Annotated in this window: 58 protein-coding genes (1 of these 58 running past the window's edge); 45 read left to right on the forward strand and 13 right to left on the reverse strand. The window is 34.9% G+C overall.

All coding sequences use genetic code 11. The features are described 5' to 3' along the window. Positions 1–342 carry the 3' portion of a DUF4230 domain-containing protein gene (locus BZARG_RS02080; RefSeq protein WP_040287914.1) on the forward strand. The gene continues 273 nt to the left of window position 1, outside the view, so 342 of the gene's 615 nt are visible here — the last part of the coding sequence; the start codon falls outside the window, past its left edge; it ends in the stop codon at positions 340–342. Here BZARG_RS02080 and BZARG_RS02085 read toward each other — a convergent pair. Continuing rightward, positions 337–642, reverse strand: coding sequence for a rhodanese-like domain-containing protein (locus tag BZARG_RS02085; protein WP_008634937.1), 306 nt, complete (start codon positions 640–642; stop codon positions 337–339). The genes BZARG_RS02080 and BZARG_RS02085 overlap by 6 nt on opposite strands. A 74-nt stretch (positions 643–716) precedes the next feature. Between BZARG_RS02085 and BZARG_RS02090 the strand changes: the two genes are divergently transcribed. From BZARG_RS02090 to BZARG_RS02195, 22 genes are all read left to right on the forward strand, one after another. Continuing rightward, a complete protein-coding gene (locus BZARG_RS02090; RefSeq protein WP_008634945.1) occupies positions 717–1,286 on the forward strand; it encodes a TetR/AcrR family transcriptional regulator in 570 nt (189 codons plus the stop codon). Between the two features lie 67 nt (positions 1,287–1,353). Next, positions 1,354–2,427 (forward strand): 1,2-phenylacetyl-CoA epoxidase subunit PaaE, encoded by a 1,074-nt coding sequence (gene paaE, locus BZARG_RS02095; RefSeq protein WP_008634822.1) that lies wholly within the window; start codon positions 1,354–1,356, stop codon positions 2,425–2,427. Between the two features lie 198 nt (positions 2,428–2,625). Then, a complete protein-coding gene (paaA, locus tag BZARG_RS02100; RefSeq protein WP_008634946.1) occupies positions 2,626–3,603 on the forward strand; it encodes a 1,2-phenylacetyl-CoA epoxidase subunit PaaA in 978 nt (325 codons plus the stop codon). Positions 3,604–3,635: 32 nt separating this feature from the next. After that, entirely contained in the window at positions 3,636–3,926 is a 291-nt protein-coding gene (locus tag BZARG_RS02105; RefSeq protein WP_008634847.1) for a GIY-YIG nuclease family protein, read from the forward strand. Positions 3,927–3,974: 48 nt separating this feature from the next. After that, positions 3,975–4,265, forward strand: a complete 291-nt coding sequence (gene paaB / locus BZARG_RS02110; protein WP_008635001.1) for a 1,2-phenylacetyl-CoA epoxidase subunit PaaB — start codon at positions 3,975–3,977, stop codon at positions 4,263–4,265. Positions 4,266–4,404: 139 nt separating this feature from the next. Beyond that, positions 4,405–5,157: a 1,2-phenylacetyl-CoA epoxidase subunit PaaC gene (paaC, locus tag BZARG_RS02115; RefSeq protein ID WP_040287915.1), complete on the forward strand. Its 753-nt coding sequence runs from the start codon at positions 4,405–4,407 to the stop codon at positions 5,155–5,157. Positions 5,158–5,208: 51 nt separating this feature from the next. Further along, a complete protein-coding gene (gene paaD / locus BZARG_RS02120; protein WP_008634906.1) occupies positions 5,209–5,709 on the forward strand; it encodes a 1,2-phenylacetyl-CoA epoxidase subunit PaaD in 501 nt (166 codons plus the stop codon). A gap of 103 nt (positions 5,710–5,812) precedes the next feature. Continuing rightward, complete coding sequence (locus BZARG_RS02125; protein WP_008634947.1) at positions 5,813–6,592, forward strand: enoyl-CoA hydratase-related protein; 780 nt, start codon at positions 5,813–5,815, stop codon at positions 6,590–6,592. 52 nt (positions 6,593–6,644) lie between these two features. Then, positions 6,645–7,004, forward strand: coding sequence for a four helix bundle protein (locus BZARG_RS02130; protein ID WP_008634950.1), 360 nt, complete (start codon positions 6,645–6,647; stop codon positions 7,002–7,004). 9 nt (positions 7,005–7,013) lie between these two features. Continuing rightward, positions 7,014–8,234: a 3-hydroxyacyl-CoA dehydrogenase NAD-binding domain-containing protein gene (locus BZARG_RS02135; protein ID WP_008635004.1), complete on the forward strand. Its 1,221-nt coding sequence runs from the start codon at positions 7,014–7,016 to the stop codon at positions 8,232–8,234. A 91-nt stretch (positions 8,235–8,325) separates the two neighbouring features. Next, entirely contained in the window at positions 8,326–8,706 is a 381-nt protein-coding gene (locus BZARG_RS02140; RefSeq protein ID WP_008634900.1) for a four helix bundle protein, read from the forward strand. Positions 8,707–8,719: 13 nt separating this feature from the next. Continuing rightward, the gene (locus BZARG_RS02145; protein ID WP_192807230.1) at positions 8,720–9,127 is read left to right on the forward strand and encodes a PaaI family thioesterase; all 408 of its coding nucleotides are present in this window, start codon (positions 8,720–8,722) and stop codon (positions 9,125–9,127) included. A gap of 95 nt (positions 9,128–9,222) precedes the next feature. Continuing rightward, complete coding sequence (ypfJ, locus tag BZARG_RS02150) at positions 9,223–10,083, forward strand: KPN_02809 family neutral zinc metallopeptidase (RefSeq protein ID WP_008634996.1); 861 nt, start codon at positions 9,223–9,225, stop codon at positions 10,081–10,083. A gap of 176 nt (positions 10,084–10,259) precedes the next feature. Continuing rightward, positions 10,260–11,474 (forward strand): 3-oxoadipyl-CoA thiolase, encoded by a 1,215-nt coding sequence (gene pcaF, locus BZARG_RS02155; RefSeq protein WP_008634848.1) that lies wholly within the window; start codon positions 10,260–10,262, stop codon positions 11,472–11,474. Positions 11,475–11,776: 302 nt separating this feature from the next. Next, positions 11,777–14,278 carry a phenylacetic acid degradation bifunctional protein PaaZ gene (gene paaZ / locus BZARG_RS02160; protein ID WP_008634915.1) on the forward strand — a complete coding sequence of 834 codons (2,502 nt, stop codon included), beginning with the start codon at positions 11,777–11,779 and terminating at the stop codon, positions 14,276–14,278. Positions 14,279–14,356: 78 nt separating this feature from the next. Further along, positions 14,357–14,647 carry a GIY-YIG nuclease family protein gene (locus tag BZARG_RS02165; protein WP_008634924.1) on the forward strand — a complete coding sequence of 97 codons (291 nt, stop codon included), beginning with the start codon at positions 14,357–14,359 and terminating at the stop codon, positions 14,645–14,647. 112 nt (positions 14,648–14,759) lie between these two features. Then, positions 14,760–15,509, forward strand: a complete 750-nt coding sequence (locus BZARG_RS02170; RefSeq protein ID WP_008634864.1) for an enoyl-CoA hydratase/isomerase family protein — start codon at positions 14,760–14,762, stop codon at positions 15,507–15,509. A 39-nt stretch (positions 15,510–15,548) separates the two neighbouring features. Continuing rightward, on the forward strand, positions 15,549–15,752 hold the full coding sequence (locus tag BZARG_RS16150; RefSeq protein WP_008634963.1) for a GIY-YIG nuclease family protein: 204 nt from the start codon (positions 15,549–15,551) through the stop codon (positions 15,750–15,752). A 154-nt stretch (positions 15,753–15,906) separates the two neighbouring features. Beyond that, on the forward strand, positions 15,907–16,524 hold the full coding sequence (locus tag BZARG_RS02180) for an acyltransferase (protein ID WP_008635005.1): 618 nt from the start codon (positions 15,907–15,909) through the stop codon (positions 16,522–16,524). Positions 16,525–16,580: 56 nt separating this feature from the next. Continuing rightward, entirely contained in the window at positions 16,581–17,903 is a 1,323-nt protein-coding gene (locus BZARG_RS02185) for a dihydrolipoamide acetyltransferase family protein (RefSeq protein WP_008634875.1), read from the forward strand. Between the two features lie 150 nt (positions 17,904–18,053). Continuing rightward, a complete protein-coding gene (locus BZARG_RS02190; protein ID WP_008634978.1) occupies positions 18,054–20,201 on the forward strand; it encodes an alpha-ketoacid dehydrogenase subunit alpha/beta in 2,148 nt (715 codons plus the stop codon). Positions 20,202–20,267: 66 nt separating this feature from the next. Further along, positions 20,268–20,510, forward strand: coding sequence for a hypothetical protein (locus BZARG_RS02195; protein WP_008634842.1), 243 nt, complete (start codon positions 20,268–20,270; stop codon positions 20,508–20,510). Positions 20,511–20,623: 113 nt separating this feature from the next. Here BZARG_RS02195 and BZARG_RS02200 read toward each other — a convergent pair whose 3' ends face one another. Continuing rightward, positions 20,624–20,815 carry a cold-shock protein gene (locus BZARG_RS02200; protein WP_007646460.1) on the reverse strand — a complete coding sequence of 64 codons (192 nt, stop codon included), beginning with the start codon at positions 20,813–20,815 and terminating at the stop codon, positions 20,624–20,626. Positions 20,816–21,551: 736 nt separating this feature from the next. Here BZARG_RS02200 and BZARG_RS02205 point away from each other — a divergent pair. Together BZARG_RS02205 and BZARG_RS02210 are read left to right on the forward strand one after the other, a co-directional pair. After that, positions 21,552–24,560 carry a SusC/RagA family TonB-linked outer membrane protein gene (locus BZARG_RS02205; protein WP_008634975.1) on the forward strand — a complete coding sequence of 1,003 codons (3,009 nt, stop codon included), beginning with the start codon at positions 21,552–21,554 and terminating at the stop codon, positions 24,558–24,560. A gap of 13 nt (positions 24,561–24,573) precedes the next feature. Beyond that, positions 24,574–25,953: a RagB/SusD family nutrient uptake outer membrane protein gene (locus tag BZARG_RS02210; protein WP_008634873.1), complete on the forward strand. Its 1,380-nt coding sequence runs from the start codon at positions 24,574–24,576 to the stop codon at positions 25,951–25,953. Positions 25,954–26,737: 784 nt separating this feature from the next. Here the strand turns inward: BZARG_RS02210 and BZARG_RS02215 are convergent. The 3 genes from BZARG_RS02215 to BZARG_RS15735 all read right to left on the reverse strand — a co-directional run bounded on the left by BZARG_RS02215 (position 26,738) and on the right by BZARG_RS15735 (position 29,576). Then, entirely contained in the window at positions 26,738–27,283 is a 546-nt protein-coding gene (locus tag BZARG_RS02215; RefSeq protein WP_008634890.1) for a DUF4136 domain-containing protein, read from the reverse strand. Between the two features lie 20 nt (positions 27,284–27,303). After that, entirely contained in the window at positions 27,304–29,298 is a 1,995-nt protein-coding gene (locus BZARG_RS02220; RefSeq protein WP_008634903.1) for a urocanate hydratase, read from the reverse strand. A gap of 116 nt (positions 29,299–29,414) precedes the next feature. Then, positions 29,415–29,576: a DUF5522 domain-containing protein gene (locus tag BZARG_RS15735; RefSeq protein ID WP_008634955.1), complete on the reverse strand. Its 162-nt coding sequence runs from the start codon at positions 29,574–29,576 to the stop codon at positions 29,415–29,417. A 48-nt stretch (positions 29,577–29,624) separates the two neighbouring features. On the opposite strand from BZARG_RS15735, the gene BZARG_RS02225 reads away from it, so the two are divergent. The 4 genes from BZARG_RS02225 (at position 29,625) to hemL (ending at position 33,216) form a co-directional block, all read left to right on the forward strand. Beyond that, positions 29,625–29,948: a hypothetical protein gene (locus BZARG_RS02225; RefSeq protein ID WP_008634980.1), complete on the forward strand. Its 324-nt coding sequence runs from the start codon at positions 29,625–29,627 to the stop codon at positions 29,946–29,948. A 251-nt stretch (positions 29,949–30,199) separates the two neighbouring features. Continuing rightward, entirely contained in the window at positions 30,200–31,090 is an 891-nt protein-coding gene (locus BZARG_RS02230; protein ID WP_008634944.1) for a 1-aminocyclopropane-1-carboxylate deaminase/D-cysteine desulfhydrase, read from the forward strand. Positions 31,091–31,092: 2 nt separating this feature from the next. Further along, positions 31,093–31,914 (forward strand): glucosaminidase domain-containing protein, encoded by an 822-nt coding sequence (locus BZARG_RS02235; RefSeq protein WP_040287916.1) that lies wholly within the window; start codon positions 31,093–31,095, stop codon positions 31,912–31,914. 15 nt (positions 31,915–31,929) lie between these two features. After that, entirely contained in the window at positions 31,930–33,216 is a 1,287-nt protein-coding gene (gene hemL, locus BZARG_RS02240) for a glutamate-1-semialdehyde 2,1-aminomutase (protein ID WP_008634940.1), read from the forward strand. 468 nt (positions 33,217–33,684) lie between these two features. On the opposite strand, the gene BZARG_RS02245 is transcribed toward hemL, so the two are convergent. Beyond that, on the reverse strand, positions 33,685–34,053 hold the full coding sequence (locus BZARG_RS02245; protein WP_008634954.1) for a type 1 glutamine amidotransferase family protein: 369 nt from the start codon (positions 34,051–34,053) through the stop codon (positions 33,685–33,687). A 343-nt stretch (positions 34,054–34,396) separates the two neighbouring features. Between BZARG_RS02245 and BZARG_RS02250 the strand changes: the two genes are divergently transcribed. Further along, positions 34,397–34,852, forward strand: a complete 456-nt coding sequence (locus BZARG_RS02250; protein ID WP_040287918.1) for a hypothetical protein — start codon at positions 34,397–34,399, stop codon at positions 34,850–34,852. Between the two features lie 164 nt (positions 34,853–35,016). Here the strand turns inward: BZARG_RS02250 and BZARG_RS02255 are convergent, their stop codons facing one another. Next, on the reverse strand, positions 35,017–35,709 hold the full coding sequence (locus BZARG_RS02255; RefSeq protein WP_008634895.1) for a uracil-DNA glycosylase family protein: 693 nt from the start codon (positions 35,707–35,709) through the stop codon (positions 35,017–35,019). Positions 35,710–35,773: 64 nt separating this feature from the next. Between BZARG_RS02255 and BZARG_RS15405 the strand changes: the two genes are divergently transcribed. Then, positions 35,774–35,905 (forward strand): 30S ribosomal protein THX, encoded by a 132-nt coding sequence (locus BZARG_RS15405; protein WP_008634883.1) that lies wholly within the window; start codon positions 35,774–35,776, stop codon positions 35,903–35,905. Positions 35,906–35,935: 30 nt separating this feature from the next. On the opposite strand, the gene yaaA is transcribed toward BZARG_RS15405, so the two are convergent. From yaaA to BZARG_RS02270, 3 genes are all read right to left on the reverse strand, one after another. Continuing rightward, positions 35,936–36,694, reverse strand: coding sequence for a peroxide stress protein YaaA (yaaA, locus tag BZARG_RS02260; RefSeq protein WP_008634832.1), 759 nt, complete (start codon positions 36,692–36,694; stop codon positions 35,936–35,938). A 131-nt stretch (positions 36,695–36,825) separates the two neighbouring features. After that, positions 36,826–37,866: an RluA family pseudouridine synthase gene (locus BZARG_RS02265; RefSeq protein WP_008635012.1), complete on the reverse strand. Its 1,041-nt coding sequence runs from the start codon at positions 37,864–37,866 to the stop codon at positions 36,826–36,828. A gap of 2 nt (positions 37,867–37,868) precedes the next feature. Next, positions 37,869–38,432, reverse strand: a complete 564-nt coding sequence (locus tag BZARG_RS02270; RefSeq protein WP_040287919.1) for a PASTA domain-containing protein — start codon at positions 38,430–38,432, stop codon at positions 37,869–37,871. A gap of 167 nt (positions 38,433–38,599) precedes the next feature. On the opposite strand from BZARG_RS02270, the gene BZARG_RS02275 reads away from it, so the two are divergent. Continuing rightward, positions 38,600–39,577: a D-alanine--D-alanine ligase gene (locus tag BZARG_RS02275; protein WP_008634862.1), complete on the forward strand. Its 978-nt coding sequence runs from the start codon at positions 38,600–38,602 to the stop codon at positions 39,575–39,577. A 98-nt stretch (positions 39,578–39,675) separates the two neighbouring features. Further along, positions 39,676–40,131, forward strand: a complete 456-nt coding sequence (gene coaD / locus BZARG_RS02280) for a pantetheine-phosphate adenylyltransferase (RefSeq protein ID WP_008634830.1) — start codon at positions 39,676–39,678, stop codon at positions 40,129–40,131. Positions 40,132–40,214: 83 nt separating this feature from the next. Here coaD and BZARG_RS02285 read toward each other — a convergent pair whose 3' ends face one another. Further along, positions 40,215–41,876, reverse strand: coding sequence for a SulP family inorganic anion transporter (locus BZARG_RS02285; protein WP_008634979.1), 1,662 nt, complete (start codon positions 41,874–41,876; stop codon positions 40,215–40,217). 97 nt (positions 41,877–41,973) lie between these two features. On the opposite strand from BZARG_RS02285, the gene BZARG_RS02290 reads away from it, so the two are divergent. The 4 genes from BZARG_RS02290 (at position 41,974) to BZARG_RS02305 (ending at position 47,203) form a co-directional block, all read left to right on the forward strand. Continuing rightward, positions 41,974–43,710: a M14 family metallopeptidase gene (locus BZARG_RS02290; RefSeq protein WP_040287920.1), complete on the forward strand. Its 1,737-nt coding sequence runs from the start codon at positions 41,974–41,976 to the stop codon at positions 43,708–43,710. Positions 43,711–43,854: 144 nt separating this feature from the next. Further along, positions 43,855–45,300, forward strand: a complete 1,446-nt coding sequence (locus BZARG_RS02295) for a RimK family alpha-L-glutamate ligase (protein WP_008634877.1) — start codon at positions 43,855–43,857, stop codon at positions 45,298–45,300. A gap of 2 nt (positions 45,301–45,302) precedes the next feature. Then, positions 45,303–46,529 (forward strand): glutamate-cysteine ligase family protein, encoded by a 1,227-nt coding sequence (locus tag BZARG_RS02300; protein WP_008634920.1) that lies wholly within the window; start codon positions 45,303–45,305, stop codon positions 46,527–46,529. Beyond that, positions 46,526–47,203, forward strand: a complete 678-nt coding sequence (locus BZARG_RS02305; protein WP_008634889.1) for an N-formylglutamate amidohydrolase — start codon at positions 46,526–46,528, stop codon at positions 47,201–47,203. Before BZARG_RS02300 ends, BZARG_RS02305 begins: the two co-directional genes overlap by 4 nt. Here the strand turns inward: BZARG_RS02305 and BZARG_RS02310 are convergent. Continuing rightward, positions 47,200–47,781: an NUDIX hydrolase gene (locus BZARG_RS02310; protein WP_008634893.1), complete on the reverse strand. Its 582-nt coding sequence runs from the start codon at positions 47,779–47,781 to the stop codon at positions 47,200–47,202. The genes BZARG_RS02305 and BZARG_RS02310 overlap by 4 nt on opposite strands. Before the next feature lie 128 nt (positions 47,782–47,909). On the opposite strand from BZARG_RS02310, the gene pyrE reads away from it, so the two are divergent. Both pyrE and BZARG_RS02320 read left to right on the forward strand, forming a co-directional pair. Then, positions 47,910–48,554, forward strand: coding sequence for an orotate phosphoribosyltransferase (gene pyrE / locus BZARG_RS02315; protein WP_008634892.1), 645 nt, complete (start codon positions 47,910–47,912; stop codon positions 48,552–48,554). Between the two features lie 33 nt (positions 48,555–48,587). Further along, positions 48,588–48,983: an SRPBCC family protein gene (locus BZARG_RS02320; protein WP_008634835.1), complete on the forward strand. Its 396-nt coding sequence runs from the start codon at positions 48,588–48,590 to the stop codon at positions 48,981–48,983. Here BZARG_RS02320 and BZARG_RS02325 read toward each other — a convergent pair. Further along, on the reverse strand, positions 48,980–49,711 hold the full coding sequence (locus BZARG_RS02325; RefSeq protein ID WP_008635014.1) for a biotin--[acetyl-CoA-carboxylase] ligase: 732 nt from the start codon (positions 49,709–49,711) through the stop codon (positions 48,980–48,982). The genes BZARG_RS02320 and BZARG_RS02325 overlap by 4 nt on opposite strands. A gap of 95 nt (positions 49,712–49,806) precedes the next feature. Here BZARG_RS02325 and rsfS point away from each other — a divergent pair, with 95 nt between their 5' ends. The 6 genes from rsfS to BZARG_RS02355 all read left to right on the forward strand — a co-directional run bounded on the left by rsfS (position 49,807) and on the right by BZARG_RS02355 (position 54,631). After that, entirely contained in the window at positions 49,807–50,178 is a 372-nt protein-coding gene (gene rsfS / locus BZARG_RS02330) for a ribosome silencing factor (protein ID WP_008634971.1), read from the forward strand. Between the two features lie 9 nt (positions 50,179–50,187). Beyond that, positions 50,188–52,164: an ATP-dependent zinc metalloprotease FtsH gene (ftsH, locus tag BZARG_RS02335; RefSeq protein WP_040287921.1), complete on the forward strand. Its 1,977-nt coding sequence runs from the start codon at positions 50,188–50,190 to the stop codon at positions 52,162–52,164. A gap of 114 nt (positions 52,165–52,278) precedes the next feature. Continuing rightward, positions 52,279–52,899, forward strand: coding sequence for an LUD domain-containing protein (locus BZARG_RS02340; RefSeq protein ID WP_008634841.1), 621 nt, complete (start codon positions 52,279–52,281; stop codon positions 52,897–52,899). Between the two features lies 1 nt (position 52,900). Next, positions 52,901–53,710, forward strand: coding sequence for a phosphatidate cytidylyltransferase (locus BZARG_RS02345; protein ID WP_008634902.1), 810 nt, complete (start codon positions 52,901–52,903; stop codon positions 53,708–53,710). Position 53,711: 1 nt separating this feature from the next. Further along, the gene (locus BZARG_RS02350; RefSeq protein WP_040287922.1) at positions 53,712–54,362 is read left to right on the forward strand and encodes a phosphatidylserine decarboxylase family protein; all 651 of its coding nucleotides are present in this window, start codon (positions 53,712–53,714) and stop codon (positions 54,360–54,362) included. Then, positions 54,362–54,631 (forward strand): acyl-CoA-binding protein, encoded by a 270-nt coding sequence (locus tag BZARG_RS02355; RefSeq protein ID WP_008634869.1) that lies wholly within the window; start codon positions 54,362–54,364, stop codon positions 54,629–54,631. Before BZARG_RS02350 ends, BZARG_RS02355 begins: the two co-directional genes overlap by 1 nt. Positions 54,632–54,670: the final 39 nt, after the last annotated feature.

A 54,670-nucleotide genomic window follows, 5' to 3' on the forward strand; every position in this document is an offset into this window, starting at 1 on the left:
TTAAGTTTAATAGAATATAAAATTGATGAAGCTACTAAAACGCTCACTATAATAAGTATTCCAAAAGAAGAGATAAGAATTAGTCCGGATTTAGAATATTATGATATTGAAGCCGATTTTTTGAATCCCTTTAAAGCGACTGATCACAATAATATTAGAGACTTGGTGAAGAAATCCTTAATTAAAAAATTAGATAAATCTGATATGAAAGCTAATGCGCAAAACCGATTAATTAGTGAGTTGGCTAAATTCTTTATTTTAACAAATTCATTAGGTTGGACTTTGGAGTATAATAATATGCCTATTGAAAATCAAGACGGTTTAAATATGTTGAAACTATAACCTATTTTGAAGTCTAACCCAGCCGCCGCCATTCGTGGCATCTATGTTTTCTAAATTTAGATATTTTGCTGCTTTTGCCGAACGCACGCCGCTTTCGCAACAAACAACAATAGGTCGTTTTAGAACCTTAACTTCTTCAACTCTATTTTTTAAATCATTAAGGGGGATATGAACAGCGTTTTCAATATGTCCCGAGTTCCATTCACGCTCTGTTCGTACATCTAAAATAGTAGCTCCATTATCCAAATACATCTGGACTTGACGCTTTTTCGCGCCAAATATAAAGTCTAAAAACCCCATAGTCTATCTTTTTATATACATTAGCAAACTTTAAGATAGTTAAATATTTTTATTAAATCAAATGCCTTGGTACTTTGAAATTAGAAAACAGAAAAGAAGAAATCATAAAAACGGCAGCCAAACTATTTAAGGAAAAGGGCTATAGTGCTGTTACTATGAGAGATATTGCCACAGCTGTGGGAATGAAAGCTGCTAGTTTATATAATCATATTAGTTCTAAACAAGAGCTGCTTAAAATTATAATAATTTCTTTGGCAGAAGCATTTACTCAAGGTATGCAGGAAATTAAAACCTCTAATATTTCAACAAAACAAAAGCTGGAAGCTGTGGTAAAACTTCATGTGGATATCACTGCACAAAACACTTTTGGTATGGCTTCTTTAAATAATGATTGGATGCATCTGGAAGGGGAGCGTGACTATTATTTATCTTTGAGATCCGGTTATGAAGCTGATTTTAGAAGTATTTTACTAGAAGGTATTCAGCGAAAAGAAATTGCTGATTCTAGCGTTGAGGTCATGCTGTTCTCAATTCTTTCTACGTTGCGATCTCTCTATTTGTGGATTCCTAAAAAGGAAGATGTTACACCCGAAGACCTCTCGAAAAGTTTAAGTAACGTGTTAATCAACGGAATTAACAAATAGTTTACATTTTATTTTGTATTTTTGTGCACCAAACTAACAGTTGTTAGTTTAATACATGAACTACAATATGGCAGATTTTTACAACCTAAAAGTTGCAGATATATACAAGGAAACAAAGGATACTGTTGTTATTTCTTTTGATGTTCCCGATGATTTAAAACATACATTCCAGTATAAACAGGGCCAACATCTTACGCTCCGTAAGGAAATTAACGGCGAAGATATTCGTCGTAATTACTCACTTTGCTCTAGTCCGTTGGATAATGAATGGAAAGTAGCCGTAAAAACTATTCGCGGTGGTGTGTTTTCAAATTATGCTTTTAATACTTTGAAAAAAGGTGAAGAGCTTCAAGTTATGGCACCGCATGGCGAGTTTTACGTGGAATGCGAACCAGAAAGTTCAAAGAACTATATTGCATTTGCTGCTGGTAGTGGTATTACACCAACCTTGTCTATTATTAAAACGCATTTACATCGCGAGCCGAATAGTACTTTCAAACTATTTTATTTGAATAGAACGGTCAAATCCATTATCTTTAAAGAAGAAATTGAACAACTTAAAAATGAGTTCTTTGGACGTTTTCAAGTTTTTTACTTTCTAACAAAAGAACAACGTGATATTCCATTTTTAAATGGCCGTTTTGATAAGGAGAAACTTGCGGTTCTAACCAGTCGCTTTATTGATGTTCCTGATACCGATCACGCCTTTCTTTGCGGACCTCAAGATATGATTTTCTTAATCCGTGACGAACTACAGGAAGCAGGAATGCCAAAAGAAAAAATTCATTATGAATTATTTTTCTCTGGAAGTTCTGAAGAAGAAAATAGACAAATTGCCGAAGTGCTTGATGAAAAAGTGGACGGCACACAAGTCACCATTATTGATGGCGGGAAAGAATTCCACTTTATTATGGATGATGATTTCGACAACATACTGGACGGTGCATTAGCTGCTGGAGCCGATTTACCATTTGCCTGTAAAGGTGGTGTTTGTAGTACCTGCAAATGTCAGGTTGTAGAGGGGTCAGTAAAAATGAAAGTCAATTATGCACTTGACGAAAAAGAAGTTTCGCAAAATTATGTGTTGAGTTGTCAAGCTGTACCGACTACGGATAAAGTAGTGGTTAATTTTGATGTTTAATTCCTGCGAGGGCAGGAATCTCATCTTTAGATAAAATAATTGTTTCTACACTAAATTATAGTAACGTAGAGTCAAGCTTTTTGTAAGTGGAGTTCTTTAAAGAATTCTAAAAATTACTGAACGCAGCAAGAGATCTCTCAAGTTTTTAAAAACTGAAAGATCTGAAGAATAAATAATATTTCACTAACAACAAATATCATGAGTGAAGAACAAATAAGAAATTTAGAAACGCAATTTGAAGAGCGTATTGCACGCGACGAGAAAATTGAACCTAAAGATTGGATGCCGGAGAAATACCGCAAAACCCATATCAGACAAATTTCGCAGCATGCGCACTCCGAAGTAGTCGGTATGTTACCAGAAGGAAATTGGATAACGCGAGCACCTTCATTAAGACGAAAAGTAGCCTTGTTGGCAAAAGTTCAGGATGAAGCAGGTCACGGATTGTATTTATATTCAGCCTGTGAAACATTAGGGATTTCTCGTGATGAACTTTACGAGCAGTTACATTCAGGAAAAGCTAAATACTCCTCCATATTCAATTATCCAACTGTTACTTGGGCCGATATGGGTGCCATTGGTTGGTTGGTAGATGGTGCAGCCATTATTAATCAGGTGCCATTGTGCAATACCTCTTTCGGGCCTTATGCACGCGCAATGGTTCGTGTTTGTAAAGAAGAAAGTTTTCATCAGCGTCAAGGTTATGAAATCATGATAAAACTGATGAATGGAACACAGGAGCAGAAAGATATGGCTCAGGATGCGTTAAATCGTTGGTGGTGGCCGTCTTTAATGATGTTAGGACCAACAGATGCAGAATCTGTTCATACGGAACAATCCATGAAGTGGAAATTGAAACGTAAGTCGAATGATGATTTACGTCAACAATTTATAGATCAAACCGTTCCACAAGCAGAATTAATAGGCTTAGTGATTCCAGACCCAGATTTAAAATGGAATGAAGAACGCGGTAGCTACGATTTTGGAGAAATTAATTGGGATGAGTTTTGGCAAGTTGTCAAAGGTCATGGTCCAATGAATAAAGAACGTATGAAAGCAAGAGTTGGTGCTTGGGAAGGCGGCGAATGGGTGCGTGATGCAGCTATGGCATATTCAGAAAAGCAACAAGAGAGAAAAGAAAAACAAAGTGCCTCTTTGAAAAAAGAGGTCTCCTAGTCGGTGAAATGGAATATTAGTACATCTATATCATGAGAAATAAGCTAAATGGCGTTATTTATATAGGAGTAACTGATAGTATTACTGAACGAATCAAAGAACACAAATTAAAGGTGTACCCGAAATCGTTTACAGCAAAATATAATTGCGACAAGTTAGTTTATTTTGAAGAGTTTGAAAGCGGAACAGATGCGGAGAAAAGAGAGAGACAATTCAAAAAATGGAAACGAGATTGGAAAATAAAATTAATTGAAGATATGAACCCCAATTGGTCTGATTTAATTGTCAATTGGAACTTGAATTATATTAAATTAAGAAAATAAAATTATAGTTTAATTAAAAAGATACCTGCTTTCGCAGGCATAAAAAATATGTCAACAACAAAAAACTGGCCTCTTTGGGAAGTCTTCGTAAGAAGTAAAAATGGATTAGAGCATCGACATTTTGGAAGCTTGCACGCAGCAGATGCGGATATGGCACTCGAAAATGCACGTGATGTATACACTAGGCGTAATGAAGGTGTGAGTATTTGGGTTGTGGAATCCAAAAATATCACCGCATCCAATCCAGAGCATAATGGCGAAATGTTTGAGCCAGCTCAAGATAAAGTTTATCGTCATCCAACTTTTTACGAATTACCGGACGAGGTTGAGTATATGTAGAATTCCTGCGAAGGCAGGAAATCGAAGATTCAGCGAAGCTAATCTCAATTAAGTTTTTACGAATTGTTTTCTTAAGCTTTTCATTTATAAAAGTTTCTTAAGAAAAATAAAAAGATACCCACTTTGGTGGGAACTAAGCATGAACCAAAATTTATATCAATACATTCTAGGCATAGCTGATAATTCACTAATTCTTGGACAAAGAATGGGGGCTTTAACTGGTCATGGACCAAGTCTAGAAACCGATATTGCCTGTACTAATATTTCATTAGATTTATTCGGACAAGTACGAAGTTATTATCAATACGCGGCAAAAATTGCAGGCGATAAACGTACGGAAGATGACATTGCCATGTTACGTCCTGAACGTGAATACGTAAATGTGCTTTTGGTAGAGCAACCTGATACGGATTTCGCTTATACCATGGCGCGCCAATTTTTATTCGATATCTATCATTTCTTGTTTTTAACAGAATTACAAAAAAGCAAGGACTTGACATTGTCAGCAATTGCTAATAAATCGATTAAAGAAGTGAGTTATCACCAGCGCTTTTCATCCGATTGGATAAAACGTCTAGGCGATGGCACCGAAGAAAGTCATAAACGTATGCAAACTGCTATAGATGATTTGTGGAGGTATACGGACGAACTATTTCATCAAACCGAAGCCGATAAAGCAATGGTTGCGGAAGGAATTGGCGTAGATGTGACGACGTTAAAAGATACATACTATGAAAAAGTAGCGGAAGTATTGGAAGCGTCAACTTTAGAAGTTCCTGAATCTAAATATTTTCAAAAAGGCGGTAAGCAAGGTGTTCACACAGAACACATGGGCTATATATTGGCCGAATTGCAATATATGCAACGTGCGTATCCAAATATGGAATGGTAACAGCAATATCCCTTTGAAAAGAGGGATCTTAAAATTTCATTTTATTAAAACATGACAACAATAGAACAAAACATCGACGAAAAACTAGTTCCGATTCTTGAAAAAGTTTCCGATCCAGAAATCCCAGTCCTTTCCATTATGGATATGGGCGTGGTGCGTACGGCAATTATTGAAAAAGGTGTTGTAAAAGTTCAAATTACACCAACCTATAGTGGTTGTCCCGCAATGGATGTAATTGGCGATGATATTAAATCAGCCTTAAAGGTCGCGGGTTACGAATCGGAAATTGAATTAATATTGGCACCTGCTTGGACTACCGATTGGATAACCCCAAGAGGTCGGAAAGCGTTGGAAGATTACGGTATCGCCGCGCCTTTAGGCGAAGAAGCAGATAAAGATGTTTTATTACGTGGAAAACGTTTGGTAAAATGTCCGCAATGTGGCTCAACAAATACAAAAATGATTAGTCAATTTGGTTCAACAGCTTGCAAAGCGCAGTTTCAATGTAGCGATTGCCAAGAGCCTTTTGATTATTTTAAATGCCTCAAATAATATGAATCATGAATACTGATTTTTGAATACCGAATCATGAAGTAAGCAAAATATAAAACTTCATAATTTTTTATTCGGAGTTCATTATTCAATATTAGAAAATATGAGTTTTATAAAATTAAAAATAGAAAACAAAGTAGCCACAATCATGCTAAACCGACCAGAAGTATTTAATAGCTTCAATCGCGAAATGGCCTTGCTACTTCAAGACACATTAGATGACTGCGAAAAAAATGATGACGTTCGCGCCATTGTGTTAACCGGAAACGGAAAAGCATTTTGTGCTGGTCAGGATTTAAAAGAAGTTACCTCGCCAGAATTAAATCCCGGTTTTAAAAAAATCCTCGAAGAACATTATAACCCAATAATCCTACGCATTCGAAATATTGAAAAACCGATAATAGGCGCCATCAATGGCGTTGCTGCAGGAGCAGGAGCCAATATTGCTCTGGCCTGTGATGTGGTAGTTGCACACGAAAAAGTGAGTTTTATTCAAGCTTTTAGTTTAATCGGGTTGATTCCTGATAGTGCAGGAACGTTCTTTTTACCAAGACTCATTGGATTCCAGAAAGCATCTGCACTAGCCATGCTAGGTGATAAAGTATCTGCGGAAGAAGCCGAGCGTTTAGGAATGATTTATAAAGTATTGCCGCTAGAAAATTTTGAAGATGAGGTGAATGAGCTTGCTTTAAAAATGGCCAATATGCCAACCAAGGCTTTAGGTTTAATTAAGAAAAGCTTGAATCAATCGCTAACAAATAATTTGGAACAGCAATTAGCATTAGAGTCTAAATATCAAATTGAAGCAGCCAGTACGGATGATTATGCAGAAGGTGTTTCTGCCTTTGTTGAAAAAAGAAAACCCGAGTTTAAAGGGAAATGATTAACGATTGCTGATTTTTGATTGAAGATTTTTGAACTAAAACCAAAATAATATGAAGCCAATTCAACTTGAAGACAGATTGATCCAATTTGTAATTGATGTGATTTTAGTTAGCAGAAAAATTGATGAATCTTTCGCATCAGAACATTTAGCGAAACAATTAATTAGATCATCCACATCGGCAGCTTTAAATTATGGAGAAGCTAGAAGTGGCGAATCCACACGCGATTTTCTTCATAAAATGAAGATTTGCCTTAAAGAATTACGCGAATGTTATATCAATATGAAAATTCAGAAAGGCGCGAATCTAATAACAGATATAGAAGCTTTGGATAAGTTACTTAAAGAAAATGATGAATTGATTTCAATATTTGTCGTTAGTATAAAAACAGCATCCTTAAAACTAAAATAGTTCACAATTATGAGTGAAAATCAAAAATCAAAAATCGTTAATCTTCAATCTTCAATCAAATTTGTTGGAGTAATCGGAGGCGGAACAATGGGAAGCGGCATCGCGCAAGTTGCAGCTACGGCTGGTTGTCAAGTTAAATTATACGATACCAATCAAGCAGCTTTAGATAAAGCAAAAGCAGCTTTAGAAAAAATATTAGCGCGATTAATAGAAAAAGGTCGTATTGATTTGGAAGAGAAAAATCGCATACAAAACAATATTTCATACGTTGATTCTTTAAAGGATTTAGCCGATTCTAATCTCACAATTGAAGCAATTATTGAAAACATAGATATCAAGAAAAAAGTGTTTTCAGAATTGGAAAGTTATGTTGCTGAAGATTGTATTATTGCATCTAACACCTCCAGTTTATCAATTGCATCCATTGCGGCATCTTTAAAAAAACCTAAGCGTTGTGTTGGAATTCATTTTTTCAATCCAGCACCTTTAATGCAATTGGTTGAGGTTATTCCTGCTATTCAAACATCATACGAAACTTTAGAAAAAGCAATAGACACGATTGCCAGTTGGAAAAAAACTGTAGCTGTAGCTAAAGATACACCTGGATTTATCGTGAATCGTGTAGCGCGCCCATTTTATGGTGAAGCTTTACGAATTTATGAAGAAGGTATTGCTAATTTCGAAACTATAGATTCTGCTATGAAAGATCTGGGAGGTTTCAGAATGGGACCTTTTGAACTGATGGACTTTATAGGTAATGACGTTAATTATACCGTTACCGAGACCGTTTTTACTGCTTTTTATTTCGATCCCAGATATAAGCCTTCATTTACCCAAAAACGATTTTCAGAAGCCGGTTATTTAGGTAGAAAGTCAGGTATTGGATATTATGAATATGATGCAAACGGCAAAATAGTTGTTTCAAGTACCACCGAGGTTTCTGGAGAAGAGTCTTTAAAAGAGAAAATATTCAATCGCATCTTAATCATGTTAATCAACGAAGCAGCCGACGCCTTGTTTTTTAACATTGCATCAGCAGAAGATATTGATAATGCTATGACCAAAGGTGTAAATTATCCGAAAGGCTTATTAGCTTGGGCAAACGAAAAAGGCATCGGTTGGTGCGTTGCGAAAATGGACGAGTTGTATTTTGAGTATCATGAAGATAGATACCGTTGTAGTCCTTTGTTGAGAACCATGAACAAAAAAGGTTTGAGATTTGAGGTATGATTGAGAGGTTAGACTTTGAGAGGTGAGAGGTTAGACTTTGAGAAAGGAAAATATTATTAAAAAAAAGAGGGATTAGGCAATAGGAATTAGTATGAATAGTGACTATAATTTTAAATTTGAAGATTTATTAGTTTATCAAAAAGCAATGGATTTTGGTGAAGTAGTAGATGTTTTGGTTAAAAGTTTTCCTAATCACGAATTATATGCGCTATCATCGCAGTTTAGAAGAGCCGCTGATTCTATTGCATTAAATATTGCGGAAGGTTATCCTGGGTCGGATGCGCAGTTTGTGAGACATATAAATTATGCTATTTATAGTGCTAAAGAGTGTGTTAGCTGCAGTACAAAAGCTAAAAGAAGTTTATATATTACATTTGATCGAAACGAAGAAAACAGGAAATTAATTTCTGAAATGACGAGAATGATGTCATCTTTAAGAAAGAAAATTTCAGAAAGAAATAAACGAAACTAATCCCTAATCCCTAATGCCTATTAAAGGAGAAGAAATACCTAAGCGGATGTTATCCCTCGACGCCTACAGCACATGGCTCGGTCTTGAAATCATCGAATGTGAAATCGGCCGATGTAAAGTCGGGATGACCATTAGAAAGGACATGCTTAATAGTATGAATAAGGCGCATGGCGGTATTAGTTATTCGCTGGCAGATACTGCTTGTGGTTTTGCAGCCAATTCGCATGGAAAATATGCGGTTTCTATTGAAACGAGTATTAATCATATTGAAGCTTTAAATGAAGGCGATTATATTGTGGCAGAATCGGTAATAGAGAGCGTGAAAAATAAATTAGGTTTTAATATCATTGAAGTCAAACGTGGCGATGAATTAGTCGCGCTTTTTAAAGGTGTCGTTTATAGAACCAGTAAAGATTGGTAGTAAAACTTTTTTTAGCATATAAATACTTGAAGCATTTTTTATAAATTAAGGGTTTAAAATAAAATAGTAGCAATAACAATAAAAACCAAAAACACATGAAGTGGAAAGGCAGAAGACAAAGTGACAACCTAGATGATCGACGCGGAATGGGATCTAAAGGTAAGCTGGTAGCAGGCGGCGGTATTGTTGCTGTAGTAGTTATTCTATTACAACTTTTTGGAGGAGAAACTGGAAAGCAAATTGCACCAATTATCGAGCAATTTAATCAAGGACAATCAACAGAGCAAGTTCAACAAAGGGAACTAACAGCTAATGAAAAAGAACTCGGAGCTTTTGCGGGAACTATTCTAGCAGATACCGAAGATATTTGGGGTCAGATTTTTGAAGAAAATAATTTAGGAGTCTACAAGGAACCAACTATGGTATTGTTTTCAGATGCCGTAAGTACAGGATGTGGAAATGCGAGTTCAGCTTCAGGACCATTTTATTGTCCAGCCGATCATAAATTATATATGGACTTGGTGTTTTTTGAAGAATTAAAAACCCGTTTCGGAGCTAAAGGCGGCGATTTTGCAATTGCTTATGTAACAGCTCACGAAATCGGACATCATATTCAAACCTTACTAGGAACCAGTAATAAAGTAAGACAATTACAACAACAAACGAATAAAGTAGAAGGTAATAAGCTTTCGGTAGCGCAAGAATTACAAGCCGATTTTTATGCAGGCGTTTGGGCACATCACAATAAAAAATATTTAGAAGAAGGCGATATCGAAGAAGCTTTAAGCGCTGCGAATGCAGTTGGAGATGATGCCATCCAAAAATGGTCGCAAGGAGATGTGAAACCGGATTCATTTACGCATGGAACATCTAAACAGCGCATGGAATGGTTTATGAAAGGTTTTAAAACGGGCGATATAAAACAAGGAGATACTTTTTCAGCCTTATTGAATTGATTAATTCCTGCGAAGGCAGGAATCTCATAGTTCAGAGAAACCCAACTTAATATAGAATCTAGTAAGTTGTTTTTCTGTTTATTAGATGAGATAATAAGTAAATCAGAAAGTCTTTTTCAAGGCTACAAAAAAATATATAACAATTAAAACAGATACCCACTTTCGTGGGCATTAGTATGAAAGAAGCATATATTATAGACGGCATCAGAACGCCAATAGGAAGTTATCAAGGCGTTTTATCAGCTGTGCGAACAGATGATTTGGCGGCATTGGTAATCGAAGAAGTTGTAAAAAGAAATCCAAGTATTCCAAAGGAGGCGTACGACGATGTTATTTTGGGCTGTGCCAATCAAGCAGGCGAGGATAACAGAAACGTAGCAAGAATGGCGTCGCTTTTAGCGGGATTACCCTTTACAGTTCCTGGTGAAACCGTTAACAGATTATGTAGTTCAGGATTATCGGCTATTATTCATGCAAACCGCGCTATAAAAGCTGGAGATGGTGATGTGTTTATCGCCGGTGGTGTAGAAAATATGACACGCGGACCCTACGTAATAGCAAAACCCTCTAAAGGATTTGGAACCGATGCTAAAATGTATGATTCTAGTTTCGGCTGGCGTTTTATCAATCCTAAAATGCAAAAACTATTCGGAACCGATGGCATGGGACAAACTGCTGAAAATCTCGTAGAGAAATACAATATCTCTCGCGAAGATCAGGATAAGTTTGCATATTGGAGTCAAATGAAAGCTACAAAAGCACAAGAAAATGGCCGATTAGCCAAAGAAATTGTAACAGTAGAAATCCCACAACGTAAAAAAGATCCGATACAATTCTCTAAAGACGAGTTTATAAAACCAAACACTTCATTAGAAGTTTTAGGAAAGTTAGGTGGCGCATTCAAAGCAGAAGGCGGAAGTGTAACAGCTGGTAATTCATCAGGATTAAACGATGGTGCTGCAGCAACAATAATTGCATCTGGAGAAGCTGTTAAAAAATACAATTTAAAACCATTAGCACGAATCGTGAGTTCGGCTGTGGTTGGAGTAGAACCTAGAGTTATGGGTATTGGACCTGTTGAAGCATCTAACAAGGCCTTGGAAAAAGCAGGTTTAACCATGGACGACATGGATGTTATCGAGCTCAACGAAGCCTTTGCAGCACAAGCTTTGGCCTGTACGCGCGCTTGGGGATTGGCAGATAATGATCCGCGTTTAAATCCAAATGGTGGCGCCATTGCAATTGGTCATCCATTGGGTGTAACCGGCGCGAGATTAGCTTATTCTGCCGCTTTAGAGTTGAAAGAACAGAACAAAAAATATGCATTAGTTACTATGTGTATTGGCGTTGGCCAGGGCTATGCTGCAATAATTGAAAATGTAAATTTATAGATTTTGGGCGTTACCACAAGGGTCGGGCTTTCGGCAGTCGCTCTCTTCGAGGAGCTCCAACAAAGCCTCAATCCCTAACGCCGGAGTTGTGATAAAAGGACCTCACAGGTTTCAAATCCCGAAACGTCGGGACTGTGAGGTCTGGAAAAAAGAAAATAATTTGGCAAGGCTTGTGAAACCTTGTAACTTGAAATAAAAAAAATAAATAACGTCACTTCGACTGTTCCGATTTTAATTGGAAAGTATCGAAAAAGACATAAATTAGATTTCCGTTTGCACGGAAACGATAAATAAATTTATCGATGAAAAAAACACAAAATTACGTCACAGGACAATGGATAGAAGGTAAGGGAGAAGGCGTTCCAATGTTTGATGCCATTACTGGAGAAATTGTAGCATTATCCGATACCGAAGGGTTAGATTTTGGCGAGATTCTTCATTACGGAAGAACAACAGGCGGGGAGAAACTTCGAAAAATGACCTTTCAAGAACGTGGGAATATGCTAAAAAGTTTAGCGCTTTACCTAATGAAAAAGAAAGCCGCTTTCTACGAATTAAGTTACCGTACAGGTGCCACAAAAGTAGACAGTTGGATAGATATTGAAGGTGGTTTCGGAAACTTATTTGCCAATGCATCTTTACGTAAATTATTCCCTAATCAATCTTATCACGTCGAAGGTGATCCTATCGATTTATCACGTGGTGGTCGTTTTATGGCACATCATATTATGGTGCCAAAACGCGGCGTCGCTGTTCATATTAACGCATTCAACTTCCCAGTTTGGGGCATGTTAGAAAAGTGTGCTTCCAATTGGATGGCGGGCGTTCCAGCCGTGGTGAAACCAGCAACCAACACATCCTTCTTAACAGAAGCCGTAGTTCGTGAAATTGTTGCTTCAGGCATTTTACCAGAAGGTGCTTTACAGGTTATAACCGGTTCAGCAAGAAGTATTTTAGACACCGTAGAGTCACAAGATGTTGTAACCTTTACAGGTTCGGCAACAACGGGGAGACTTTTAAAATCTCATAAACGTATTTTAGAAGAGTCAGTACCATTTAATATGGAAGCCGATTCATTAAACGCTTCTATTCTAGGTGAAGACGCTGTTCCTGGAACTCCAGAATTCGATCTCTTTATTAAAGAAGTTAGAAATGAAATGACGGTGAAGTGCGGACAAAAATGTACGGCAATACGTAGAATTATAGTACCACAGAATTTAGTGGAAGATGTTCAAATTTCTTTAGGAAAAGCATTGGATAAAGTCACTATTGGCGATCCGCGATTAAAAGAAGTCCGAATGGGTGCTTTGGTGAGTAAAGATCAAGTGACCGAAGTTCGAGATCGTGTGCAAGAACTCGCTAAAACGGCGCGTATTGTTTATGGCGATTTAGATAAAATTGAAACTATTGGTGCCGATGCTAAAAAGGGTGCGTTTTTAGCGCCTATTGTACTTCTTGAAGAGAATCCATTCTCCAATTTAGCTGTTCACGAAACCGAAGCTTTTGGTCCTGTTAGTACCATTATGCCGTATAAAAATTTAGATGAAGCTATTACTTTAGCCCAAATGGGTAAGGGGTCGTTAGTGTCCTCGATAGCAACCTATGACAATAAAATTGCTAAAGATTATGTCATAAATGCTGCCAGTCATCATGGTCGTATTATGGTTATTAACCGCGATATGGCTAAAGAAAGCACCGGTCACGGTTCACCATTACCAAACTTGGTTCACGGTGGTCCGGGTCGTGCTGGAGGTGGTGAAGAAATGGGCGGTATGCGTGGTATTAAACACTATTTACAGCGTACAGCTATTCAAGGTTCACCAACTACATTAACAGAAATCACTGGAATTTATCAGCAAAATGCTGAATATAAGGAAGCCGATCAGCATCCCTTTAAATACCACTGGGAAGATATCGAACCAGGAATGTCGCTTAAAACGCATAGACGAACGTTGACGGATACCGATATTATCAACTTCTCGAATCTAACATGGGATCATTTTTATGCTCATACGGATATCACATCTTTAGATGGAAGTATTTTCGAAAAAAGAACCGCTCACGGCTATTTAATTATTGCCGCCGCCGCCGGATTATTTGTGTATCCACATAAAGGGCCTGTAGCCGCTAATTACGGATTGGAAGAATGTAGATTCCTACGTCCCTTATATCATAATGATACCATCTATGTGCGATTAACCTGTCAGCAAAAAGTAGATCGTGACGTTGCTTCGGCAGAACATCCTAGCGGAATTGTTAAATGGTATGTTGAGATTTTCGATGCGCTAACCGATGAAAAAGTTGGTTTTGCAACTGTTTTAACAATGGTTCAAAAGAAACAAGAAGTTTTTGTAGAAATGACTTCAGATAAAGTTGATGACTATCTTTCCAAATTAACGGCAGATATGACACCGAAGTGGGGCGTTATGACACCGCAACATATGTTAGAGCACATGGAGTTTACTTATAAAATAGCTTCAGGCGAAATTCAAGATTTTGAAGTCGCTACGCCAGAAAAGATTTTAGAAAAAGTTCATGCGAGTCTTTATAATTATGATAAATTTCCAATGGGTACCAATTTCCCGTTATTAGAAAAAGATAAACTTGAACCATTAAAACATCCAGATTTAGCTACAGCCATAGAGAAATTTAAAGGGCAGCGCGAAAAGTATTTAGCGTTTTATGAAGAAAATCCAGAAGCTAAATTGAAAAACTTGGTGTTTGGAGAATTGAATAAATATGAAGCGTATTTGTTGGATCGAAAGCATCTAAATCATCACTTCGAACAGTTCAATCTTTTTTAAATGATTGAACTGTTCGAAGCACCCGAGAAATCGGGTGTCTTGTCAAAGAATTAGCGAATTTTATTAAATCTTCCGAAAGTGCTGAAACATTATGTCTACATAATAACAAACAAGCTAAAAGGTGTTTTATATATTGGAGAAACAGGACGATTAAAAATAAGAATATACCAGCATAAAACTAAAGCGCATCCAAACACGTTTTCTGCTAAATATAATTTGGATAAGTTGGTTTATTTTGAGGAATTCGAAAATGAAACCGAAGCTAAACTAAAGGAGAAGCAGATGAAGAAATGGTATAGAGCTTGGAAAGTAGAGTTAATTGAAAGGTTAAATCCTTATTGGAAGGATTTATATGAGGAATTAAAATAAATATTATAAAGCGAACCTCACTGGTTTTTAATCCCGAAACGTCGGGACTGTGAAGTTTAAAGAAAATAAAGTATAACCATTAAAAAGATTCCCACTTTCGTGGGAAATGAACATGAAACCATACGTAAAACAAACCATAGAAAACGAAGTCGCATATATAGAGTTTTATCATCCAGCACACAACTCCTTACCAGGAGATGTGTTGGCGGAATTAGCGCAAACCATTACTGCTGCAGGAGAGAATAAAGATGTGAAAGTCATTGTACTTAAAAGCGGCGGAGATCGTACGTTTTGTGCAGGCGCTAGTTTTAATGAACTTATAAACATTAATGATGAAGCAACTGGAAAAGTATTCTTTTCAGGATTTGCAAATGTGATTAATGCGATGCGCAAATGTCCGAAGTTCATCATAGGACGTATTCAAGGTAAAACCGTTGGAGGAGGCGTAGGATTAGCTGCAGCAACCGATTATTGTATGGCAACCAAGTTCGCAGCTATCAAGTTAAGTGAATTAAATATCGGAATCGGACCATTTGTTGTCGGACCCGCTATTGAACGTAAAATGGGTGTCAGCGCGATGTCGCAAATTGCTATTGATGCCAATTCGTTTTATCCAGCAGAATGGGCGCAACAAAAAGGGTTGTTCACTCAAGTTTATGACACGGTAGAAGAACTAGACGAAGCCGTAAAAGCAACTGCTAATCATTTATGTACTTTTAATCCAGAAGCGATGATAGAAATGAAAAAAATTTTCTGGAGCGGAACTGATAATTGGGATAATTTGTTGGCGGAACGCGCAGCTACTAGTGGGCGATTGGTGCTGAGTGAATTTACGAAGGAGAAATTGAAAGGGTTTGAGTAGCAAATTCCTGCGAAGGCAGGAATCTCATAATAAAAATAAATGAAACTTTGGTACATCTATATCATGGCAAACAAGCCCAACGGAATAATTTATATTGGCGTTACAGATAATAGTGAAGAAAGAGTAAGAGCGCTTAAAAACAAAGTATTTCCAAAGTCCTTTACTGCCAGGTATAATTGTGATTTATTAGTTTATTTTGAGGAGTTTGAAAATGGTGAGGAAGCATCACGAAGAGAAAAATAATTCAAAAAATGGAAACGAGAACGGAAAGTGAAGCTAATTGAAGAAATGAATCCTAGTTGGTCAGATTTAAGTATAAATTGGAATTTAAATTCGAATAGAGAATATAGAAATAACATATAAATAAAAAGATTCCTGCCTACGCAGGAATAGGTCTATGATTTACAAATTCAACAATTTCACCCCCGTAGTCCACGAGTCCAGTTTTGTTCACCCACTAGCTGCCGTAACCGGAAATGTTATTATCGGTAAAAACTGTTATATTGGTCCAGGAGCTGCTATTCGTGGCGATTGGGGACAGATTATTTTGGAAGACGGCGTAAATGTTCAGGAAAACTGTACGGTGCATATGTTTCCGGGGAAATCCATTACCTTACAAGAAAGTGCTCATGTTGGTCACGGTGCTATTATTCATGGCGCTAATTTGGGTAGAAACTGTATGATCGGTATGAATTCCGTTATCATGGACGATGCTGAAATTGGCGATGAAAGTATCGTAGGTGCTATGGCATTTGTAAAGGCAGAAACTAAAATTCCCAAACGGAGTTTAGTTGTTGGAAACCCTGCAAAAGTTATAAAGCAAGTGTCGGATGAGATGATTGCATGGAAAACAAAAGGTACCCAATTGTATCAACAGTTACCGGCCGATTGTCACGCCAATTTAAAAGAGGTAGAGGCACTTCGCGAAGTGCCTGAAAACATGAAAATGCAGGAAAGTGTTTATAAAACACTTCGTGAACAATTCGTTAAAAAAAGTGAGTCTCAAATTAAATAGAGTTAACAGACCTCACAGGTTTTAAAAACCTGTGAGGTCTAGATATAGATTAAGAAATGAGTAACGAAAAGAAATTGCCACTTTCGTGGGAACTTAAAATGCCTAAAATGGGCGAAAGTATTACAGAAGGAACCATCATCAACTGGTTAATCGCCGAAGGCGACACCTTTGAAGAAGGTGACATCATCCTAGAAGTCGCCACTGATAAAGTGGATAACGAAGTACCAGCGCCAATTTCAGGAACCCTAGTTAGAACCATGTTTCAATCCAAAGATGTAGTTCCAGTAGGCGAGGTTATTGCTATTTTAGAAGTTTCAGAAGATGCAAAACCTCTAAAAAAGGAGCCGGTCGCATCGAACGAAGTAAAAGCGTCTGCAGAAAAGAAGAAAAAGCTAACGCAACCAAAACCAGTTCAGGTAGCTTCACCTTCCAGTTCATTTTCAACGTCAAATTCGAATACGTTCTTTTCACCATTAATCATCAAAATCGCCAAAGAGCAGCATATCAGTTTTGAAGAACTTGCCAGAATTCCTGCAACAGGACATGAAGGCCGACTTCGCAAAAGCGATGTGTTTAATTATATAGAAGACGGTAGACCCTTTCAATTCGCACAAGCTGTAACACAAGATCCAACAGCCTATAGAATTCCGCAATTAACGTTTGATAAAGGCAAAGGGAAAATCATTGAGATGGACCGTATGCGTCAAATGATTGCCGACCATATGGTGTATTCCAAGCATACATCTCCTCATGTTACAGCTTATGTGGAAGCCGATATGACCAATATGGTGAATTGGCGAAATGCCAATAAAAAGCCTTTCCAAGAAAAATATGGTGAACGCTTAACTTTTACGCCATTATTTGTTGAGGCCGTAGCGAAGGCAGTTAAAGATTTTCCAAATATCAACGCATCAGTTGATGGTAATAATATTATCGTTAAAGAAGATATTAATATCGGAATGGCAACCGCTTTACCGAGTGGTAATTTAATTGTGCCGGTTGTAAGAAATGCCGATACAAAAGATTTGAAAACAATAGCCGAAAATGTCAACGCCCTAGCTAGTAAAGCTAGAGAAAATAAGTTAGGAGCGGATGATATTAAAGGCAGTACGTTTACCATTTCCAATGTAGGAACTTTTGGAAGTGTTATGGGAACACCGATTATCAATCAGCCCGAAGTCGCTATTTTGGCTTTAGGAATTATTAAAAAACGCGCTGAAGTTATAGAAACTGAAAAAGGTGATGAAATTGCCATTCGCAGTATGATGTATTTATCGCTTTCATTTGACCATCGTGTAGTAGATGGTTTTTTAGGAGGCAGTTTTGTACGTCGTGTTGCTGATTATTTTGAGCAATTTGATGTGAATAGAGAAATTTAATAAGCAGAAAAATTTTAGACGTTTTTAAAATGTTGAGATTTTTAGTAATATTTCGCGTTAGGGATTGAAGCGCCATCCTTTTTTGTTTTTCGCAAAAAAGATATAGCGAAAAGCCCGACCCTTTCGGGTAACGCCCAAAAAAAGTTAAATATGAGTAGTTTAGACAAAGACATATTAAAAAAAGGATTTATAACGTTGTGCACTGCCAAAGCTATGGCAGAATTGTATGAAGCTAATTTCAAGCAAGTATCTAAATATGTGCATGCCACATCTCGTGGTCACGAAGCCATTCAAATTGCTTTGGGTTTGCAGTTATTACCACAAGATTATGCGTTTCCGTATTATAGAGATGATGCTATGTTATTATCGTTTGGTGTAACGCCATACGATTTAATGCTGCAGTTATTAGCAAAAAAAGACGATCCATTTTCAGCGGGACGAACCTATTATGCGCACCCAAGTATAAAGGATGCCGATAAACCTAAAGTGCCACATCAATCTTCCGCAACAGGTATGCAAGCCATTCCAGCCACTGGTGTTGCTCTGGGATTCCATTATCGCGAAGGCGGTAATCTCTTTGCGGAAGAAAACAAAGTAAAGGGGAATGAGCAAAACCCGGTAGAAAATTTCACAAACGATTATGATGCTTCTGTTCATTCAGAAGATTCCCGCCTTCGCGGGAATTCGCCAATTAGTGTTTGTTCTTTAGGTGATGCCTCCGTTACCGAAGGTGAAGTTGCTGAAGCCTTTCAAATGGCGGCATTAAAGCAACTGCCAATTTTATATTTGATTCAAGATAATGATTGGGATATTTCAGCAAATGCGGCTGAAACACGTGCTCAAAACGCCTTTGAATATGCTCAAGGATTTCATGGTTTAGAAGCTATTACTATAGATGGTGCCAATTTTACAGAAAGTTATAAAGCATTAGAAAAAGTAATTAAAACAATTCGAGAAGAACGTCGTCCTTTTTTAGTTCACGCCAAAGTTCCATTGTTAAATCACCATACATCTGGTGTTAGAATGGAATGGTACCGTGATGATTTAGAAGAAGCTAGATCACGTGATCCATATCCGGTTTTAAAACAACAATTATTAGATGGTGGTTTTTCAGAAGAAGAAATTAATGAAATTGAAAAATTTGCTAAAGTAAATGTACAATTGGATTACGAAAAAGCATTGCAAGCTGAAGATCCAAAACCTGAAGATTTATTTACTAACGATTTTGCACCTACGCCAATTACAGAAGAATTGGGAGAGCGCTCACCAAAAGGTGCCGATAAAGTCGTGATGGTAGATTGTGCTTTGTTCGCTATAGAAGAATTAATGCGAAAGCATAAGGAATGTTTATTATACGGTCAGGATGTTGGAGCAAGATTAGGAGGTGTGTTTCGGGAAGCTGCTACATTAGCCCAGAAATTTGGTGACGACCGCGTATTTAATACGCCAATACAAGAAGCCTTTATTGTGGGCTCTACCGTTGGAATGAGTGCCGTTGGCTTAAAACCAATTGTTGAGGTTCAGTTTGCCGATTATATTTGGCCTGGTTTAAATCAATTATTTACAGAAGTAAGTAGAAGTTGTTATTTAAGTAATGGGAAATGGCCGGTAAGTATGATTCTGCGTGTGCCCATTGGTGCATACGGAAGTGGTGGACCTTATCATTCATCGTCAGTAGAGAGTGTTATTACCAATATCCGCGGAATAAAAATTGCATACCCAAGTAACGGTGCCGATTTAAAAGGTTTAATGAAAGCGGCTTATTATGATCCAAATCCGGTAGTTATTTTAGAACATAAAGGCTTGTACTGGTCTAAAGTACCAGGAACACAAGGTGCCACATCGATTGAGCCATCGGAAGATTACGTTTTGCCATTCGGAAAAGCATGGGTATTACAGGAAGTTTGGAAGCAAGAAAATGTAGAAACTATAACTATAGTAACATATGGAATGGGTGTGCATTGGGCAATGAATGCTTCGGAAGAACTTGGTATGAAAAACCAAATTGAAGTCATTGATTTACGTACGTTATTTCCTCTGGACGAAGAAACTATTATGAAATCCGTTAAGAAAACTGGGAAATGCCTTGTAGTAACGGAAGAGCCAAGTAATAATAGTTTTGCAAGAGCGTTGTCTGGGAAAATTCAAGAGGAATGTTTCAAATTTTTAGATGCGCCCGTTATGACTATTGGTAGTGAGAACATGCCAGCCATTCCTTTAAATTCTGTTTTGGAGGAAACTATGATTCCGTCCACCGAGAAAGTTAAGGTTAAGATAAATGAGTTATTAAATTATTGATTGGAGTTAAATAGTATCACTAAAAATGATTAGTTTTATCTACACTAAAAACTAAAATATAATATTATGAAAAATGTAATTTACAAGATTGCTTTCCTATTGGTATTTACGGTAGCGTTTTCATCATGTAGAGATGAGAAAACTCAAAAAGAAGAGTTAATTGAAGAAATGCAAGATAAGGATGCAGATATTAAAGTAAAAGATCGCGCTAACGATACTAAAATCAAAATGGAAACCGAAGATAAAAAGGTGAAAATTAAGGAGAGTGATGATGGCGATACTAAAATCAAAATCAAAGAAGACAATTAAAGCCTTATAAGTACCAAATTAAAAAACCAATATTCATTGAATATTGGTTTTTTTGTAAATAAAAAGAGCCTATCAATTGATAGGCTCTTTTGTAAAGTTTTAAAAGTATATAATTAGATAACTTTTACGTTAATCGCGTTTAATCCTTTTTTACCTTCTGTCAAATCGAATTCAACTTGGTCGCCTTCTCTTACTTCGTCAATTAAGCCAGAGATATGAACGAAATGCTCTTTATTGTTTCCTTCTTCTGTGATGAATCCAAAACCTTTAGAGTCATTAAAAAATTTTACTGTACCAGTACTCATAATATAATTTATTTAATTAAGTGACAAAGGTAGTTTAATAAAATCGTTCTTCACGGTCTTTTTTTAAAAACTTTCAATTATTTTATAAATACGCAATTAAAACTAGAGCAGTAAAGGAATACTTATAATATAATTCTTTAAAAATATGCACCATATATATAATACATTAAAACCTTCTTGAAGATTAATGCTAAATAGAGCTTTAAAAAAAATAAATTTAATCTTTATCACAATGTGTTTTTCAATATGCTATTTTAACTGCTCATCCGTTAGACTAATTATAAACCCAGAATATATAGCAAAACAGAAAAAAATGAACGTTATCAGAAACGGTTAGGGCGTTACTGATTGTATAGCGGGAATAAAAGATAAGTTATTTTGAATATCATTATAAGAATTACCCTCAAAAGATGAAATTAATGCTTTTAAAAAAATAATATCAGAATAATTTAAATTAAAATAAAATCGATGGAGGTTAATAAAAAAGGTGTTAATTAATGATTACACTAAAAAAGTGAGTTTATTAAAATCAACAATACATTATAGCGGTTCATTTTTAACTAGTTACAACTTCTTTGTGTTGGTGTCATTGCAATCCAACTTCTTTATAGTTGTGCAAAACGTTATTATTTAAATTGCAACTTAATTAACATTAACATAACATTCTTTGGATAAAATTAGATGTTATATAAATATATTATTATGTTTGTCACTGACTAATTCAAATAAAAAATTTATGAAACTAAAGTTAACATGGTTAATGACGCTTTTTATGGCGTTTGTTATGCAACTTTCTTTTGCACAAGAAAAAGTTGTCTCGGGTGTGATTACATCCGCTGCAGATGGTATGCCAGTTCCTGGTGCCAATGTAATAGTTAAAGGAACTCAACGTGGTCAACAGACTGATTTTGATGGGAAGTACTCTCTTAATGTCAGCGCTGGAGAAACCTTGGTATTCTCTTTTGTTAGTTTATTAACAAAAGAAGTAGTAGTAGGTGCGAGCAATACGCTAAACGTTGCACTAGAAGAGGACGTTTCTGTTCTAGAAGAAGTTGTAATAGTAGGGTATGGTACTAAAAGTACTGTAAACGAAACGAGTGCTGCTTCTGTAGTTGGAGCCGAACAATTGGAAGATAGACCAATTGCAACGGTAAACAACTTATTAAAAGGTAATGCTACCGGTGTTGTTATCAACCAGGGTAGTGGACAGCCAGGTGCTGGTTCTGTTGTTAGAATCCGTGGTATAAGTTCATTAAATGCTGGAACTGATCCACTTTATGTTATTGATGGAGTTCCAGTTGTTTCTGGTGATTACACACGTAATAACACGACATCAGATGTGTTGTCTACTTTAAATAGTAATGATATTGAGTCAATGACTGTTTTAAAAGATGCATCTGCTACTGCTCTATATGGTGCAAGAGCTGCAAACGGAGTTATTTTGATTACCACTAAAAGAGGTACATCAGGTGAGCCTAGTTATAGTTTCAGTGTAGAAACTGGATTTAACAGTAAAGCAGTAGAAGGCCCTAAAACATTAAATGCTGCGCAATGGGCAGAAGTTACTGATGAAGGTTTAGTGAATGCTCTAGGACCTGCTTATGCTGGTTATACTAATGATGTGTTGAATCCAAATGGTGTTGACACTAATTGGGCTGATGCTATTGAGCGTAAGGCTGCAAGCCAACAACAAGTTAACTTTTCTGTTAATGGTGGTTCTGATAAATTAAGATATTATACATCTTTAGGTTATTTTGACCAAGAAGGTATTATTAATAACTCTTCATTCAATAGAACTACTGGTAGAATGAAAATTGACTATAAGTTAACTGATAAAATTACTATTGGTCAAAATATTAATGCTGGTTTAACAAATTTGAAAACATTATCTGATGGTGGTGGATTTGCTAACCCAATGTTAGCGAAGTATTTTGCAAGACCTTCTGATCCTTTGCGTAATGATGATGGTACATATTTTATTGGTACTAATTTAAACAATCCAAGAATGTCTAATGGTTTGTTTAACGTTCCTATGTTATTAGAAAATAACTTTAACAAGGCACGTACCTTGAAATTAACAGGGATAACAGATCTTTCATATGATATCATGGAAGGATTGAATTTTTCTTCTAGACTTTCTTTAGATCAAACAATTATTGAAGAAGATGCATATCAGAACCCAAGACATGGTGATGGTTTTACTGTAGACGGTAGATCATACGCTTATGATACACGCGTATTTGATTATGTATTCCAAAACTCTTTGAACTATGATTTTACTTTAGGAGATAAAAACAATTTCTCTGTATTGTTAGTGCAAGAAGCACAAAAAAATCAATATAGAAACGTTTCTGCAGCTGCAGAAGGTTATGGTAAAGAAGGTTTTTATACGGTTTCTGTTGGTTCTAACGATTTGGAAGCTAATGGTGCAAGAACACAATATACTAATGCTGCTTATTTAGCAAGTGGTAGTTATGACTATGATGGTAAGTATTTTATAGATGGTGCTTTTAGACGTGAGGGTAACTCAAACTTTGCAGAAAGCAACAAGTGGGGTAGTTTCTGGTCTATTTCTGGAGCTTGGGATATAGCTAAAGAAGGTTTATTTAATGAAGCTACTGTTAATAAAATGAAATTAAGAGTAAGTTACGGACAAGTAGGTAATGCATCTATTGGTTCTACATCTAGTATAGATTATTTCTCTTTTGGAGGTGAGTACGGCGGTCGTATTCCTTTATATGTAGGTGGTGTTGCTAATCCTGATTTAACTTGGGAAGTGAACAAACCTCTTAACTTTGGTCTAGATTTCGGATTTTTTAATAACAGGTTAACTGGTAGCTTTGATTACTTTATCAAGAAAACAGAAGACTTATTGTACTCTATTCCATTGTCTCTTACTTCAGGTTTAACGCTAGCTTCAGGAGCTACCTCTAAATTTGTAAATGCAGGAGCACTTGAAAACAGAGGTTATGAAGTAAGTTTAGGTGCAAAAGTTTTTAAAGGAGAGTTTAACTGGGATACCAAAATAAACTTCTCTTATGTAGAAAACGAATTAACATCTTTACTTGAAAATGACGTTGTTAATGGTACAAAAATCTTAAGAGAAGGTGAAAGTATCAATACGTACTACATGAGAAAATGGGCTGGTGTAGATACTGCTAATGGAGATCCACTTTGGTACATTAACGGTAAAGATGGTGCTACTACAAACGATTATACGCAAGCTACAAGAGAACTTCAAGGTAATTCTTTACCAAATTATACTGGAGGTTTTATTAATAACTTTAGCTACAAAGGATTCTCTGTACAAACATTGTTTACGTTTGCTTTAGATTATAAAGTATATGATGGTTGGGCTGCATACACGCAAAGTGGTGGTCAATACTCACTTAACTACCCTGGATATGCTAATAATTTAGACAGATGGCAAAATCCTGGTGACAATGCTTTAAACCCTAAAGCGGTTTATAATACTGGTAACCAGAACTCTGCAACTTCTACAAGATTCCTTTATGACGGTGATCATATTAGATTTAGTAACTTACAAATAGGTTACGACGTGACTAAAGTGCTTCCTTCAGAAATGTTTAAGTCTGTTCTAATTTATGTACGTGGAACTAACTTGTATACATATAAGTTTGATGATTTGTTAGAGTACGACCCTGAAACCAGAACATCTGGTGTGATTGATTTAGATTTACCACCACTAAAGAGTTATACTTTTGGTGTTAAAGTATCATTTTAAAAAAAAATAGAAGATGAAAAATATATATAAAATTTTATTCGGAGGACTGTTATTGGTGACTGTAATGTCATGTAACGATGAGTTCTTAGAAAACGAACAATTTTCAACTACGCCGCAAAATGTTACGAGCGTTGGTGATTTACAGGCACTTATGTACGGTGCGCTAGTGGAAGCGAGAGATGTTACGTATTACGGTCGTGATATGATTATTTACGGATCAGTAAGAAGTGACCTTGCATATAACACTGTTGCTTCAGGACGATTTAGAGGGCCATCTCAATTTTCGATGCTTTCTACAGATGCATATGCTAGAGATACGTTTACAAAAATCTATCAAGTTATTGCGCAATTAAACATTATCATTAATTCAGATTTTCAAGATGCTGCAAGAGCAAACGAAATTATGAATGTAAAGGGTCAAGCTTTAGTTTTAAGAGCCAATGCTTATTTTGATTTGTTGAAATTGTATGGTCAAGAGCATTCAGGTGGAACTTTAGGTGTGCCTTTAGTTTTAGCGTATAGCGGAACAGGTTCAGAAAAGCCTTCTCGTAGTACACTTGTAGAAACACATGCGCAAATTGCAGCAGATTTTGAAGCTGGTGTTACATCAATTTCAAATAGTGGATTAGCTTCTAGTAGTAAAGATTTAATTAACATTCATGCCGCTAACGGTTTAGCTGCAAGATATTATCTTTATAAAGGAACAACCCAAGCAGACAATGCAAGCCTTCAATTGGCATACGATCATGCGAGTGATGTAATCAATAATGGTTCTTATACGGTTATAGGTGCAGATTTATATGTGAATTCTTTTGCTCAAAATAAAACGTCTTCAAATTCAATTTTTGAAATTGAAGTAGGTACTCAAGCTAAATTAGGTACAACATCTATTGCATACATGTATTCAGATAATGGATATGGTGATATTAATGCGTTGCCTGGTTTTATCGCTTCTTTTTCTGCCGTTGATGTACGTGCAGATTTAATAAACGGTAATAATGTAGATACTAAATATCCTTTAATTGATGGATCTAACAGTATTAAAATCCTTCGTTATGAAGAAGTTCTTTTAACAAGAGCGGAAGCAAACTTACGTTTAGGGATTAATGCAGCTGAAGCAGATTCTGATGTAAATGCAGTTGTAACAAATCGTGATTTACCGGCTTATGCAGGTATAACATTAGCTGAAACATTAGAAGAAAGAAAGAAGGAGTTGTTTTTCGAAGGTATCAGATATTTTGATATGTTGAGATTAGGTATGGATATTCCAGGTTGGACTCCAGCTGGTACTTTAGACAATACTTACCTATATGGTAATACTAAATTAGCATTCGCAATTCCACAAAGAGAATTAGATGTGAATCCAAATATGCAACCAAATCCTGGTTACTAATTTGAAATAAATCCTTATTAGTTTATATAAATTATTAAGGTTTAATAAAATTATAGCTGAACAATGAATCTAATTCATTGTTCAGCTTTTTTTTTGATTGATATATACTTTTAAATGAGCCAGTTTCTGGATGCTATTTATAGATTTCCTTGGTTGAAACCTTATTCATCACATATCTTTCTAACTAATGCCTAAATGTTTATAGATACTGTATTTACAATATGTTAGCTTTTTGTATGGTTATTAAATGGAATGAATCCGTATTGTTTTATTTTTAATTATCTGTAAATAAAAATGTTATAAAACACGGGGTAACTATATATTTATTTAAGAGCATTTTAATTTTGTAGGAATGAAATAAGAAAATAGCATAACTGAATACATCGTAGATTTAATTGTATTAGTTGTTGCGCTATCAAATTTCAAATACTCCAGTTAATTATACACAAGAAAATCCTAACGCCTTATTTCAACGTAAAATAGATGTTAGATAAGTACTTCTAATGGTGTATTATTCTGTAAGAGCAATCAATAAGACATTTGATTTATTGCAATGGAGCTAAAGTGGAAGATAGGAGCGAAATGAGAGTACTCTTCAATGAATCAACAGTTGCGTACCGAAAAGTTAAATTAACAAATTTCGACTACCTTAAAAGGTTTTTTTTAGTGCAAGGATTATGAAGAAGTAGTTGATACTACAAAAGCTTTACGAGTAAGTAATAAAGCCAATTAATGTACATATAAAAAGGACTCGAAGTTAATTACTTGAGTCCTTTTTAATTTTTTACTTATTTCGGCCTGGTGGATAAATTGCCATAATTTCTTTCACAAATTCATTAATGCGTTCTTCTTTTTGTTCCATATTAGAACCGTTTAAATAACCAACACCTTGACCTTGCCATATGAGTTCTTTTTTCTTGGCATCTATTAAATCAATATATAAAGAACCTTCCGTAGAAGTAGAAACAGTGTTGTAATTTCCATAATAGTAAGGATTCCATCCCCATCGAGCACCGTAACCTCCATAATAGTTATTGTAAACATCTATTTTATCGCGTGAAGATGCTATAATACTAACTAATAAATCTGGGTTTTCTGATTTTGTTAAACCTTTAGTCATCAGTTCTCTTTCGATAGCGCGTAAAATGCGTCGCTTGTCTAAATCACTTATTTCGGCTTTGTCTATACCTGGTTTATAAAAAGCAAATGTTTTGAATGTTTCAAAGTTTACTTGTTTATCATAATCTGCTACAACCTGCACCGAACTGCATGAAGTTATTGTGACCATTAAAATAATAGCCAACACAGATGTTAAAATTGTTTTTTTCATAGTGTGAGTTTTAATTTAGGTTATAACGAGTCTATCAAGTCATCATCAACCAAATTTGGCAATGTTACCTTTAAATTTGGTTCTGCTTCCATAGCACGCTTAATAGCAAAAATAGCGCCATCATTTCTTGCCCAACTTCTTCTGGAAATACCATTGTTTACATCCCAGAAAAGCATTGATTTTAAGCGCCTTCCAGCATCATTACTACCATCAAGAACCATACCAAATCCACCATTTATTACTTCTCCCCAGCCTACACCGCCGCCGTTATGGATGCTAACCCAAGTAGCACCCCTAAAGCTATCGCCAATTACATTTTGTATGGCCATATCGGCTGTAAAGCGTGAACCGTCGTAAATATTACTAGTTTCACGGTATGGTGAATCTGTTCCGGATACATCATGATGATCACGTCCTAGAATAATTTGACCAATTTCACCTTTTGCAATAGCATTATTAAAAGCTTGGGCTATTTTCATGCGGCCTTCCGCATCCGCATATAATATTCTAGCTTGCGAGCCTACAACTAATTTATTGTCTTGAGCGCCTTTTATCCATTGGATATTATCGATCATTTGTTGCTGAATTTCCTCTGGAGAGCCTTTCTTTATGTCTTCCAAAATTCGACTAGCAATCGCATCTGTTTTTGCTAAATCCTCTGGTTTTCCAGATGCACATACCCATCGGAATGGCCCGAAACCATAATCAAAACACATAGGACCCATAATATCTTGAACATAACTAGGAAATTTAAACTCGCGACCAATTGTTGGGTTTTTGGCCATCACGTCGGCGCCAGCGCGAGAAGCTTCTAAAAGAAAAGCATTTCCATAATCAAAGAAATATGTACCTTTATTGGTGTGTGCATTTATGGCCTTAGCATGACGACGTAACGTTTCTTGAACTTTTTCTTTGAATAATTCTGGATTATTGGCCATCATCTTATTAGCTTCTTCAAAACTAATGCCTACTGGATAATAACCACCAGCCCATGGATTATGTAAGGATGTTTGATCACTACCTAAATCGATTTTTACATTTGCTTCATCAAATTTCTCCCAGACATCCACTATGTTTCCTAAATAGGCAATAGATATGGTTTCCTTATTCTTTTTAGCTTTTTCAACACGTGAAACTAATTCGTTTAAATCGGTGATTTTTTCATCAATCCAACCTTGATCCAAGCGGACTTGGGTAATTTTAGGATTTACTTCAGCACAAACCGTTATACAGCCTGCAATATTCCCTGCTTTTGGTTGCGCACCGCTCATGCCACCTAAACCGGAAGTAAGAAAAATATTTCCTTTTGGTGATTTATTGATTTTTCTGAAAGCATTTAAAACGGTAATCGTTGTACCGTGAACTATGCCTTGAGGACCTATATACATAAAGCTACCAGCCGTCATTTGACCGTATTGCGTAACACCAAGCGCGTTAAATTTCTCCCAATCATCCGGTTTTGAGTAGTTTGGAATCATCATGCCATTGGTAACCACGACTCTTGGTGCGTCTTTATGACTCGGAAATAATCCCATGGGATGTCCCGAATACATGGTAAGCGTTTGCTCCTCGGTCATTTCTGCCAGATATTTCATGGTTAATAAATATTGCGCCCAATTTGAAAACACCGCACCGTTTCCGCCGTAAGTTATCAATTCGTGAGGATGCTGCGCTACTGCATAATCTAAATTATTCTGAATCATTAACATAATAGCAGCCGCCTGTTTTGTTTTCGCAGGATAGTCATCTATTGGTCTCGCATACATTTTATAATCTGGACGAAAACGATACATATAGATTCTACCATAGGTTTCTAATTCATTTTTAAATTCTGGAAGTAAACTAGCATGATGTTTAGAATCGAAATAACGAAGGGCATTTCGTAATGCTAATTTTTTTTCTTCTTCCGTTAAAATTGACTTTCGCTTTGGAGCATGATTTATGTCCGGATTATAGGCTTTTAGTTCTGGTAAATTATTTGGAATTCCTTGTAGTATATGTTCTTGAAATGTCATAAGTTCAGTATTCAGTATTCGGTGTGTGATGTTTAGCTATTTTAGACTCGATTCTTTGGTGTATGCTTGGAATTTCAGTTGTTTTTTTAAAATTCTCATAACTCATAACTCATAACTCATAACTTGTTTGCCTTCTCTTTCGTAAACCCATATGGGCAATGTCTGCAGCCATTCTCACAGCAGTAGCCACGTTTTAAATGGTATTGTTCGGTAAAGCAGCGATAACCTTCAGGTGTTAAATAGAAATCGCCTTCTTCAATAGGTATAATCTTCTTCATATTTACAAATATAATGTAAATTGGACTGATTTTTGAATCTGGCTGGTTATGATTATTATTTCAAAGTACCTTGTACCAAAGCGTTATTTAGGTATAACTATTTGGCCTTTTATTTTTCTGAAGAATAGAACCTTAAAAGATAATTTGGTTTTAATAAACCACGAACGTATTCATATTAGACAACAAATAGAGTTGTTAATTATCCCTTTTTATATTTTGTATGTTCTGGAGTTTCTAATTGGGTTCATTCAATTTAAATCATGGCAACAAGCTTATCGAAACATTTCTTTTGAAAGAGAAGCTTATAAAAACGAAAATGACTTCAATTATTTAAAATCAAGATCGTTCTGGGATTTTATAAAGTATTTATAATTGATACTATTTTAAGATTACTTTTTTAACTCGCGTTATATGATATCCGGATCTTTATAAAGTACTTTTTAACTATTAGGGTTGTAGATTCATAGTAAGATTATGAGCTACAAGTTGTATTTTGCGACTTTTATTTTGGGCTTGGTGCTTTTTAATCTTTTGAGAATCAATAGCGATCAATTCATTCACGAAATGTACTAGAAAATCTAATCAAAATATTAAAAACCAGATAAATATTATTAATTTCCTATATGTTTAAGTTTTCTGAAAATGCTAACGTTCAATTAAATGACTACCTGTCTGTCAAGCCCGAGTATTTGATAGACCCGTTTATTTCAGGAAATAAATATCGAAAACTAAATTATAATGTTTTAGATGCTAAAAAACGTGGTTATCAAACACTTTTAACTTTCGGTGGGGCTTATTCTAACCATATTGCAGCAGTTGCAGCTGCTGGGAAACGATTTGGTTTTCAAACCCTTGGTGTTATTCGTGGTGAAGAATTAGCGACAAAAACACAAGGAAATCCAACCTTGGAATACGCAAAGTCGCAAGGCATGCAGTTTCATTATGTAACTCGTGAAGCTTATCGTACAAAAGATACAACCTTATTTATAGAGGAATTAAATCAGCAATTTGGCGATTTTTACACCATTCCAGAAGGCGGAACCAATGAATTGGCTATAAAGGGTTGTGAAGAAATTTTAACAAAACAAGATGAAAAATTCGATTTTATAGTCTGTTCGGTTGGAACTGGTGGTACCATTTCAGGCATCATAAATAGTGCTAAAAGTCATCAGAAAATTCTTGGCTTTCCTGCATTGAAAGGTGATTTTTTACGGAAAGATATTAGTAAATTTGCAAGGAACGAGAATTGGGATTTAATAACGGATTATCATTTTGGTGGTTATGCTAAAATAAATTCGGAATTAATCAGTTTTATAAATGATTTCAAAAGTCAATTTCATATTCCATTAGATCCTATTTATACAGGGAAAATGGCATTTGGAGTTTTCGATTTGATAAAAAAAGGTTATTTTCCAAAAGACGCTAAAATATTGATGATTCACACAGGTGGCCTTCAAGGAATTGCTGGTATGAATCAACTTTTGGAAAAGAAAAATATGGTTAAAATTCAGTAATAATGAAGAGAATAGTAGTATTAATATGCATGGCATTAATTGTGTTTAGTTGTGGCTCTAAAAAGCGAGCGGCTTCTAAATCATCTAAAAAAAGACATAAAACGGAACGTGTTGTAAAAAGGCAACCCGTGAAATTGGCAACCATAAATAAACCAAATAATGAGCCTGTAAAACCACCCGTTGTAGCTAGTAGTAGTCCCATTGACGACTATATTGCATTATATAGCGATATCGCACAAGATGAAATGCGTTTATATCATATTCCTGCTAGTATTACTTTAGCACAGGGAATTTTGGAGTCAAGTTCTGGTAGAGGACGATTATCCGTGGAAGCTAATAATCATTTTGGTATCAAATGTCATGAGTGGACAGGTGCGCGAATTTACCATGACGATGACTCGGATCAAGAGTGTTTCCGAAAATATAACGACGCCAAGTATTCTTACCGCGACCATTCACTTTTCTTAAAAGAACGTAAACGGTATTATAAGTTATTCGAATTAGAAATTGATGATTATAAAGGGTGGGCAAGAGGCCTAAAAGATGCTGGTTACGCCACGGATAGAAAATATCCTGATAAGCTAATCAGTCTTATTGAGCGATATAATCTGCATCAATATGACGATATAGTTACAGGAAATAAAAGAGTTGTAAATGTCGATACAAATCAAGCAACTGGATTATCGCATCGCGTTTTAAAAGGTGATACGCTTTACTCTTTGTCCAAGCGTTATAACACGTCTGTAGATGATTTAAAGAAAATAAATAATTTGTCCTCTAACTCCTTGAATATAGGTGATTTATTAGTGGTGAAATTAAAATAATTAAAGTAAAATTTTATGCAATACAAACGAAGTAGTGCACTATTTGCACAAGCTGAAAAAGTAATTCCAGGTGGTGTAAATTCGCCAGTAAGAGCTTTTGGAGCCGTGGGAGGTACGCCTATTTTTATTAAAAAAGCGCATGGTCCATATTTAATTGATGAGGATGATAATCAGTATATTGATTATATCAACTCTTGGGGTCCTATGATTTTAGGACATGCTTATCAACCTGTTGTAGATGCTGTTGTTGAAAAAACAAAATTAGGAACGTCTTTTGGTACCCCGACAGAAATTGAAACAAAGATTGCCGAATTAGCCGTTTCCATGGTACCTAATATAGATAAAATCCGATTTGTAAATTCTGGAACCGAAGCTTGTATGAGCGCCGTTCGTTTAGCACGTGGTTTTACTGGAAAAGATAAAATAATAAAGTTTGCTGGTTGTTATCATGGTCATAGTGATAGCTTTTTAATCCAAGCGGGAAGCGGTGCTGTAACTTTTGGTTCTCCCAATAGTCCGGGCGTAACTGCAGGAACAGCTAAAGATACTTTGCTAGCAGATTTTAATGATTTAGATAATGTTAGGGAGTTAATCAAAGCTAATACTAATGAAATAGCTTGTGTAATTATAGAGCCAGTAGCAGGGAATATGGGGTGTATTCCGCCTCAACCAAATTTTTTAAAGGGTTTAAGAGAGTTATGCTCGGAACACAATATTCTTTTAATTTTTGATGAAGTAATGACGGGGTTCCGTTTATCAAAAGGTGGTGTTCAGCAGTTATATAATGTTCAAGCAGATATTGTTTGCTTCGGAAAAGTTATAGGCGGTGGTTTACCAGTTGGTGCCTTTGCTGCGCGTTCAGAAATTATGAATCATTTAGCGCCTTTAGGGCCTGTATATCAAGCGGGAACTTTAAGTGGTAATCCACTTGCTATGGCTGCTGGTTTGGCTATGTTACAAGCCTTGAATGATGATGCTGAAATTTATAAGCGTTTAGAAGAGAAAACAGCTTATTTACATGAAGGAATGGCGCGTGTTTTAACTGAAAACAAGGTTGTTTATACCATAAATCGAGTCGGTTCTATGATATCAGTTCACTTTTCAAAAACTCCTGTCATTGATTTCAAGACGGCTGCCAATGCAAATAACGATATGTTTAAAAAGTTCTTTCACGGACTTTTAAATGAAGGTGTTTATATTGCGCCTAGTGCTTTTGAAACCTGGTTTATTGCGGATGCCTTGAGTTATGACGATTTGGATAAAACTATTGCCGCTGTTGAAACGGTTGCTAAAACGTTGTAATAGCTAAAATGTGATTATTTTTGAGTTAGGGGATAAAGAGCCAGACGTGAGACTGAAAATTAAGATTTACGATACGAGGCTAAAAAGGGTAGCGAGGAGGGATTTAAGAAAATAGAAGATAAAATTAGCATGTAAGATAGTACTTTTTTTTCTTAAATAAAGAAAGCAATTTGCGGCTGCGTCTTCCTACATAAGCCATAAAAACCAAATTTAAAATTTTTCAAAATATAAAAAACTGTTTAAAAGTTTAATTTATGTAAAACTTTAAACAGTTTTTTTATTTTTTATAGATTACTTCACGGTTGAGGAAGTTGAACTAAATCAGCCTTTCAGACTGCCATCTTAAAATTAATTTATTCATCCTCATCTTGAAATCATTATAAAAAACTACCCAATTCTTGTCAAAAAAACACCGATAATAAGTGTCATTTAGATTAAATCCTTTAAAAATCTTAAGTAAAATTTCTGTTATCTAGCGCTTATTTTATATAATACTTGGGTTTGCTCTTCACTTAATAGTTCAGTTAATTGTAAAATGAATTCAGGTACCTCTAATAAAGTTCGATTTATTACTTCAGACTGATTGTCATCATGTTTTGTTGCCATTATCTTTTGAAATTTGTCTGATTTTAGTTGCTTAATAATCAGGTCGGTTGTCAGTTTTTGCTGTGGCTTCGTTAAGTTTAGCTTTTTACTAAGCATTACAACTTGATCCGCTGCGAGTTTATCAATTATAGAATTCGACTGCTCAAAACTTGATTCTTTGTTAATCTTTGAGTCTTGTGCAGAAAGTTGCATGCCTGCCAAAGCCAATACAATGACTAATATTTTTCTCATAATTGCATTTTTAAATTATTTTGATGAAAGTAAGAAAAATTATTTTCAAACACCTTAAAGTTTGGTAAATTATTATAAAGTGAGGCTTTTTCCGAAATCGATAGTTCAACATTTTGATCGAAAAATCTCCATGATTCATAAAATTACCGAAATTGTTAACGTCATTAATTACGCATATGACAACGATGATTTCTAATGTTTAGTTTTCGCAGTGACATTACTTGACTTTTTTTTGTTAAACTCTCTTAAAATCAATCGTTTAGTGTTAAATGTTTCCAAATTTATGTAACTTTTTAGACTATCTAACGTCCTATAATTGAACGTAATAATTATAAAGAAAAAAATGAAACATTTATTAGTCTTAAGCAGTTTTTTATTAACATTAACTACCACTGTGGCTAGCAATTTTATATCTGAAAAAAAATCAAGTATTTCGCTTGTTGTAACAAGTAAATCAGAGACAGAGAAAACGGTTCCAAAAATACAAGAAATTCAGGTTTTCAATGTGAAGGAACAAATCGATTTAGGGTTTGATGTGAACCAATATTTACCAGAAAATTTTAATCCATTGGCAGGCAAAAATGATCTTAATTGGAACAATATTTTGATCATTGAAACGCCTGTTGTAGTAAATTTAGATTTTGACATAAAATTCTATTTACCAAAAAATTTCAACCCTTTAAAAGGAAAAAACGATATAGATTGGGATAATATTGAATTAATTGAAATTGAAGAAGAACTTCATTTTAACTTTAATGTCAATGCGTACCTTCCAAAGGATTTTAATCCGAATAAATAAAAAATAGTTAGTTTTTCATATTAGTTTAATTGGTTAGTGAAAACCCAGTGACGTTAAAAGCACTGGGTTTTTTTATGAAAATATTTTTTAAAGTGAATTTAAATATTACCGAAGTAAGCTATAATCTCAATTTTGAACTAAACTTCTTCTAGACGTTAAAGCTCTTAAAAGGTTTCTTTCTGAAAAAAATCCCGATACTGCATCACACGAAAATCGAAAGTATTAAAATCTGGATTCTTTGCTTTTAGCTGCTTATAGAGCGGTAATCTACTAATGGATATGTTAGCTGCGCCAGAGCCAGATGTTAAGGAAACGGTTTTAATTATGCGATTAGAAGCGTTATTTTCACCTTGATCTAATATGAATTGATGAATTCGAGGGACTTCATTTGAAACGACTTCGAGTTTTAAATTATAAGTTTTTAAGTGCTTTCTGAAGAAATATTCTGGACCATTTTTACTATTCCCACCAGTAAATAATAACGTGTCAATTTTAGGATATTGTTTTAAATACTCTAAAATATCTCGAAGTTGAATGTTTTTCATTCCTAAATCGGATGCATCAATCTTTTCACGTTCGGCACTTTCTACAATGTCGCAAACACCAATTTTATGTTCAATCAAAAACTCTTGACGCTCTAATATCGCTTCATCTGAATTATCATAGCGAAGATTTAGCTTGTGAATCTTATCTATAAACAACCATAAACTATTAAAGTAGCTGCCATAACAGAAATCCACATCTTTTTCATGCAATTCGCTCGTGGAAAATCTTGGTGGCGGCAAGGTTCCAACAATTAATTTCGTCGTATCTTTTTGAATAAACGGCTTGTAAGGATGCTGATGAAAGAAAGTCATGGATACTTTTAAAAGCGGTTAATATGTTGTACTTTATCAATTCACATTTAAACAAAAAAAAATCATGGGAAAAGGTGATAAAAAAACAAAACGAGGAAAAATTAATCGCGGTTCATTCGGCGTAAGACGTCCAAGAATTAAAAAACAAGTACGTCCTGAAGAAAAAATAAGCGTTGACAAAAAAGCAAAAGCTTAAAGTCATTTATTTTAATTTTATCAAGTGTAATTAGCGAGTAAAGACGATTTTATTGTCCGTTGATAACGTATCACTTAAGCCATAACCTTCTAGGTTAAACGTTTTAATGTCATCTAGGGTTTGTGCGTTTTTGTCTATAATAAAACGTGTCATTAAACCTCTAGCTGCTTTGGCATAAATACCAATGGTTTTGTATTTGTCGTCTTTATATTCTTTAAAATCGATATCAATAACCGGCACTTTTAGGGCTTTTTTATCAATGGCTTTAAAATATTCGTTACTCGCTAAATTAATAAATAATTCGTCATCTTTTAACTCGTCATTCAGTGCTTTAGTAACTTTTTCTTGCCAAAATTCATATAGATTTTTGTTTTCTCCAACGGGCATCTTGGTTCCCATTTCTAAACGGTAAGGCATCATTAAATCCAGAGGTTTTAAAACGCCATATAAACCAGAAAGTATACGCACTGTATCTTGAAGTTTAGCTATTTTATCTTTAGGAATAGTATAAGCATCCAAACCGCGATACACATCACCATTAAAAGCATAAATAGCTTGTCTGGCCGATTCTTTTTTAAATGGTAATTCCCATTTTTGATTTCTGTCGTAATTCAGCTGACTCAAATTGTCAGAAATCTTCATTAATTTCGATAAGTCTTTTGGCGATTTCTCTTTAAGAACCTCACTTAAGCGCTCGGATTCTTTTAGGAAAATTGAATCCGTAGTTTTAGAAGTTGGTAATTTACTCTCGTAATCTAATGATTTGGCTGGGGATAAAACGAGTTTCATAAGTATGTATATCCTGAATTTAGGAATCGATTTAAAGGTTCGTAACTAATTTGTGTTTACCAAAGTTACGATTCACTTCTCATAAAATCAATTTCTAATTTTAATCTTTCTTATAAAACTATAAAGGAAATTTATTCACCATCTTGATGTTTAGAGTAATTACGCCATTTTTCAATGCAGTCTTGCATATCCTTTGGGATTTCAGATTCAAAACGCATCATTTCACCTGTTGTAGGATGTATAAAACCCAATGTTTTGGCGTGTAGTGCCTGTCTAGGTAATATTTTAAAACAGTTATCTACAAATTGACGATATTTAGTAAAAGTGGTTCCTTTTAAAATGCGTTCGCCACCATAACGCTCATCATTAAAAAGTGTATGACCAATATGTTTCATGTGTACGCGAATTTGGTGTGTACGGCCGGTTTCTAGCATACAAGAAACAAGCGTTACATAGCCTAAACGCTCAATGACTTTGTAATGCGTAACGGCAGGTTTCCCTTTATCACTATCATCTCCATAATAAACCGTGTTTTGTAAGCGGTTTTTTGGATGACGTCCAATATTACCTTCAATAGTACCTTCGTCTTCATCCATGTTCCCCCAAGCAATAGCTACGTATTCGCGTTCGCTGGTTTTATTAAAAAATTGCTTAGACAAATGGGTCATAGACTCTTCATTTTTCGCAATTACTAATAAGCCACTCGTATCTTTATCAATTCTATGTACCAGTCCTGGTCGGTTGCTAGAATTATTTGGTAGGTTTTCAAAATGATATATTAATGCATTTATTAAGGTACCAGAATAATTTCCATGACCGGGATGAACAACCATTCCTGGCTCTTTATTTACGACTAATAAATCAGCGTCTTCGTAAACAATGTTTAGAGGGATATCTTCAGGTGTTAGTAAATTTTCATAAGGCGGATGCTCAAAAAGCACACGGATTTTATCAAAAGGTTTTACTTTGTAATTCGATTTTATAGGTGTATCGTTCACGTAAATATTGCCTTCTTTAGCTGCGGCTTGAATTTTATTACGCGTCGCGTTTTCAATAAAATTCATTAAATATTTATCAATCCGCAAGGGCGTTTGGCCTTTATCGGCAGTAAAAGCGTAGTGCTCGTATAATTCGTCGTCTTCGCTTTGGTTTTCTGGAGTATATTCTGCCATAATTAGTTTGAACCTGATCTGTTTCCGTTACCTAAAACCAAATCGATTTTAGATGTTTTAGGCAATTCATCGCCTTCTTTTATTTCTGAACCTTTATGCTTCAGTCTTACTACTTCGTTTTCGCCTAGGTAATCGGTGTAAGTTATTTCGCCAATTACAAAACCTAGAGCTTCAAGCGTTGGTTTAGCTTGTCTGAAAGTTTTTTCTTTTAAATTCGGGATTCTAACCTTTCTAAATCCAGAAGGGTTTAAAGTCACATATATTTTACGGTTGTATTTTACTTCTTCACCTGCAATTGGATCTTGTTCAATTACCGAAAATTTAGGATAATCTGGGTTGTAATTAGAAGAGTCTAAAACTTCTAAGCGCAAATTATTGGCATTTAAATCAATTTGAGCGACGCCCATAGATTTGCCTTTTAAATCGGGCACAATCTCAAATTCACCATGATTGGTAGTTATACTCAACCATTTTAATAGAATAAAACAAAGTACTACTATACCGACAACGGCTAGGATTATTTGTTTAAGAAATGTTTTACTAGTCAGAAATTTTATAAGACTCATGGAAATGTATTTGTTGGGCAAATATATAAAAACAGAACTGTTTTTAGTTTTGATTTATTAGTGATATTTTAGCTTAACCTATAAAGATACGTTTTATTGTTAGTTTTGGACTCTAATAAATTCGTGAATTGTAAAATAAATTACCTGAAATCAAGCAAATACAGCTAATGAAAAAGAATATTGCCATTATAATGGGAGGTTACTCTAGTGAGTACGAAATTTCCCTTCGTAGCGGAAACGTAGTTTACAACGCCTTAAATACTTTAGAAGTTTATAATTCCTATAGAATCCATATTTTTGAAAATAAGTGGGTTTATGTATCCGATGCCTCGGAAGAATTTCCAATTGATAAAAATGATTTCTCTGTTGTTGTAAATGGTGAAAAAATCACGTTCGATTGTGTCTTTAATGCTATTCATGGTTCGCCTGGCGAAGATGGTTATATGCAAGCGTATTTGGAGTTGTTGAAAATCCCGCACACTAGTTGTGGTATGTATCAAGCAGCTTTAACCTTTAATAAGCGCGATTGTTTGAGCGTTTTAAAACCATACGGTATCAAGACAGCAGAAAGCTATTATATTAATTTTGGTGATGTTGTAGATGAAGATGCTATTATTAAAAAAGTAGGATTGCCGTGTTTTGTAAAAGCGAATCGTGCTGGAAGCAGTTTTGGTATTTCAAAAGTTTATAAAAAAGAAGCGTTTAAAGAGGCTTTAGAAGTCGCTTATAAAGAAGATGACGAAGTTATTATCGAATCTTTTTTAGATGGTATCGAGGTTTCTGTGGGCGTAATTTCACATCAAGGTGAAACGAAAGTGCTGCCGATAACTGAAATTGTGAGTGAAAACGATTTTTTCGATTATAAAGCGAAGTATCTTGGACAATCGCAAGAAATTACGCCAGCTAGAATATCCGAAGCCGATGCTGAAAAAGTAAGTGCTTTAGCGAAAAAAGTTTATCAAATTTTAAAAATGACTGGTTTTTCTAGAAGTGAATATATTTTTAAAGATGGCGAACCTCATTTACTGGAAGTTAATACCGTTCCCGGTTTAACAAAGGCAAGTATTTTACCACAGCAAGCTGAAGCAGCGGGGATTAGTTTGGAGGAGCTGTTTGGAAATGCAATTGAAGAGGCGTTAAAATAATTTATGATTATATTTGATATTCTTTACTAATTAATTGAAATTTCCACCTTCGTGGGAATGAGTTTTAAAAAAAGATTCCTGCCTTTGCAGGTAATATTATGAAAAGAGCATTATTTCCAGGGTCTTTTGATCCATTGACGTTAGGTCATTTCGATATTATTAGTCGTGGTGTTCATCTTTTTGATGAAGTTGTAGTTGCTATAGGTATCAATGCCGATAAAAAATACATGTTTAAGCTTGAAGAACGCAGAAAATTCATTGAAGATGCTTTTAGGGACGAGCCTAGAATAAAAGTCGTTACTTATGAAGGTATGACTATAGATTTTTGTAAGGAAATTAATGCTGAATTTATTCTACGTGGTTTAAGAAATCCAGCCGATTTCGAATTCGAAAAAGCCATTGCACACACCAATAGAAAACTCTCTAAAATAGAAACTGTTTTCTTATTAACGGCCGCGCGTACGTCCTATATAAGTTCAAGTATTGTTCGCGATGTAATTAGAAACAAAGGCGATTATAAGGTTTTAGTTCCTGATAGCGTTAGAGTGAGGTAAGTATCAAAAAAAATATTCTTTACCAACAGCTATACGTTTATGAAGAAATGGCAATATTAAAAGCCTAAACCTAAAAACTTCTTTTAAAACTTGTATTCAGAAAGTGGTTTCGGGAATTCTTCAGGGTTAGCAGCCAAATGATAACGTGGATCATCTACATTCTCTACAATCACTTCTTTAAACTTCGGACTCGCTTTATACATGAGCATTTTACAGTCTTCACTTAAGTGTTTTAGTCTAATTGTTTTTCCTTCAGCTTCATACTTTTCAACCAAATTAAAAATAGCTTCCAAAGCCGAGTGATCACTGATACGCGATTCAACAAAATCAATTTCAACATTTTGCGGGTCGTTTTTAGGATCAAATTTCTGATTGAAAGCTGTAATGCTTCCAAAGAATAATGGTCCCCAAATTTCATAAACTTTCGTTCCATCTGCACGCATACGTTTACGAGCGCGAATACGTTTAGCGTTTTCCCAAGCAAAAGATAATGCCGAAATAATAACACCTACAAATACCGCAATCGCTAAATCATATATCACCGTTACAGACGATACTATTACTAAAACAAAGGCATCAGACAATGGTATCTTTTTAATAATACGGAAACTAGACCAAGCGAAAGTCTCAATCACCATCATGAACATAACACCAATTAAAGCTGCAATTGGTACTTGCTCAATTAATTTATCTGTAAAAAGTATAAAAGTTAGTAGCGTTAACGCCATCACGATACCAGATAAACGGCCACGACCACCAGCGTTAATATTAATTACCGTTTGCCCAATCATTCCGCAACCTCCAGTTCCGCCAAAAAGTCCGGACACAATATTCCCTGTCCCTTGTGCAATACATTCTTTGTCGCCATTTCCTCTAGTGTCCGTTAATTCGTCTACTAAATTCATAGTCATCAACGACTCAATTAATCCTACAGAAGCCGCTAAAAATGCGTATGGTAAAATAAAGTTTAAAGTATCTAAATTAATAGGAAGGTTTTGCCACAACTCTAAATTAGGTGTTGGAAACTCACCTTTTAAGCCTGTTCCACCACCTTCAATAATATAAGATCCAACGGTTGAAACATCCAAATTAAAACCTATTGTAATGAAGGTTGTTGCTAAAATAGCAGTTAATGCTGCCGGAATTTTTTTGGTGATTCTTGGTAAACCCGTCATAATTGCCATGGTTAAAAACACTAAACCCAACATCAAATAGAGTTCGGAACCTTCCATATAGGTACTGACGTATTTTTTTACGCCATCTGCTGAAACTTCTAATGATTTATGCGTAAACATTTTTACTTGAGCCCAAAAAATAACAATTGCCAAACCGTTAACAAAACCAAGCATTACCGGATGTGGAATTAAGCGTACAAAACGTCCTAATTTAAATACCCCAGCCAAAATTTGAATAATACCCATTAATATAACACAAGCCATTAAATAGAAAAAGCCCATATTCTCAATAGGTTGATCGAAAAGAAGACCTTTGGTATGGCCCTCGGCAATCATAGCTACGAAAATTACAGCAACGGCACCAGCAGCACCAGAGATTAATCCTGGTCTTCCTCCAAAAACAGCAGCAATCAGTCCGACGATAAATGCACCAGAAAGTGCCATGAGCGGGTCAATTTGCGCCACAAAAGCAAATGCAACCACTTCTGGAATCATTGCTAATGATACGGTAATACCGCTTAAAATATCATTTTTTGGATTGGTTGTAAATTTCTGAAAAAATTGCTTCATCGGTCTTTTTTTGAGGGTGCAAAAGTACAGTTAATATAAACACGTACACTATTATATTGTGATAAATTGATTAGATTTACCTTATAAAATATTAAATATGATTCGATTTCGACTGTTGATAGTTATCTTTTTAGCTTTCAATCTTTTGCACGCTCAAAACAAACAAAATGATTTTAAAACGGTATTCGAAACCAGTAACGGTACAGAAACTGCTACCTATCTGCAAACCATTCAGTTTTATACGGATTTAGCCGAAACATATCCACAAATTCAATTACAGGCTATTGGTAAAACCGATTCTGGCGAACCTTTGCATATTGTGACTTTCAATTCAGATGCCAATTTCGATTTTGAAACCATTCGAAAAAATAAACGTATTTTATTGATAAATAATGGTATTCATCCAGGCGAAAGTGATGGAATAGATGCGACTATGATGCTGTATCGCGATATGGCTCAAGGAAAAATTGAATCGCCTAAAAACACAGTTTTTGTTACGATAGCTATCTATAATGTTGGTGGCAGTTTGAACAGAAATTCGGGAACGCGTGCTAATCAAGATGGTCCAAAAGAATATGGATTTCGGGGTAACGCGCAGAATTATGATTTAAACCGCGACTTTATAAAAAATGACACCGAGAATGCCAAGACATTTACGGAGATTTTTCATTTAGTAAAACCTGATGTTTTTATTGATAATCATGTGAGTAATGGTGCAGATTATCAATATATTTTAACACATTTGTTTACTCAGCATAATAAATTGGGTGGCGATTTGGGAAACTATTTACAGAAATCGTTTATGCCAGCATTGGAAGTAGATTTGGATAAAAAGGATTGGGATATCACGCCTTATGTCAATGTTTTTAATGAGGTTCCAGAAATTGGTTTTAGTCAGTTTATGGACTATCCACGGTATTCCACAGGTTATGCCGCGCTTTGGAATGTGTTAGGTTTAATGGTAGAAACACATATGTTAAAACCTTATAAGGATAGAGTAGAAGGTACATACGAATTAATGCGAAGTATGGTTGCGGTTACTGAAAAGGAAGGTGAACGTATTTCTGAATTAAGAAAAGCAGCTTTCAAAACGTTTAAAAATCAGAAAATCTATGCTTTAGATTGGGAGGCAGACACGACAAAATCTACAACGTTAAGCTTTAAAGGATTTAAAGGAGAAATGATTGAAAGTGAAGTGACTGGAAAACAACGTTTAAAATATGATAGAAATCAACCGTTTGAGAAATCTGTAAAATATCAAAATCACTTTAAACCTACAGTTGAAGTTTCTGTTCCAAACGCTTATATTATTCCACAAGGCTGGTATAAAGTTATCGATTTGCTAAAACGAAATGATGTAAAAATGAAGCGTTTTGAAAATGACACCATACTTTCTGTTGAATCTTATAAAATAGCCAATTTTGAAACGCGTAAAAGTCCGTATGAAGGTCATTATTTACATTCTCAAACAACGATTAGAAGTTCAATAGAAACGGTTTCCTTTCGAAAAGGAGATTATTGGATTAACTTAAATCAAGATGCAATTCGTTATATACTGGAAACATTAGAACCTCAAGCGCCAGATTCTTTTTTTAATTGGAATTTTTTCGATACTATTTTACAGAAAAAAGAAGGGTTTTCGCCTTATGTGTTTGAAGATACAGCTAAAGAATTGCTGGAAAATAATGCGACTTTAAAGATGGAATTCCAATCTAAAAAACAAGCAGAACCAGAGTTTGCAAATAGTTGGTATAACCAATTAAATTGGCTTTATGAGCGCTCTCATAATTCGGAACCTGCTTATAAACAATATCCAGTTTATCGTGTGAAATAATTGTGATTTAAAATATTTTAACATTTTGATTTACATGTAGATGTGGGTTTTTTAGGTGATATTAAATATTTTTGACATCATGTTTCACGTAATTAAAAATACGCTAAATTTGATTCAAATCTATATCGCATTGATGCGCCTTTAATGAATAAATACATTGTTGTTTCTCAACCTGAAAAGTGGAATTTTTCAATAGAGAATATTACCGTGATTTCATCACAAGAATACCTTACCAATCCGCAATATTCGCTTTTAAAAAAAGCACGAATCTTTAATTTATGTAAAGATTATTCATATCAGTCTAAAGGATATTATGTATCGCTTTTGGCCGAAGCGCGTGGCCATTTAGCAATTCCAACTGTTAAAAATATTGTAGATTTAAAAGCTTTAAAATTAGTACGAATTGTTTCGGACGAGTTTGATGATGTGATTCAGACCAGTTTAAAAAACATCAAATCGCAAGACTTTACGCTGAGTATTTATTTTGGTCAGAATGTGGCACAAAAATACAAGGAGTTAAGTTCATTATTTTATAAACACTTTCAAGTACCGTTTTTACGTGTGAAATTTAATCACAGCACTAAATGGCATGTGCAAAGCATTCGTGCCATTGCTGAATCGGAAATTCCTGAAGAGCATGTAGCAAGCGTGCATGAATTTGCTAATCAATATTTTGCCAAAAAACGCTACGATACACCGAAGTTAACCAAATCTGATTTTGATTTAGCGATACTTGTAAACCCTAATGATCCAGCGCCACCGAGTAACCCAAAAGCTTTAAAACGTTTTATAGACGTTGCCGAAAAAATGAATATTTATGCTGAAATAATTGAGCCTAAAGATTTATCGCGCTTGTCATCTTTTGATGCATTGTTAATCCGTCAAAGCACTGAAGTGAACAATGAAGCCTATGCATTTGCACGAAAAGCCCAGCAAGATGGTATTGCAATTGTAGATTATCCAGATGCTATTTTAAAATGTTGCAATAAAGTGTATATGGCGGAAGCTTTGAATAATGCTAATATTGCCACCCCAAAAACCATAATAGTTCATAAAGATAATCGGAATGATGTTATTAGTCAAGTCGGTTTGCCTTGTGTTTTAAAAGCGCCAGATTCAACCTTCTCTTTCGGTGTAAAAAAAGCGAAAACGAAAGAAGAGTATAACACGTTAGTAACGAGTATGCTTAAGGAATCTGATTTAATTATTGCGCAGGAATTTTGTCCATCAGACTACGATTGGCGCATTGGTATTATTGACGATAAACCGTTTTTTGCTTGTAAATATTATATGGCAAAGGGGCATTGGCAAATTTACAATTGGGATGCCAAAATAAAAGATGATCAAGATGGAAATGCGGATTGTTTACCAATAGAAAAAGTGCCAAAACAAGTTTTAGATATGGCTTTAAAGTCCGCTAAACTTATGGGAAAAGGTCTTTATGGCATAGATATTAAAGTCGTAAATGAAAAACCAATGGTTATTGAAATTAACGACAACCCAAATATTGATTTCGGTGTGGAAGACGCCTTTTATGGTGACGCTGTTTACATGGATATTTTAAACGCTTTAAAAAATAGATTGGATTAATTATGGGAACAAAACGATATCATTTATTTGAAGTTTACGGCATTGAATTAGAGTATATGCTGGTTTCCAATAGTTTTAAACCAGCTGCTATTGTAGATAAATTATTGACCAAAAAAGCAGGTGACTTAACATCTGACATTGAAAATGGTGCCATTGCCTGGAGTAATGAATTGGTGGCTCATGTGGTGGAATTAAAAACGAATGGGCCAACGGCTAATTTGAATGGTTTATCCGAGTTGTTTCATCAAAATGTATTAGAAATTAATCAGCTTTTAAAAGAATTTGATACGTGTTTACTACCAACGGCAGCACATCCTATGTTAAATCCTTTAACGGATACCGAAATTTGGAAACATAGTTATAGTGAAGTTTACGAACTTTATAATCGAATTTTTAATTGCAAAGGGCATGGATGGAGCAATGTGCAAAGTACCCACATTAACTTACCGTTTTTTGATGATAAAGAATTTGAAAAGTTACACGCTGCCATTCGCATTGTTTTACCGCTTATTCCTGGATTGTGTGCAAGTTCACCCATTTTAGAAGGAAAAAATACAGGTTTTAAGGACGCGCGATTGAAATATTATAAAACCAACCAAAAAGAAATCCCTGAATTAACGGGATTAGTTATTCCAGAACGTGTTTTTAGTAAAGTTGATTATTATGCAACCGTTTTCGAGCCTATAAATCGTGCTATAAAACCGCATGATACCAATAATATTTTAGATCATCACTTTTTAAATTCTAGAGGAGCAATTGCTCGTTTTGATAGAAACGCTATTGAAATCCGCCTAGTTGACATTCAAGAATGTCCCAAAGCGGATATTGCTATTTGTGTTTTGATTATTGAGGTTTTAAAAATGTTTGTCGATAAGAAAATGGCTTCTTTGCAAGATCAAAAAAAGTGGACAAAAGAAGATTTATTTGCTATTTTAAATCCCATTATTAAGGAAGGTGAAAACTATACGATTTCTAATTTAGAGTATTTAAAGTTGTTTCAAATTAAAGAAAGTATGACTGTTCAAGTATTATGGCAGTATCTTTATGAATTGGTAAAAGAAAATATTCACGAATCACATCATGAAGCGCTAACTGTTATTTTATATAAAGGCACTTTAGCCACGCGTATATTAAAAGCAGTTGGTACTGATTATTCTGAAAAAAATATTACGAATGTTTATTTTGAATTAGCCGGTTGTCTAAATAGGAATGAGTTATTTAAACCGTGAAAATTGTTTTAACCTGTGAACATGGTGGTAATGATGTACCAACTGCATATCAGTCACTTTTTATAAATGCAGAGAATATTTTGAATTCTCATCGTGGTTATGATTTGGGTGCTTTGGATTTATTCAAGGCTTTAATACCGCTGTCGGATTTTTCAAAATACAGCACAACAAGTCGTTTGCTAATAGAATTGAATCGTTCTTTACATCATAATAACCTGTTTTCAGAATTTTCACGAAACATTTCAAAAGCAGCAAAACAGACTATTATTAATGAGTTTTACAAACCTTATCGTGATTCTATAGAAAGTGAAATTTCAAAATGTATAAACCAAGGAGAAATAGTTTTACATATTTCCGTTCATAGTTTTACACCAATTTGGAATAATAAAGAGCGTTTAACGGATATCGGTTTGTTGTATGATTCGAAAATTTATGAAGAAAAGCAGTTTTGTAAAATTTTAAAAGCTGAATTATTAAAACGAAGTGCTTTCAAAATTCGGTATAATCAGCCATATTTAGGAAAATCTGATGGATTTACAAGTTATTTACGAAAACAATTCCCCAATAAATATATAGGAGTTGAGGTTGAAATTAACCAGAAGTTTTCTAAAAATAATCAGATGTCAAACGAATTAAAAAACGCAGTATTAATGGCTATTGAAGCTGTAAATTAAAACAATAGCTTAATGTTAGCGTAGCTATTCTGTAAAGCTTTTTCAGCTTCTACAGCATTTAACCAAGCAACTTTAGTAATACCCTCGTTTTCTTGCGGCTCTAAAGGACCAGAGTAGGAGGTAGTCATTTCAAACCAATGCGTTATTTTTATTTTGTACTTACCATTACGCTTAAAAATATGGTAAGTCGTTTCTAATGGTTTGCTTATTTTTAAACCAGAGATGCCTGTTTCTTCTTCCACCTCGCGAATAGCTGTGGTTTCAATAGTTTCTTTTTTCTCGGTTTTGCCCTTTGGTAAATCCCATTTATCGTTTCTGTAAATAAATAAAATCTCGCCTTTATCGTTAAAAACTTTTCCGCCTCCCGCAATAACATTGGGTAGTTTTTTAAGAAATTTTTTGAGTAATTTTTCTTCCTTGGCATGTATAAGATGCACTTCCTTAACAGCCTTTTTGTTAAGTTCTTTAATAACTTTAGCTATAGAAACAGATTTTAATAAATAGTTTTTAAAAGATGCTTCTTTTTCAACCTCTGTTGTTAAGATAATCGGTTTATCATTAACAAAAACTTTATACATACGACCCCGTTGTTGTAATTAGATTTTGTAAAAATATCAAAAAAAACAGGATACCCATACAATTAAAAATTTTATTTTAAAACCGTTTATAAAATGGAGGTTACGTAAAAATGTTTAATTTTGCTAGTATGAATTTCAACGAACACACAGCCAGAAAAACTGCTGAAGTTTTACTTCAGATAAATGCTATAAAATTACAGCCTAATGATCCCTTTACCTGGGCATCAGGTTGGAAATCGCCTATATATTGCGACAATAGAATAGTGCTCTCTTATCCGCCAATCCGAAATTACATTCGTGAAACTATGGCCAAACAGATAGAAGAACAATATGGCAAACCTGATGTTATTGCCGGTGTTGCTACAGGTGCTATTGGTATAGGCATGTTGGTGGCCGAGTATTTAGGTTTACCTTTTGTTTATGTTAGACCAGAAGCTAAAAGTCATGGTCGTCAAAATCAAATTGAAGGGCACTTGGAGCCAGGACAGAATGTGGTTGTTGTTGAAGATTTAATCAGTACAGGAACTAGTAGTTTAAATGCTGTACGTGCTTTACGGGAGAATCATGCAAATGTAAAAGGAATGATTGCCATCTTTACTTATGGTTTTGACATCTCAAAGAAGAATTTTGAAAAAGAAAACGTAGACTTAATCACTTTAAGCGATTATAAATCACTTTTAGAAGAAGCCTACCATACCAATTATATTTCAACAAAAGAACAAGACATATTAGCGACATGGAATGCCAATCCAGCAGAATGGAACGCTAATTGATATTAGTACTACACACTATCTTAAAAAATCATTATGAATTTAGAGTCACCAAAAACAATTATCAATAAGTCGCCAGAAGCAGTTTTTAATTTCTTATCCGATGTTAAAAATTTTGAAAAGTTAATGCCTGATAATATTAGCAAATTTGAAGTTTTAGATGAAGATAAGTTTCTATTCGCATTAAAGGGGATGCCAGAAATCGTTTTAAAGAAAAAAGAAATGATATCACCAAATAAAATCGTTCTCGGTGCTGCTGGTGGTAAATTGGATTTTTCATTGATAGGAAATATCACCGAAATAGATGCTGACACAAGTGAAGTACAGCTGCAGTTTAACGGTGAATTTAATGCTATGATGGCCATGATGATTAAGGGACCTATCACGAAATTCATTGAGACTTTGGCATCTAATATGCCTAAAGAGATTTAATATAGCAACGCAATTTCTTTCAATTCATATTCGGCAATAATTTCGTCTTCTAACAGAATACGTAAGCTGCCGGAATTACTTATGCCTTGGATGTAACCTGTAAACAAGTTGTTGTCTTGATCGCGAAAAGTGGATGGTTTATTTTTTCTAAATAAATAGCTTTCATATGTGTTTTTTAAAATAATATGCTGATCATTTTGTAATTGATCAAAATAGAATTTTAAGTTTTTAACGATACTCTGTAAAAGTTCATCTGTGTTAAAAGGCGTTCCCGTAATGTATTGCATAGAAGTTGCATTAGGAAGGTTATTAAAATAAATTTGATTAACATTTAACCCAATACCAATAATAGTACCGCCAAACGCATGTTGTTTAATAATATTTTCAATGAGAATGCCACAGATTTTCTTATCTTCTGACATAATGTCGTTAGGCCATTTAATGCTTAATTTCGGTATTAAAAACTGTTGTAAGGTTTTAATAATAGCCAGAGAAGTTACGATGCTGATATAAAAATTATCGCGAAACTTAATAAATGAAACATCTTTAAACACGCTACACATGAGGTTTTTGTCAGAATCAGAACGCCATGTTGTACCACGCTGGCCCCGGCCATTTGTTTGATGTTTTGCAGTAACAACGGTGTAATCTGGTAAAGGTGCGTTCGTACTTAATATCCTTAAATAGGAGTTGGTAGAATCGGTGGCATCAAGTTTGATTATATGCATTCTGAAATATATTGAAAATAGACGAAAAATCTTATGATTTTTTTACGGTATAAAGAACTAAAAAATAATAACTTTGCACAAATTAAATTAATTGAATGGCAAAAAAACAAATCAACGCAGACCAATTGATAGCTACTGTGGTTAGCGGAATTGAAGACGTAAAAGGAAATGAAATACATATTTTAGATTTACGCGAGATTGAAAATACGGTGTGTGATTACTTTATAGTATGTGAAGGTAATTCAAACACGCAAGTAAATGCCATTGTAAACTCCATACAGAAAAAAGTAAGTAAAGAGCTCAAGGATAAGCCTTGGCATATAGAGGGAGCTGAAAATGCCGAATGGGTTTTAATGGATTATGTGAACATTGTAGTTCATGTTTTTCAGAAGCATATTCGTGAGTATTACGATATTGAAGGTCTTTGGGGTGATGCAAAAACAACGGTAATTGAAACAAACTATTAAGTTATATTAATGACAAAGGATAATAAAAATAATAAAAACAAGAAGCCTAAATTCAATATGTATTGGATTTATGGCGGTGTTATCGTGATATTTTTAGCTATGCAAGTTTTGGGGGGTAGCGGATTTGATGAAACAAATCCAACAACACCATCTCAATTCATGACATTCTTACAAGATGGCGATATAGATAAAGTTGAAATAGTAAATAGGCGTGAAGCTAAAGTTTACTTAACAGCTGAAGCAGAAGCTAAAGATGTACACAAGAAATCCAAACCAAGTTCACTTTTACCGTCTTCAACCAAAGCACCAAATTACCGCTTTGAGTTTGGAGATCTTCAAAATTTTGAAGATGATATTGCAACGGTAATTAAGGCAGAAAATTTAGATCCAAGACCAAAAGTAGAATACAAAACTGAACAAAATCTTTGGGGAGACTTCTTAATAGGATTATTGCCTTTTGTATTATTAATAGGTGTTTGGATTTTTATCATGAGACGTATGTCTGGTGGTTCAGGTGGTGGTGGCGCAGGTGGTCAATTATTCAATATTGGTAAATCACGTGCTAAACTATTCGATGAAAACACCGATGTAAAAACTTCGTTTAAAGATGTTGCAGGTTTAGAAGGAGCTAAAGAAGAAGTACAAGAAATTGTGGACTTCCTTAAAAATCCAGATAAGTATACCAATTTAGGTGGTAAAATCCCGAAAGGAGCTTTATTAGTTGGACCTCCAGGAACTGGTAAAACCTTATTAGCAAAAGCAGTTGCAGGTGAAGCACAGGTGCCATTTTTCTCATTATCCGGTTCGGATTTTGTGGAAATGTTTGTAGGTGTAGGAGCTTCTAGAGTACGTGATTTGTTTAAACAAGCTAAAGAGAAGTCGCCAGCCATTATTTTTATTGATGAAATTGACGCTATTGGTCGTTCTCGAGGAAAAAACAATATGTCAGGTTCTAATGATGAACGTGAGAATACATTAAACCAGTTGCTAACGGAAATGGATGGTTTTGGAACCAATAGCAATGTTATTGTGTTGGCTGCAACTAACCGTGCAGACGTTTTAGACAAAGCTTTAATGCGTGCCGGTCGTTTTGACCGTCAAATTTTTGTAGATCTTCCAGATGTTCGTGAGCGTAAGGAGATTTTTGAAGTGCATTTAAGACCTTTAAAAAAGGCAGACGATTTAGATATTGACTTTCTTTCAAAGCAAACCCCAGGTTTCTCTGGTGCAGATATTGCCAATGTTTGTAATGAAGCTGCATTAATTGCTGCTAGAAATGGTAAGAAAGCGGTTGATAAACAAGACTTTTTAGATGCTGTTGATAGAATTGTAGGTGGTCTTGAAAAGAAAAATAAAATAATTACACCAGGCGAGAAGAAAGCTGTTGCTTTTCATGAAGCTGGTCATGCTACCGTAAGTTGGATGTTGGAACACGCAGCGCCATTGGTTAAAGTAACTATAGTGCCTCGTGGACGCTCATTAGGAGCGGCTTGGTATTTACCAGAAGAGCGCTTAATTGTGCGACCTGAACAAATGTTAGATGAAATGTGCGCCGCTTTAGGTGGTCGTGCTGCTGAAAAAGTAATTTTCAATCAAATTTCAACAGGCGCATTAAGCGATTTGGAAAAAGTAACCAAACAAGCACGCGCTATGGTAACTATTTACGGTTTAAGTGAAAAAGTTGGAAATTTAACTTATTTCGATTCTTCAGGAGGAAACGAATATGGTTTTACAAAACCATACAGTGAAAAGACTGCGGAGTTAATTGATAACGAAATATCTAGAATTATTGAGGAACAGTATCAACGTGCCATCAATTTATTAGAAGAGAATAAAGATAAGTTGACGCAATTAGCCGAAGTGCTATTGGAGAAAGAAGTTATTTTTAAAGATAATCTCGAGAAGATATTTGGAAAGCGCCCGTATGTAATTGAGTTGCCTATTACGGAAGAAATTCAAAAACCTATTTCCGACGAAGAAGAATAAATCAAATTTTTACGTTAACATATATTTAAAATCTTAAATTAGCCTAACGGTTCGTTTAAGATTTTTTATATTTGAAAAACACCTTAAAGTCTCGGATTAATAGCAACAGCATAAATGAGTCTATTTAGAAAAATTTTTGGTTCCAAATCTGATCAATTGGAGCGGGAATTAAAAACTAATGATCGTGGCAAATACATGCCTGAAATAAAACTACCTGTCGACGAGCGGTTTACAATAAACTTCAAAGAAAATGGTGGTAAATTTCTATATTGTGAAAATTTAGATGAAATTTACGACAGCTTAAATAATATTATTTTAGAAAACGACTGGGAAGATAATGAAGTATTAATCTATGACGAGCAATTGCGATTGCGTTTTGAAAATTCGGGATTGCATGTAACAAGAAAAAGCGAAGATGCTGCATATTTCTTAACGACCTGCGAAAATTTAATAGCCGATGATGGCTCCCTATTAATCTCTTCAAACCAAATAGCTGAAAAGAAATTGGTGGAATTCCCAGAGCATTTTGTAGTTTTTGCAACCACAAGTCAAATGATTGGTAGTATAGGTGAAGGTTTGCGCGGAATAAAAAATAATAATTCGAAAAGAATACCTACTAATATTACAACCATAAAAAATTTTAAAACATTGGATGATAAAGATAAAGGAAATGATTTTATGAGTTATGGTAGCAATTCTAAAAATTTATACTTACTTCTTCTAGAAGACCTTTAGTATGAAAGAAATCTTAATTAGATCCTTTACCGGTTTATTATATGTTGGTTTGTTAATGGTATCCCTGTTAAACGAACACGCATTAATTATCTTGTTTTTTGTTTTTGGAATGGTGTGTATGGGTGAATTTAAAAAACTCATCAATTTTAAATCGCTATGGCCATATCTTATTTTTATAATCATGTATGTGGTTTTCGGGTATTGGCAATTTATATTGAAAACCGATACAGGTTTAAAGCAGGCTACGCAAATACTTCAAGTTATTACCATATTCGTACAGCTTATTCTTATTAAGGATTTGTTTTCTGAAAAAAAGATACCTTTATTTATATCCAAGCGCTTTTTAATATCCACATTTTACCTGTCCAGTGCTTTTGTTTTTTTAGTGCTTATCGCTAATTATCATGGCACTTTTAGTCCTCGAATTTTATTAGGCTCGTTTATTTTAGTGTGGGTAAATGATACGTTTGCTTTTTTGGTGGGTAAAAATTTTGGAAAACAGAAATTGTTTGAAAAAATATCGCCAAAGAAAACGGTAGAAGGTTTTATAGGTGGTTTGTTTTTTTCATCGGTAGCTAGCTATTTTATTGCTACCTTTACCGAAACTTTAAGTTTTAATAATTGGCTAATGTTAGCTATTATAATTAGTGTTTTTGGCACATTAGGAGATTTAGTGGAGTCCAAATTTAAACGTCAAGCTGGTGTAAAAGACAGTGGTGTTATAATGCCTGGTCATGGTGGTTTACTAGATAGGTTGGATAGCATTATTTTTGCGGCACCTTTTATTCATTTATTTTTAGAATTGATTTAATATGTTTCACAAAGAAGGCCATAAAATTATTGTAATAACGCTTGTCGTAATTGTAGCGTTATTTTTAATTACTGATACTTATATTATACTGCCGTGGCTAAACATGTTTGTCATGATAGCTTTGTTGGTTTTCTTGCTCTTAATATTACAGTTTTTTAGAAACCCGAAAAGACTTACATCTTATGATGATAACCACGTGGTATCACCAGTAGATGGCAAAGTAGTGGTTATTGAAGAGGTTTTTGAAAAGGAATTCTTCAAGGAAAAGCGTCTACAAGTAAGTGTATTTATGTCGCCAATAAATGTGCATGTTACGAGATATCCTATCGCTGGAAGAGTTGTATATAGTAAGTACCATCCAGGTAAATACTTGGTAGCATGGCATCCAAAAGCAAGTGAAGAAAATGAACGCACAACTGTAGTAGTTGAAAATGAAGTTTTTGGTCTTGTTTTGTATAGGCAAATTGCAGGCGCATTAGCTAAACGTATCGTTAATTATGCTAAAGAAGGGCAACAAGTTAACCAAGGAAGTGATTCAGGATTTATTAAATTTGGCTCGCGTGTAGATTTATTTTTACCTTTGGATTCCAAAATTAATGTGACCTTAAATCAAAACGTTCGTGGCGCAGAAACAATCATAGCTGAAAAATAATGACTTCAGAAGAATTAAATATTGCCTTTACAGATGCTGTGGATAGAATTAATGAACACAAAGAGCACTTTCCTGCGGACTTTTTATTGCGGCTATATGCATACTACAAAAAAGCGACAAACAGTTACAGCGGGCCAAGCACTGGCAGTAAACCGTTGATTGCCGCTTTTAAAACGAACGCATTATTTCAAATTCAAAATATTTCAGAAGATGAGGCCAAACAAACTTATATTGACCTCGTAAATAATTATTTTTTATATAGAAAATAATTCATTGTAGATATAAAAGCAAATAGCCCATCATAATTA

It is taken from the genome of Bizionia argentinensis JUB59 (assembly GCF_000224335.1).
Taxonomy (GTDB): domain Bacteria; phylum Bacteroidota; class Bacteroidia; order Flavobacteriales; family Flavobacteriaceae; genus Algorimicrobium; species Algorimicrobium argentinense.

What these genes read in the sequence shown, in the direction of transcription:
- BZARG_RS02085 (WP_008634937.1), bottom strand. Translation starts at nt 642, where the DNA reads ATGGGGTTTTTAGACTTTATATTTGGCGCGAAAAAGCGTCAAGTCCAG.
- paaE (WP_008634822.1), top strand. Translation starts at nt 1,354, where the DNA reads ATGGCAGATTTTTACAACCTAAAAGTTGCAGATATATACAAGGAAACA.
- paaA (WP_008634946.1), top strand. Translation starts at nt 2,626, where the DNA reads ATGAGTGAAGAACAAATAAGAAATTTAGAAACGCAATTTGAAGAGCGT.
- BZARG_RS02105 (WP_008634847.1), top strand. Translation starts at nt 3,636, where the DNA reads ATGAGAAATAAGCTAAATGGCGTTATTTATATAGGAGTAACTGATAGT.
- paaB (WP_008635001.1), top strand. Translation starts at nt 3,975, where the DNA reads ATGTCAACAACAAAAAACTGGCCTCTTTGGGAAGTCTTCGTAAGAAGT.
- paaC (WP_040287915.1), top strand. Translation starts at nt 4,405, where the DNA reads ATGAACCAAAATTTATATCAATACATTCTAGGCATAGCTGATAATTCA.
- paaD (WP_008634906.1), top strand. Translation starts at nt 5,209, where the DNA reads ATGACAACAATAGAACAAAACATCGACGAAAAACTAGTTCCGATTCTT.
- BZARG_RS02125 (WP_008634947.1), top strand. Translation starts at nt 5,813, where the DNA reads ATGAGTTTTATAAAATTAAAAATAGAAAACAAAGTAGCCACAATCATG.
- BZARG_RS02130 (WP_008634950.1), top strand. Translation starts at nt 6,645, where the DNA reads ATGAAGCCAATTCAACTTGAAGACAGATTGATCCAATTTGTAATTGAT.
- BZARG_RS02135 (WP_008635004.1), top strand. Translation starts at nt 7,014, where the DNA reads ATGAGTGAAAATCAAAAATCAAAAATCGTTAATCTTCAATCTTCAATC.
- BZARG_RS02140 (WP_008634900.1), top strand. Translation starts at nt 8,326, where the DNA reads ATGAATAGTGACTATAATTTTAAATTTGAAGATTTATTAGTTTATCAA.
- BZARG_RS02145 (WP_192807230.1), top strand. Translation starts at nt 8,720, where the DNA reads ATGCCTATTAAAGGAGAAGAAATACCTAAGCGGATGTTATCCCTCGAC.
- ypfJ (WP_008634996.1), top strand. Translation starts at nt 9,223, where the DNA reads ATGAAGTGGAAAGGCAGAAGACAAAGTGACAACCTAGATGATCGACGC.
- pcaF (WP_008634848.1), top strand. Translation starts at nt 10,260, where the DNA reads ATGAAAGAAGCATATATTATAGACGGCATCAGAACGCCAATAGGAAGT.
- paaZ (WP_008634915.1), top strand. Translation starts at nt 11,777, where the DNA reads ATGAAAAAAACACAAAATTACGTCACAGGACAATGGATAGAAGGTAAG.
- BZARG_RS02170 (WP_008634864.1), top strand. Translation starts at nt 14,760, where the DNA reads ATGAAACCATACGTAAAACAAACCATAGAAAACGAAGTCGCATATATA.
- BZARG_RS16150 (WP_008634963.1), top strand. Translation starts at nt 15,549, where the DNA reads ATGAAACTTTGGTACATCTATATCATGGCAAACAAGCCCAACGGAATA.
- BZARG_RS02180 (WP_008635005.1), top strand. Translation starts at nt 15,907, where the DNA reads ATGATTTACAAATTCAACAATTTCACCCCCGTAGTCCACGAGTCCAGT.
- BZARG_RS02185 (WP_008634875.1), top strand. Translation starts at nt 16,581, where the DNA reads ATGAGTAACGAAAAGAAATTGCCACTTTCGTGGGAACTTAAAATGCCT.
- BZARG_RS02190 (WP_008634978.1), top strand. Translation starts at nt 18,054, where the DNA reads ATGAGTAGTTTAGACAAAGACATATTAAAAAAAGGATTTATAACGTTG.
- BZARG_RS02195 (WP_008634842.1), top strand. Translation starts at nt 20,268, where the DNA reads ATGAAAAATGTAATTTACAAGATTGCTTTCCTATTGGTATTTACGGTA.
- BZARG_RS02200 (WP_007646460.1), bottom strand. Translation starts at nt 20,815, where the DNA reads ATGAGTACTGGTACAGTAAAATTTTTTAATGACTCTAAAGGTTTTGGA.
- BZARG_RS02205 (WP_008634975.1), top strand. Translation starts at nt 21,552, where the DNA reads ATGAAACTAAAGTTAACATGGTTAATGACGCTTTTTATGGCGTTTGTT.
- BZARG_RS02210 (WP_008634873.1), top strand. Translation starts at nt 24,574, where the DNA reads ATGAAAAATATATATAAAATTTTATTCGGAGGACTGTTATTGGTGACT.
- BZARG_RS02215 (WP_008634890.1), bottom strand. Translation starts at nt 27,283, where the DNA reads ATGAAAAAAACAATTTTAACATCTGTGTTGGCTATTATTTTAATGGTC.
- BZARG_RS02220 (WP_008634903.1), bottom strand. Translation starts at nt 29,298, where the DNA reads ATGACATTTCAAGAACATATACTACAAGGAATTCCAAATAATTTACCA.
- BZARG_RS15735 (WP_008634955.1), bottom strand. Translation starts at nt 29,576, where the DNA reads ATGAAGAAGATTATACCTATTGAAGAAGGCGATTTCTATTTAACACCT.
- BZARG_RS02225 (WP_008634980.1), top strand. Translation starts at nt 29,625, where the DNA reads ATGATTATTATTTCAAAGTACCTTGTACCAAAGCGTTATTTAGGTATA.
- BZARG_RS02230 (WP_008634944.1), top strand. Translation starts at nt 30,200, where the DNA reads ATGTTTAAGTTTTCTGAAAATGCTAACGTTCAATTAAATGACTACCTG.
- BZARG_RS02235 (WP_040287916.1), top strand. Translation starts at nt 31,093, where the DNA reads ATGAAGAGAATAGTAGTATTAATATGCATGGCATTAATTGTGTTTAGT.
- hemL (WP_008634940.1), top strand. Translation starts at nt 31,930, where the DNA reads ATGCAATACAAACGAAGTAGTGCACTATTTGCACAAGCTGAAAAAGTA.
- BZARG_RS02245 (WP_008634954.1), bottom strand. Translation starts at nt 34,053, where the DNA reads ATGAGAAAAATATTAGTCATTGTATTGGCTTTGGCAGGCATGCAACTT.
- BZARG_RS02250 (WP_040287918.1), top strand. Translation starts at nt 34,397, where the DNA reads ATGAAACATTTATTAGTCTTAAGCAGTTTTTTATTAACATTAACTACC.
- BZARG_RS02255 (WP_008634895.1), bottom strand. Translation starts at nt 35,709, where the DNA reads ATGACTTTCTTTCATCAGCATCCTTACAAGCCGTTTATTCAAAAAGAT.
- BZARG_RS15405 (WP_008634883.1), top strand. Translation starts at nt 35,774, where the DNA reads ATGGGAAAAGGTGATAAAAAAACAAAACGAGGAAAAATTAATCGCGGT.
- yaaA (WP_008634832.1), bottom strand. Translation starts at nt 36,694, where the DNA reads ATGAAACTCGTTTTATCCCCAGCCAAATCATTAGATTACGAGAGTAAA.
- BZARG_RS02265 (WP_008635012.1), bottom strand. Translation starts at nt 37,866, where the DNA reads ATGGCAGAATATACTCCAGAAAACCAAAGCGAAGACGACGAATTATAC.
- BZARG_RS02270 (WP_040287919.1), bottom strand. Translation starts at nt 38,432, where the DNA reads ATGAGTCTTATAAAATTTCTGACTAGTAAAACATTTCTTAAACAAATA.
- BZARG_RS02275 (WP_008634862.1), top strand. Translation starts at nt 38,600, where the DNA reads ATGAAAAAGAATATTGCCATTATAATGGGAGGTTACTCTAGTGAGTAC.
- coaD (WP_008634830.1), top strand. Translation starts at nt 39,676, where the DNA reads ATGAAAAGAGCATTATTTCCAGGGTCTTTTGATCCATTGACGTTAGGT.
- BZARG_RS02285 (WP_008634979.1), bottom strand. Translation starts at nt 41,876, where the DNA reads ATGAAGCAATTTTTTCAGAAATTTACAACCAATCCAAAAAATGATATT.
- BZARG_RS02290 (WP_040287920.1), top strand. Translation starts at nt 41,974, where the DNA reads ATGATTCGATTTCGACTGTTGATAGTTATCTTTTTAGCTTTCAATCTT.
- BZARG_RS02295 (WP_008634877.1), top strand. Translation starts at nt 43,855, where the DNA reads ATGAATAAATACATTGTTGTTTCTCAACCTGAAAAGTGGAATTTTTCA.
- BZARG_RS02300 (WP_008634920.1), top strand. Translation starts at nt 45,303, where the DNA reads ATGGGAACAAAACGATATCATTTATTTGAAGTTTACGGCATTGAATTA.
- BZARG_RS02310 (WP_008634893.1), bottom strand. Translation starts at nt 47,781, where the DNA reads ATGTATAAAGTTTTTGTTAATGATAAACCGATTATCTTAACAACAGAG.
- pyrE (WP_008634892.1), top strand. Translation starts at nt 47,910, where the DNA reads ATGAATTTCAACGAACACACAGCCAGAAAAACTGCTGAAGTTTTACTT.
- BZARG_RS02320 (WP_008634835.1), top strand. Translation starts at nt 48,588, where the DNA reads ATGAATTTAGAGTCACCAAAAACAATTATCAATAAGTCGCCAGAAGCA.
- BZARG_RS02325 (WP_008635014.1), bottom strand. Translation starts at nt 49,711, where the DNA reads ATGCATATAATCAAACTTGATGCCACCGATTCTACCAACTCCTATTTA.
- rsfS (WP_008634971.1), top strand. Translation starts at nt 49,807, where the DNA reads ATGGCAAAAAAACAAATCAACGCAGACCAATTGATAGCTACTGTGGTT.
- ftsH (WP_040287921.1), top strand. Translation starts at nt 50,188, where the DNA reads ATGACAAAGGATAATAAAAATAATAAAAACAAGAAGCCTAAATTCAAT.
- BZARG_RS02340 (WP_008634841.1), top strand. Translation starts at nt 52,279, where the DNA reads ATGAGTCTATTTAGAAAAATTTTTGGTTCCAAATCTGATCAATTGGAG.
- BZARG_RS02345 (WP_008634902.1), top strand. Translation starts at nt 52,901, where the DNA reads ATGAAAGAAATCTTAATTAGATCCTTTACCGGTTTATTATATGTTGGT.
- BZARG_RS02350 (WP_040287922.1), top strand. Translation starts at nt 53,712, where the DNA reads ATGTTTCACAAAGAAGGCCATAAAATTATTGTAATAACGCTTGTCGTA.
- BZARG_RS02355 (WP_008634869.1), top strand. Translation starts at nt 54,362, where the DNA reads ATGACTTCAGAAGAATTAAATATTGCCTTTACAGATGCTGTGGATAGA.